Raw genomic sequence first — 57671 nt, forward strand, 5'->3', positions numbered from 1 at the left:
TAAATCTAGCTTTAGTGATGTTCTTACAACTTTTGAGAACTCTGCTCTAGTTATAGTATTATTTGGCTTAAATGTACCATCTCCGTAACCATCTAATATGCCTAATTCTACTAATTTTCCAACTGTTACATCGGCCCAATGATTACCCATGTCTGAAAATCTATTGGCTATTTGTTTGAAGTGATTTTCTCTTTGTTCTAGCTCTTTTTCAATTGCATTAAATAATTCTTGTTCATTATAATTTTCCTTATTAAGAATTTCCATTATTTCTTCATTGAAATTTTCATTATTATCTCCATAAGTGTTTTGTAAAGGTATTAGACATGTAAATAATACAAAAAACATTAAAATTGAAACTATTTTTTTCATTTGTTAATCTCTCCTTTCAAAATTATTCACTTATTCAGTCCTGACCCCGTTTAATATTTATAAAATATCTCTACCTTATTATTACGCCCTTCTTTATTTCTGATTTTATTTAATAAACTTTCAGTAAATCCATCTAATTCTAAATCCTCAATTTCTTTTAAATCTACCCACTTATATTCCTCTGCTTCTTCATTTAATGTAACGTCATATGAGTCTGTTTTACAAATGTATGCAATAAATATAAAGTGTTTTTGCTGATGATATGCATCGCTAAAAATACTTTCTGTTATACCTATTGGGTTGATGTCATATATCTTTAATCCCGTTTCTTCTAATACCTCCCTTCTTAAAGCTTCCTCCATTGTTTCACCTAACTCAATATGTCCACCTGGGATTACATAATTGTTGTCCCATTTACTTGATTTACATAGAAGTATTTTTTTATCTGGATTGAAAATTATAGCTCCAACTGTAGGTTCTGGATATCTCATTTTATACTTCCTTTCCTTATACTTAAAATTGTCGTCACCCCCCAAAGTTTTTTATAGAATAATTTAGGGGCGACGACAATTTAATATATCTTATTAATTTTCCATTGATTTCTTTATTTCTTCTACTTCTTCTTTCGATAGTCCTGTTGCTTCTATTATTGTTTCTATGTTTATTTTCATTTTTAGCAAATTCTTTGCTATTTTTATCTTTTCTTCTTTCCTACCTTCTTTCCTACCTTCTTTCCTACCTTCTTTTATACCTTCTTTTATACCTTCTTTTATACCTTCTTTTATACCTTCTTCTCTACCTTCCTTTAAAGCTTTTTCTTTAGCTCTTTGAAGTTGTAACTCTGCATATGCTTTCTTTGATTTCTCGTCCATAATCCACTTTTGTCTTTGGTAGTACATCTGTCTTGCTAATTCGTCTTTACTCAATTCTTCTAGCATTTCTCCAGCCATATCTATCACCTCACTTTTATTTCTTAGGTCTTCTATGACTTCTTTTTTTCCTTCTTTTCCTGCATCCTTTAAAAAAGTTAGCCATTTCTCTAAGTCATTAAGCTCATTTATATTTTCTTTTTCTTTGAATTTAGGTAGTTCTATATAGTGTATCTCTAAATCGTCTAGTAGTACAAAATTCTCTTCTATTTCTTTTATTTTAAATATACTATGATATTTTTCTGTATTTTTTAGTAAGTTAAAGTCTAGAAAATTTACTACTATACATTTTTTTAATCTATCATATGGGTCTCCTTCTTCTATTGTCTCTGTATACATCCTTGACCAATAGTATAATGCCCTTTTTCTATAGTTGTCAACATTTGTTACCTGCACTTCTATATCTATTAGTTCTCCCTTTTGTGTTTTTACTTTTATGTCTAGTATTGATATTTTGTCTTCCTTGTATTCTTTGTCATTGAATGGATTTAAGTATGTAAGATCTTCTATTTTTTCTCCTTCTTCTAATCCTAATACAGCATTCAATAGATTGATCAATAGTATTTTACTTTTTTTACTTCCTGAAAATATTTTTTTAAATACAAAGTCTACCAAGGGGCTCATTAAAGGATACTGTGCCATTTTCATCCCTCTTTTCCTTTTATTTATATTATATCATATATATTGACTCTCAGATAAGACAAATATCATTTAGCCATAATACTAGCTACAAAACAGGTTAAGGGTATAGTAAGTATTAATCCAATGCTCCCAGATAAGCTCCTTATAATCTCAATACTCAAAAGCTCTGTATTTAATGCATATGTAAAAGATGCATCTGAGGTTATATAAATAATAAGTAAAGGCATAAAACTACCTACATAAGCTAGTATAAGAGTATTTACCATAGTAGACATTACGTCTTTTCCTACCTTTAGCCCTGAGCCCATAAGCTCTCTAAAATGTGCTCTAGGAGCTTTTCTTTTAATTTCAAATATTACAGAAGTAACAGACATACTTACATCCATAACTACTCCTATAGTACCTATAATTATTGCACTCATATATAACCCTTTAAAGTTGATTTTTAAACCTATGTTAGTAACTAGAAACATCACATCATCATCTGCTAATCCACTTATATGGCATCTATAGCTATATATTTTAGATAATAACCCTGCTACAAAGGTACCTCCTGTTGTACCTATTATTGCAGCCAAACTTTTTTTAGTAAATCCAGATATAAGTATAAAGCTTACAATTATTATAACTGAAGCTCCCATTACCGAAATTGTTATAGCATCATACCCCTTCAATATTGAAGGGATTATAAATTTAATAATAATGAATCCTGAAATTGCCAATGATGTTAAAGATAATATACCCTTCAATCCTCCGAATATCACTAATAGTATTAAAAAGATAATACTTAAGTTTTTTAAATGTTCTAACCTCCATACACTGATTAATTTAGGAGTTAATCTATTATTCTCATCATAGGACAAACTAATCAACACTTTATCCCCTGTATTTAATTCATAATTGTGTAACGAATATTCAAGGATTTGGTGTCTTACAAGTACAATCTTATCTTTATACTTTCCTTCTAGTATTTTTACTTTTATTAACTGTTCTTGAACATAATCTCCTTTTTTAATAGATACATCCATAACTTCTCCAGTTACCTGTAAACTATCTACTGCCATACTATATTCACTATTAACTAATAACATTAATGCTATAGAAATTAATAATATCTTTATCTTCATACTATTTCCCCCTGATAATAATTTAGACAAGCATAAAACACTTAATAAATTACTATTTCAGTAGGAATAATTTTATGATAGAAAAATAAGGTCAAGCCTAAGTTATTCAGGCCTGACCCCGTCTACCGTTTAACTTTAATTTGAAACTTTTTTCTCTAATTTATTTATTATATTCTTAAGAGCACTTTTGCTACTAGTATGACTTCTAATAATAGGTATATTTTTCTTCTTTGCTTTTTTAATGGCTGATTGAACCATCTTATGAGAAACTGTACTTGTAAATATAATGATAGCATCAGGTGAACCAATTCTTTTATGAAAATTAGCTTTCATCTGAGTTAATACCTTGATATTATGTCCTGATTCTTTACATGTTCTTTTATATTCATTGTGCATACAATCATGTCCTCCGACTAAGACTATACTCATTTGGCATCATTCCTATTATTATGACTGATTGCACAAGTGCTACAAGAACCAGAACAACCACTACAGCTAGTTTCTCCTTTCACAAATTTATTTATGTTTTTAAATACTATATACAATGCTGTTCCTATTATCACCCCGCCGATTAAATAGTTAATCATAACTCCTTTCCTCCCTTTTAAAATACTATTTAATTAAACAACTAGTTTCCCTATTTGATAAATTAATAAAGCTACTAAATAAGCTACACTTGTTTGATATCCTAAAGCAAATAAAGTCCACTTCCATGAGTTAAACTCTCTTTTCATTGCTCCTATTGCTGCTATACACGGTGCAGCAAGAAGGTTAAATGCCATAAATGACCATGCCTTTAATGGTGTAAACATTACTTGGATATTAGAAATAAGCTCTGCTGAATCCTCAGCTACCTCTCCTACTCCACTTAAAATTCCAAATGTCGCAACAACCACCTCTTTAGCTACTAATCCTGTAAATATAGCAACAGATGAAATCCAATCTCCAAATCCAAGGGGTTTGAATATCGGTGAAATAATTCTCCCAATTGATGCTAATATACTATTAGATATATCTTCTATTAAAGAAAGTGAAGGACTAAAGGATTGTAAGAACCATATAATAACTGATGCTGCAAATATAATTGTCCCTGCTTTCTTTAAAAATGCTTTTCCTCTATCCCACATATGAATTAATAACCCCTTAATTGTTGGAACTCTATAAGGTGGCAATTCCATTACGAAAGGAGCACTTTCTCCTTTAAAAACTGTGTTTTTAAGTAATATACCAGATAATATAGCTACTACTATCCCCAATACATAAATTGTAAATACAACAACTCCACTATTTTGTGGGAAAAACGCTGATGCAAACATTACATAAATAGGAAGCTTAGCTCCACATGAAATAAATGGTGTTAATAGTATTGTCAGCTTTCTATCCTTATCGTTTTCTAGTGTTCTTGTTGCCATAATTCCAGGAACAGAGCAACCAGAACCTATTAACATTGGAATAAATGATTTTCCTGTCAATCCAAATTTTCTGAAGAATTTATCCATTACAAAGGCTACTCTTGCCATATATCCACTGTCCTCTAAAAGAGATATAAAGAAGAATAATATCATAAGCTGTGGAACGAATACTAATACAGACCCTATCCCTCCAATAATACCATCTATAATTAAAGCATGTAACCATTCTGCTGCATTAAAGCTAGTTAATAATAAAGAAATTTTATCTGCTAAAAGTCCTATTCCTTCCTCTACCCATCCAATTGTATAGTCACCTAAAGTTTGAATGGATACGTAGTAAACAACCCACATAATAGCTAAAAATATAGGTATTGCTAATATTCTATTTGTTACTACCTTGTCTATTTTATCTGATGTGGTCAAATTACCTTTATTTTTCTTTTTCACAGCTACTTTCACAATCTTATCTATGAATTCATATCTTCGGTCAGCTAGTATACTTTCCATATCATCATCATATTTTGTTTCTAACTTTTCTATTATTTTGTCTATATATTCTTCTATATCATTATCAATTGATATTTTCTCTAATATTTTTTCATCCTGTTCTAATAGCTTTATCGAGAGCCATCTACTGTTGTAGCCTTCCTCTTCAGCTAAGTGACTTACTTTATCCTGAATATCCTTTATTGAAGTTTCTAAATCCTTTTGGAACATACTTACTGATTGTTGTAATGATACACCATCACTTACTACCTTCTCACACTCTTTTACAAGCTTTTCGATTCCAGTACCTTTATTAGCTGATATAGGTACTATAGGCATTTCTAGTTTTTGCTCTAATAAATTAACATCAATTTTGTCCCCATTTTTCTCTATTACATCCATCATATTTAATGCAATGATGATAGGTACTCCGATTTCTTTTAACTGAGTTGTTAAGTACAAATTCCTTTCTATGTTTGTTGCATCTATTATATTTATAATTGCATCTGGCTTCTCATCTGTAATATAATTTCTTGCAACGACTTCTTCTAAAGTATATGGAGATAATGAATATATGCCTGGCAAGTCTATAATATTGATGTTAGTTTTTGATTTTCTTAGTTTTCCTTCTTTCTTTTCTACTGTTACTCCCGGCCAGTTTCCAACATACTGCGTACTTCCTGTCAAAGCATTAAATAATGTAGTTTTCCCACTGTTGGGATTACCAACTAATGCAATTTTATGTGATTTACTAGTATCTTTAATTGCAACTGTATTAGCCAAAATAATACCCTCCTTATCGTTGTTGATAATTATTCTCATTTAGGCTTAAAAAAATATTATTCCACTATTATATTTTCTGCATCTTCTTTTCTTAGGGTTAATTCATATCCCCTTAAATTTATTTCAATAGGGTCACCTAGTGGAGCTACCTTTCTTACAAAAATGTCTTCTCCTTTTGTTATTCCCATGTCCATTAGTCTTCTACGTAAAGGTCCTTTTACCTTAATCTTTTTTATTTTTGCCGTTTCACCTACTTTTACATCTCTTAATGTTTTATCCATGCATTCTGCCTCCTTTTATTAATTGATAAAAACAAGCTTTTGTTGAAGATATTGAAAATCATTCTCAATTAAAAACAAAACAATAAATCTATGCTACAGTATTCACCATAATTTTTTGTGCAACCCCTCTTCCAATAGCTATTTTGCTTCCCCTTAAAGCTACTATCATACGTCCCCCTTCATTTCTCACAATCTCAACCTGAGTACCTTTATTTAACCCCAATTCTATTAATCTTTTTGCTGCTTTCTTGCCTCCTACAATAGTATCTATTATACCCTTTTCTCCAACATTGAGAAAATTTAGTGGTAAAGCTCTCATAACCAGCCCTCCTACATTATATATAATTTTATAAGTATCTATAGCTATAAATCATATACAGATAAAATGAATAAGTTTTTAATGTAATTGATAACGATTTTCAATTTCATCTATAGAATACCATATTATTTTCATCAATGCAACCATTTTATTATATGAAAAAACGACAAAAATTATCATCTATTTAATAAATGCTATAAATATTGCTATATATCCATAAAAAACTCTATTTTAATAAAATAGCCAGGTTGCTAACCCCGACTATTCATAAATGTTAATTTAAACATTTATTACAGTTGCCTAAATTTATTGATTAATATATTTGACAACTCACTAGATATATTATTCCCCCAGAAAATCCCTTTAGTTGTTAAATGGTACTGGTAGTTTTTCTTCTCTACAAAACCCTCATTTATTAAATGATCCATAAAATCTTTAATACATTCTCCGTGGTTTGCATTTTGTATGCTATTTAAATCCAATTTAGTCATCTGTATCTGTCCAACTACTTTATTAATAAAATCATAAAGTGAATTCATCTCTGTACATTTTACACTTTTTATGTTTTGTATTTCTTCTCTATAACTATCTAAATCAAGAGAATTCATAACTAAAATATTTCCAATATATCCTCCGGCTCCTGCTCCTAAAGGTAAAGTATCTTCTCCCTCATATCTTCTTACTATATACTTGTATTTATCTCTTTTTGACCTTACTAATTTAGTCAACTCTAGAAAATCAAAACCGTTATCTTTAGTGTTTTCTACAATACTGTTAAAAAACAGTTTTTCTCTTTCAAAATTATTTTTATAGTAAGCTTCTGGATTTTTTATTTTTTTACTCAAATAAGCTTTTTCATTTATTATTAAAGAATATAATGAAAAGCCGGCCAAATCTAGTTTTTTAACAATGTTTATGTCTTCTACAACATCAGCTAAACCCTGTTCAGGATAATTATATATAATATCTATATTTACATTTGAAAAACCTTCTTTTTTTAGTTTGTTTAATTTTTCTATTACAATTTCCTTTGTTCCTCGTCTACCTAATATAAGCCTTCCCCTGTTGGAAAAGGTTTGAACACCTATACTAAATCTATTCACCCCTTGTTCCTTAAACATTTGAATTTTTTCATCAGTAAGATCTGAAATACTTGTTTCAATAGTTATCTCGCAATCTTCAGTTAATGGAAGATAATCTTTTATAGCTTTGAGTATTTTTTCTAATTCCTCTTTATCAAGAGTCGTAGGAGTGCCTCCTCCAAAATAAATTGCATCATATTTACTATTCTTAATATAAGCATATTTACTATAATTTTTAATTTGCTTTACTATCAAATCTCCATAATCTGATGATGGAACTTTTAAGCTTCGTCTCATATTGCAGAAAGTACATATATTAGTACAATAAGGAATATGAATATATATTGCTCCTTTTCTATTCTTTATATAATTTTCATTTAATTGGTCACTTAAACTCTTACTACCCTTAACTAAATATCTAAAATTTTCTCTAAAATTATGATGTGACTTTAACCTATTTGTATATCTATTTTGGTCTAAAATCATTTATTATCACCTTTCTTATAATGAATAAATTAAATCTTTAAATACGCTTTGAGCTTTTTCTATGTCATCTTCATTAGGATGTTTACTTGCTTCTTCATGTCTTTTTCTTGTCTCTTCTGTCATAGCATGAGGATGATTTGGAGGTAATTTTTCAAAGTTTTTTGTTAGCTTAGAATCTATTTTCCCTTGACATAAAAACTCTCCCACAATTTCATTTTCATACTCAACAATTTCTTTTGTTCTTCTCATAGATTTCTTTGCATGTTCTGAGTCTGGATATGCTCCTAAAGTTCCAAAGAGACCTATCTTTTTACCTTTTATGTTTTTCATGTATTTTCTAGCTTTTTCATCAGCAATACCTTTATCTACCCAAAAGCCTATAATTATTAAATCAAATTCTTCTGGATTAACATTGTCTTCTACTGGTGCTAACACACTACCCTCTGGTAGTATTTTGTATATTCCTTCTGCTACTTTTTTTGTGTTTCCTGTTTTACTTGAATATATTAATAAAATCTTCATATTCTCTCTCCTTCTAATTTGTTTTTATTAGGAATAATTATAGGGTGACCATCTATTTCATCATAATAAATTCTTGAATCTACATTATAAACCTTTCTTATCAATTCTTTTTTTAATATCTCCTTTGGAGCACCATCAGAAACTATTTGTCCCTTTTTTAGAACAATAACTCTATCACTATATTTTGCTGCTTGATTTAAGTCATGAAGAACCATAACTACTGTCATATTAGATTTTTGGTTTAGTTTCTTAACAAGTTCTAATAATTCTAATTGATGAGAAATATCCAAATAAGTAGTTGGTTCATCTAACAACAATACCTTTGGTTCCTGCGCTAATGCTACTGCTAGCCAAACTCTTTGCCTTTCTCCACCAGATAGACAATTAATTTTTTTATTTTGCAATTCTTGAAGGTTAGTATTTTCAATAACCCAAGCTATTACTTTTTGGTCTTCTTCATCTTTACTTTGATACCATTTTTTATGAGGTAATCTTCCATAATATATTAAATCCCTAACGCTTATATCAGAAGGATAAGTATTATGTTGAAGAAGAATTGAAACACTTCTAGAAACTTCTTTGTTACTCATGCGTGTGATATTGTTTTTTCCTATATAAACTATTCCTTTTTGAGGATTTAACAATTTTGCTAATGACATTAGAACTGTTGATTTTCCAGAACCATTAGGTCCTATTATAGATACAATCTGTCCTTTTTGAATATCTATCGTAAAATCTCTTATAACAGTCTTTTTTCCATAACCTAAACACAAATTAGATATCTTAACTGCATTCACCTATCCCCCCCCCTTCTAAGCAAATATAAAAAGAAAGGACCACCTATTACTGCCATTATAGTTCCTACTGGAAGCTCTATGGGTTTTGCTATAATTCTTGCAAAAGTATCTGCTAAAAGTAGCATAGTGGCTCCACCAATCATGCTAAGTGGCAATAAATATTTATAATCTGAACCTATAACAAGTCTGCTTATATGTGGTATAACCAATCCAATAAATCCAATTACCCCAACTACAGAAGTTGATATCCCAGCAAGAAAGGCTCCCAATAAAGAAAGTAATACTCTACTCCTATTTACATTAAAGCCCAAATTGACCGCCTTTTCATCGGATAATAATAGTATATTTGCTGGTCTTATACAGAAATATGATAATATCAAACCTATGATGCTATATACTAAAATCATATTTAAGTCGTTCCAACTTCTACCCGAAATACTTCCGTTTATCCACATCAGTATTCCCTGAATCTTATCACTATTTAATACTGATATTAAAGAAGTAGCACCTCCTAACATAGCGTTTATTGCAACTCCAGATAAAATTATTCTTACTGGTTTTATCCCTTGTTTCCATGCTAAAATAAATATTAAAAAAGTTGCTAAAACTCCTCCAAAGAAAGCAAATAAAGGTACTAAATACGTATACTGTGGAACTATTAGCATTATAATAATGGCTCCTAAACTTGCACCCGACGAAACTCCTATAATTCCTGGGTCAGCCAAGGGATTTTTCATCACAGATTGTAAAAGTGCACCTGAAACTGCTAAATTGGCACCAACTAATGCAGCAATTAAAACCCTTGGCAATCTAATATCCACTATTATTGATTTATTTATCATATCTCCTTTATCTAATAATACTTTTAATAACTCGTTTACAGGAATATTAACACTTCCTACACCGATAGCTAATAATACAGTTATTATAAACATTAGTATAGAAATTAAAATGATTAATACTTTTTTCATTCCAAATCCCCTATCACTTTACTTTATTGGTCTAATTGATATAGTATTTTACCTAATCTTTCTATTGCTCCTACTAATCTTATGTTTCCTGAAACACCAAAATAATTGTTGTCTAAATCATAAACATTTCCGTTTTTAACAGCTTTAAAATTCATCCATATTGGGTTGTTTGAAAATTCTTTTTCAAACATTTTTTTACTATCCTCTGGACTAGCATGAGTTAATCTAAGTATGATATCTGGTTGAGTTTTCAATGCGTTTTCCATACTTATAGGTACATAAGCTTCTTTAAAGCTTCCCATTAGTTGAGTTGTATTTATCCCACCTAATTCGTTAACTAAACTTCCCACAAAGGATTTATCTGTTGCTAACATAATACTTTTTGGAGTCCCAAACAAAATCATAACTTTAGGCTTTTGCATATCTTTTGTCTCTTTCAAAATTCCCTCTACTTTAAAGTTTACTTCATCTATAAATTCTTTAGCTTCTTTTTGTTTTCCAAAAGTGTCTCCAAGTATCTTTATTGAATCTAACATATCATCATAGGAATTATTGGTGATAAAAAGTGATTTTATTTTGCTATCCTTTAGTTCCTTTTCTAATCTTGGTTGTAATGAAGATACTGAAACAAATATGTCTGGATTTAAAGATTTTATTATTTCAATATCTGGCGTCATAGGTTTTCCTATCCTTTTTGCTTTATTACAGCTTTCAGGTAACTTATACCTACTATTAGGTACTCCAACCATTTCTACATCTAACAAATCTAGCATTTCTACTACCGCAACAGTACCTGCTACAGTTCTCTCTGGATAGTTTTTACTTGTTTCTTGATTTTCTTTATTCTCAATTTTCCCTGAAACTTGAGATGCACTACATCCCACAACTCCTACTAACACTAACGTTAAACACAAAAACAAAGCTAGTTTCTTTTTCATAAAATAACCTCCTTAAACGTTATAATGTTAAATTATTATAGTTTAATCAATTTTTTATTGAATTGAATTATTTAATATCCTATAATATTGATAATGAATATCATTTTCAATATTATTATAGGTTATATTTTATAAAATTTCTTTAAATATATTCCACTTTTTTTTAACTATTTTTTGAAATTAGATCATGCTTAATAAAAGGAGGATTTTAATGAAATTATTTGAATTAGAAGAAGAGTTAATAAATAAGATGGACATAGGGGATAAAAAATCTATATTAAAAGTCTATAAAAAACTATATGAATGTTATACCTGTTATGACTTAGGAAATGGTTTAAAGGTAAGGTCTATTAAAAATCATCTTATATTACTTAATCAACATTTGTACAATAATTTCTATAACAAAAAGGTTTGTAAATATTATCTATATAACATAAGAAATAATTTTATATCGAAAATCGAAAAAACTAATGAAAAAAGTGAATTATATAAGTTAGGTGAAGAAATGATAATAAACTACTCTAATATCTTGATAAAAAAATGTTTTAATATGAAAAATCCAATTGTATGCAAAGCTATAAACTATATTCATAATCATATAGATGAAAATCTAAGTCTTGATGAAGTTTCAACTGCAATTCATGTAAGTAAAAACTATTTATCAAGCCTGTTTGTTGAAAATACCGGTTATAGTTTTTCTAACTATATCAATAAACTTAAAATAGAAAATAGTAAAAGCAAACTTAAAGATACTTCAAAATCTATATTAGATATAGCAATAGAATGTGGTTTTAATAGCCAAAGTTACTTTTGTTCTACTTTCAAAAAATACACAGGAATAACCCCTAATGAATATAGAAAGAATACAGCTAAATATGAAAAAAATAATTATAACATCTAGATTTAATAACGCCATTCTAATAAACTATATAAAATACGATAATCCCATACCTAAATAATCCCCCTTGTCTTTTTATGTAAATTTATAACTTTACTAAATATATTTACAATGACCAAAATATACGATATGTTTTAATTGATAATCATTATCATTATCGCATATATGCTAATTTATATATTTAAGGAGTGATTTATATGTCGATTGCTTGTTTGTATGCAGATTGCTTAAAAAGCTATGATAAATATAGAAAACTCAATATATTAATGAGGCTTGGTCCTACAATATTCGGAGTAAAACCAATGCACATATTTTGCTTTCATAAAAAATTTAAGTTTATTAATAAAATTTTAAAGGATATTGAGCTGTTTTTTAAAGATAGTTCTGTTATTCGATATAGAATTGTTCATAGTAATAATCATTCTATCAAAATTGTTGTTTATAACTTAAAAGCATTTAAAAGGCTACTTTCAAGAAAAAATGTTATTAATTTTTTAAAAACAAAAGGCTATATAATCACAATGAATACAGAATACTATATAAACCAATTAGAATCTAAATTAATTTACAATAACCTCCCCCCTGAATTCGGTATATTCTTTGGATACCCACTTAAAGATGTAATTGGTTTTATAGGACACCCTAGTCTAAAGCATATTAAAACAACAGCATGGAAAGTTTATGGTAATCCTAAGCTTTCAGATGAAGTTCTTGCAAAATTTAAAGAATCTGAGCTTAGGATGCTAGAAATGTGTCAAACTCTTCCTTTTAAAAAAGTAGTACTTTCTATTAGAGCTATAAGCTAAAAAAGCCATGCTTGAAGTAGATTAAATACTTCAAGCATAGCTTTTCCCCATAATGATATAAAATATTTACCTATATGTAAATTTCATTTATCTAATTATAACTATTTCTAACTGTATCTGCAATAAGTCGAAATCTATGTACTGAATATTTAAAAAAGTTTTTGTATGCTTCACAGAAGCAGTTTCGTTTCAATTGCCCATTTTCCATAGGCTCTTTATGTCTTCTACATCCAGTTCTACATAAACTTAAAAATTCACAATGATAGCATACCTCTTTTAAAACATTAGACTGTTTTAAAAATTTTCTTCCATTAACACTGTTCTGCATTTCCCAAAAGCTATTTTCTTTTATATTTCCTAGTAAATATTGATCAAGCACATAAAAATCACACGGATAAACATTACCATTAGATTCTATTGTCATATTTATTGAACAATGGCCTTGCATTGAACACATTTCTGGATTAAAACCTAACAATATATCAACAATATTATCAAAATATCTAATGCTAATACCGCTCCCCGACATGAAATCTTTATACCAAAAATCAAAGGTGTATTTTAAAAAGCTTTCATAGTCTTCGGTAGTTAATGAAAACGGGTTTCCTTGTTCATTGCCTAACTCATCTATATGAGGAATGTATTGAATATATCTAAAATTATTGTCTTTAAAAAAACTATAAACTTCTTTTGGATGATGTGCAACATCTTTAGTTACTACGCAAAGAACATTAAATTCTACATTATAACGCTCTAATATCCTTACTGCTCTCATAACTTTAGAATGGGTTGGTTGCATTTTGCAATCGACTCTATACTTATCGTGTATAATACTAGGTCCATCTATAGATACCCCTAAAAGAAAGTTATTTTCACTAAAAAACTGAGCGAAATCATCATCTATAAGTAGACCATTAGTTTGTAAAGTATAGTTTACATTAATGTTTTTGCCTTTTCTTATCTCATCTACTTTCTTTACAAAATATTTAAAGTATTCAATTCCACATAAAGTAGGTTCTCCACCTTGAAATGCAAAATTGACTATGCCATTTTCTCCTATATACTCAAAGGTTCTTTGAATGAGTATATCTACTGTATCTTTATTCATAATTCCATAATTGTTAATAGCTCTATTCTCAGCTATTTCATGATAAAAACAGTATTTGCATCTCATGTTACAAGAGCTAGAGGATGGTTTTATCAAAACAGTAATAGATGCCATCACATCACTCCTCGCTAATATCATCAACTTTGATCAAAACTAAACTAAATAAAATAATACAACTCCTAATACACCTGAACCTAAAATTACAACCATTGGATTAACCTTAAATTTAGCTACAGCTAGTAAAACGCCTATAAATATCAAAATACCAGATAAATTAACTACTTGTAATGGGTTGCTCAAAAAATCAAAGATATCTATATTTGATATTGGATAGTTTAAAAAAGTAGTTTCTCCTACATAAATAGCAGCAATTGTTATAAGGGCAACAATTACTGGCCTAATACCATAAAAAACCATTGTGTTAATGGGATGTTTTTGAAATTTAAAAAAATATTTTGATATAAGTAAAATAATCATCAAAGAAGGAATAGTTACACCTATTGTTGCTACAAAACCACCTAGTATCCCAGCCGTCTTATACCCTACAAAAGTAGCCGAATTTACGGCGATTGGCCCAGGTGTCATTTCTGCGATTGCTATAATATTGGCAAATTCTGATGTAGTCATCCAACCATTTGAGGCTATTTCACTTTGAATTAATGGAATCATTGCATATCCTCCACCGAAACTAAATAACCCCAGTTTGATAAAAGTTATAAATAACTTAGCATATATCACCTTTGTCACTCCCAGCGGCCATTATTTTATGGGCTTTATTAGGTAGAAACTTATAAATTGTAACTCCTATAACTGCACCCAATATTATAATAAAAATAACATTTACATTAACAAAAATAACTAAAATACCAGAAACAACTGCAATTGCAGCTCCCGTAATATCCTTTATGGAGGTCTTGCCAACTTTAATTGCTGCTGCTAATATTAATGCAACAACCGCAGGACGAACTCCTTGAAAAATAGCGTCCACTATAGGATGGTTCTGAAATTTTATAAAAAACATAGCAATAGATACTATAATTAAAAATGATGGTAATACTACACCTAAAGTAGCTACAATTGCCCCTTTCCTATTTGCAATCTTATAGCCTACAAAAGAAGATGAGTTTATAGCAATAGCCCCAGGTACTGTTTGAGCTATTGCAAAAACATCTACAATTTCTTCTTCCTTTACCCATCCTTTATTATCTACGAATTCTCTTTGAATTAATGGAATCATTGCATATCCTCCACCAAAAGTAAAACATCCTATTTTAAAAAAGGTTATAAAAATATTAAAAAGTAATTTAATTTGTTGTTTCTTCATTACATTATCACATCCTCTTTATATTTAGGATAAAGTCTTTAATTTTGAAGCAGCTAATTTATCTATTATAAGAGTTGCATTAGGGTGTAATTGTAGTACTGAAGCTGGTACTTTAGGTGTTATACTACCGTGAACAGTTTTTTCAATAGCATCTGCTTTATCTATACCACTTGCTAGCAGAAGAATACTTCTAGCTTGCATAATATTTTTAATTCCCATAGTAATAGCTTTCTTTGGAACTAGTTCTTTGTTTTCAAAGAACCTTGAGTTATCATTTATCGTCTTCTCATCCAATCCAACTAAATGAGTTTTAGACTCAAACTTAATATTTGGTTCATTAAATCCAATATGTCCATTTGCACCTATCCCTAATAATTGTAAATCAAGACCACCTGCTTGAATAATTTTTTGATCGTAAGACTCACATTCTTTATCTATATCTTCAGTTATACCATTAGGTATGTTGGTGTTTTCCAAGTCAATGTTTATATATTGAAATAAATTATTCATCATATAATAATGATAACTATTGGTATTATCAGGAGATAAGTCATAGTATTCATCTAGATTAAAAGTTGTAACTTGACTAAAATCTATGATTCCTTCTTTATGAAGTTCAACTAATTCGTTATAGGTTCCAAGAGGAGTACTGCCTGTTGCAAGTCCTAGAACACTATTAGGTTTTAATATAATCTGATTAGCTATTATAATTGCTGCTTTTTTACTCATTGCCTTATAATCATCAACAATAATAATTTTCATATTTTCTAACACCTCTCTTATCTAGTTATAATCAATTTCTGAACATATCCCTTTATTGCATTTTTCTGAATTTTTGGTATAATTCTAGTAGAATAATTAAAGTTTCAAAATACTTACTTTTATAAGGCTGGTGTTAACAGTGAAATATTTAAACAAACTTATCAATGAACATATGGACAAGTTAACAGAAACTGATTTGAAAATCCTAGATTATGTTAAACAAAATATAGATGAAATTGATAAATATTCAATTAATGAATTAGCATCACAATGTTTTGTATCTAGAACTACTATCTTAAGACTGGCCAAAAAATTAAACTTCTCTGGATACTCCGATTTTCGCTCATATATTAAATTTCATAAATCACAAGTAGATAAAAAGACATCTTCAAGTATTACTAAGAATTTTTTGTTTGAAGATATGAAAAAAACTGCACAGTTATTGAATAAAGACTCCATAGATAATATAGTAAATCTATTGCTTAATGCAGACCATGTTTTATTAATAGGGTCTTGGTTGTTAAAATCTAGCTGTTACTATACAGGTAAACGTTTCAATTACTACGAAACAAAGTTTTTTGCACCCCAAAACGATGAAGAAACAAGAATTTCTTTCATAAACAGTGTAACTAAAAATTCAGTTATACTATTACTATCATTTTCAGGAGAAACATCTAAAATCATTGAATATGCTAAACTTGCAAAGCAAAAAGGAGCTACAACAGTTTCCATAACTTCTTTATCTAAAAATCAACTTTCTAAATTATGTGATATTAATCTTTGGGCAAATATTTCCTTAATATATGAAGAAAAACAAAATGAATGTATTGCTTCAAGTTTAACTATTGATTACATTTTAGAAGAAATATTTTTAAATTATTTATCTCGCATTAACATACTTGACTATTAAAGTAATAAAAGCATATATACTTTATATTTTTAATAGTCAGGTAGATTCTCATAGTCGTCAGGGTTTTTAGAACTAGGTAAAATACACTCTTTCTTATTCACCTTCCATGTAGAATGAATATTTATGTGCCCCTCTAATAAAGGATCATTTGTTCTTTCTTGCCAATTTTGTAGCTCTGTTCTTAATTCTATTAATATATCTTTATATTCTGGTTCGTTTGCTAAGTTGTTTCTTTCAGCTGGATCAAAATATAAATCAAATAAATATTCTCTTGCTTTCATCTTCTCTCTCCAACCATGTTTTATTAAATGAATTTTAGAAGGAGATTCATCACAGTTTGATAAATTGTATTTATTCCATGAATTATCATAATATCTGATGTACTTATATCTCTTTGTTCTAATACATCTTGCTGGCTCATAAGAAGTATGAAAATTGGTTTCTGCATAAATATATTCATTTACTTCTTTTTTATTAGCTTTAAATAAATCAATAAACGACTTACCTTGTAAAAAGTCAGGTTTATCGAGGTTAAGAATATCACATAGTGTAGGATATACATCTATTTGAGAAATCATGGAATCCACAACCATACCGTGAGAATTAGGTTCTTTAGGATTTCGAATAATTAATGAAATCCCTATACCATCATCAGTAAGGTTGCATTTCATAAAAGGATTTGCAATACCGTGATCTGTAGTAAAAATAATTACAGTTTCATCATATAATCCTGTTTCCTTTAATACATCAATCACTTTACCAAAGCATTTATCTGCTATTTTAGCTGATTTATAAAATCTAGCCATATCTAATCTAGATTTTTCATCATTGTAGGTATTCTTAGGAGTATGTATATAATTAGGATTTAAATCATCATACTTAAGTTCATCTTCAGACAATTCAGGATACTCACGATGTGTAGCAAATAATCCATAGGATAAAAAGAACTTTTCTTTTCTTTCACTGGCTTGTTTAAGATAATTCACTACATTTTCAGCATTTAATAAATCCCACTTTACCAAATCTCCATCATCTTTACAGTTTGACATATCTGCTGTGATATGTTTTGTATACCCTAATTCCTTAGCTGCAACATCTCCCCTTTGTAAGGGTATCCAAAATCGATTTTCATGCTGAATCCCACATAAAACAGTCTCATATCCATTATCTTTAAAAAATGATGCCATATGCCAACCTTTATTTTTTATATCAAACCCTCTATGAGATAAGCCTAACATACCATTAGAATGGGGATAGCGTCCAGTTAAAAAAGAAGCTCTTGATGGTGAACATGTAGGACCCCCACAAAAAGCATTTCTAAATAATAAAGCATCTTTAGCAAATCCCATTAAATTTGGAGTAGGTACATTATAACCATAAGGTTTAATTAAACGTCCTGTATCATGGGTGTGAATATATATAATATTCATTAAAACTCCTCCTTATAAGGTAAACATTGAATAACAATCCACCTATATAGCAGGTAGATTGTTATTCAATTAATTTTTATTAAAATTATATAGTTGCAGTTTTACTATTTTGTTTATTTTCTGTTTTGTTTAATTTTCTTCTCTTAATGAATAAGTAAGTTAATATAAACGGTACTCCCCCTGATATTAAATTAACAATTGTGTATTGTAGTACTGTTCCATGTAAATGTAGAAGATAACCTGGTATAACTGCAATACCCATTCCAGAACCTGCTAATCCAACAGCAGCTGAGTACATACCACCAAGTGCACTTCCTAATAAGCCGAATAGGAATGGCCAGAAGTTAACTAAAGTAACCCCAAATATTGCAGGTTCAGTGATTCCTAACCATGCTGATACGGCTGCCGAAATAGAAAGTGCCTTTTCTTTTCTATTATTACTGAATATAGCAAAGGCTAAAACTGCACCTGCTTGTCCAGCAACAGCAGCAGAACGAATTGGTTGATATAAGTTAAACCCTGTTTCACTCAAGAAATTAATATCAATAACCCATAAAGCATGATGTAAACCTGTTATAACTAATGCTTGTTGTAAGCCTCCAACTAAAAATCCTCCAAGACCAAAAGGAAGAGTAAATAAGAATTGGAATAAGCTAACAACTCCACTTTCAATTAAGCGAGCAACTGGTCCTATTATAAATAACCCTGTAAATAATCCAATTGTCATAACCACAAAAGGTGTAACAATAAAATCTAATGAATTTGGTATAATTTTTCTAATGCGTTTTTCAATAAAAGCTGCAACAAAAGCTACTCCTAGAACTGGGATAACAGAACCTTGATATCCTACAACTTTTGTATTAAATCCAAATAAAGATACAATAATCGGATCTAAGTTCCCCCTACCTACTGCTCCAGCAGATGGTAAGATTGAGTGTACTAACATTAAACCTATAATAAAACCAAAAATAGGTGTACCTCCAAATCTCTTCATTGCAGACCATCCAACTAAAGCAGGTAAAAATGCAAAAGGTGTGTCTGTTAAAATTTGAGAAAACTTATACCAAAATGAATCAGGAGTTAATACTCCTAAATGAGTTAAAAATGAACGAAGCCCCATTAAAATACCAGAAGCAATAATTACAGGAATAATGGGTATAAAAATGTCTCCAAATACACGTACAATCTTTTGAAGTGGGGACATATTATTATATACAGTTTCTTTTACTCCCCCTGTAGCAGTACCTAACTTTTCAGCTTCTTTGTATACTTCGTTAACAACCCCAGTACCTAGTATAATTTGAAACTGACCAGAGTTGTAGAAGGTACCTTTAACACCTTCGATGTCCTCAATAGCCTCTTTATTAAATTTAGATTTGTCATTAAGCATTAAGCGTAATCTGGTAGCACAATGCTCCATTCCGTTAACGTTTTCCAGCCCTCCTACGTTGTCAATAATTTCTTTGGCCATTTTCGAATAATTCAACGCCATAAAATCTCCCCCTTATTTTCTTTTTATTTGATCCATATTGGCGATGCCCAAGCTTTTTCACCATTTTTTTGGTGAACTTTTACCATAACATAATCCATATCCTTTTCTGTTCCTTTAACTACATAATCTAAAGCTACTTTATATGCTTTATATGGAACACCTTTATGGATTTTTATTTTATAGGCATTATGCCAAAATGGGTCTGAACGATAAAATTCACTAATTCCAAATCTTTCTTTTGATAATTCCTTCGCTTCGTCAATTAATCCAATTAAGTGAGTTTCCTTTAATATCTCTGAAACAGTATATTGATATTCTTTATCATCAATTATAACAGTAATTTTAGAATCTATATCTGCTTCTATTTCAAAAATCATTGATTGTGTTTGTATATATGGTGTTGCATGGTTTTTTTGTGATAATTTACCTGAACCTACACCACCTTTACGTGTAGTAATATCAAACTCTACAGCGTTTTCTTCTTGCTTAGTTATTTTTTGTCCAGGTGAAGTCCAAAGTTTCTCAACACTAATTATCTTTCCTTCAGTCATAACTTTACCTGTCCACTTTTTCTCTGTGATATCTGGGTATACTCTAATATCTGGTCCCCATCCAAGTTCTAATTCAAATTTAAATCTTACTTTACCACTTAATTCGTCTTTTTCCCATTTTCCATTATGAACATATGTATGCTCAACAATTCCATTTTTAATAATCTCTATACGGTCTATAGCATTTCCACCTTCAACATCTACAACTGCCTTATACTCATCATTACTACTTTTATCTATAATACTTCCCATTAAGTTATCATTCAAAGTATAGTATAATTTGATACGACTACTGGGTCACACCATATACATTACGATTTAACATCGCTTTAAAGATAGATTCCTTATCATATTTATCAGCCCATACTCCGAAGAATCCATTACCCGTTATTGCAGGATTTATATGGTTGTCCCCAGAACAGATAATACCTGTAATTTTCCCTTGATTTAATCCATTCATCACTGTACCTTGAGTACTTCTAGGTCCCATGTGAATATGTACATTTAATGGAATGTCATCAACATCACTTTCAGATGAACCATGGGAAGAATATATTTCTGTAATTGGTGAATAACGATGATCATGGGTATCCCAATTTTTCCCTCTATGCCCTACTGCATAACCTGTATGATGAGGTATTGCAATCGCTTGTCCTAATGGGAGTTTTTTACATAACTCTTTATAAGTCAAAGGATGTACCATTTCTTCTTCATTAGTTAAATAAAATACATTGTGATCTCCATCTTCTCCGTTTCCCTGCCATTCGTATCCCATATATACAACATAGTCATCTGTTTTTTCTTTCTCTTTTACAAATTTTCTAATTGTTTCCCAATCTTTATTAATGATTTCTGAATCCCTAATATCTTCAAGGGGCATTCCTGTTTCAGAAAAACGAATATAAAAAGGATAATAAGCTATTCCCCAAAAATCAAGCATCTCTTTTGCAAAATCATACCATTGTTCTAAATCATTTAACTGTGGTGAATGAATATTAGAATGAAATTCAGACCAAAATATTTTTTTATCGCTCATCATCATATTCTCCTCTCTTATATTTTAAACTTATTTAAAGAATCTTTAGTGTTTCGTTTCAATGTTGGCCAATGCCCTTCATTTGCTTCTATTAAATCATTAAGAATAGCTTTAGCTTTTGGAGTATCGACAATAGTGCGATTTAAAACCAATGCTTGTAATGCATCATTGTAACTATTATTAAAATATGCATCTACTGTTAACTTTTCATAAGCTAATTGAGCTTCAATTAGTCCTTTATAAAATGTAGGAATTGGTCCTACTCTTAAAGGCTCTACTCCATTGGCATTTACTAAGCATGGTATTTCAACCATTGCATCCGATGAAATATTTTCGATTGCTCCTTTATTCTCAGTAATTATTAGAAAAATCTTATTTTCATTATTGATAATAGAAGTAACTAATTCAATAATATAGTCACCATGTACTCCATTTTGAATAGGGGATCCTTCAATTGTACCTTTTTCAATAATTTCATCTAACATTGAAAAAACACGTTTTTCTCTACCATCCATTACCTCATTAGCACGAGTGTAATTAGGATTAGATTTTTCAACTATTTTTGTTGGATATAAATAATACTGCATATATGTATTTGGTATATAGCCATCAATATCTCTAACCATAACTGCAAGTTGTTTAAAGGTATCTTGCCATGATTGATCTAACATTTCACTTTCACTTGGTAGTATCTCCTTTTCCTTTAGGAAAGAATATATTTCTGGTAACCTGTCTTTTCCTGTTTCATCATATAACGCGGTAAACCATCCAAAATGATTTAATCCAAAGTATCTAGGTGATAGTTTTTGTCTTGTAGTACCTAGAACTGTTGAAAACGCTTCCATCATAGCTATAGGCATATCACATATGTTAATTAATCTTTTGTCATCTGGGAACACTCTTTTTGTTGCTTCTGCTACAATAGCAGCTGGATTAGAATAATTTATTATCCAAGCATTTGGTGAATATTTTCTAATATCGTTAACTAATTCTATAAAATCTGGAATGGTACGAATTCCATATGCAAATCCACCTGCTCCACAAGTTTCTTGTCCTACCGCCTGATGCTTTAAAGGAATTTTTTCATCCTTTTCTCTCATCTTTAATCCACCTGAACGAATTTGCATTAATGCAAAATCAACATCCTCAAAAGCTTCTTTTTTATCTGTAGTATAGATAAATGTTTCGATTTCTGGATATCTTTCTTTTATTAATATTTCTGCAAACTTTCCAACACGCTCCTGTCTCTTTTCATCTATGTCATACAATGCTAATTTACGTATTGGTAGTTTATCTTTATAATCACAGATAGTTTTCAACATAGCAGCAGTATATGTACTACCACCGCCAACAATGGTTATGTTTAACTTTTTCATAATATCACCTCTAGCCCTATATTTTGTTTGAATTATAATCTCTGATATTATTATATTTTCGTAATTATGTGTTTACAAGTACTTGGAAGCAATGTGTGATGACACAATAATAGTTGTGAATTGTCACAGGGTATGTGAAAAAGTTCCAACAAAAACAAAAATAAAGCCAAGCCTGAATAATTCAATTATTCAGGCCTGACCCCGTTCGTTTGTTCTAGATAACCAAATTTTTAATTAATTAGACTGTCTACTTTGGAAGTATCATATCAAACTGGCTGCTTTTTAATTTACTATATTTCTGTTTCAACTTGTTCTTTACTTTCGCTAAATATACTTTTAAGCTCTGTAGTGTATATCCATCCTGCAAATATAGCAGTTATTGGTGCTACTAATACTAGACCTATACTTCCAACTACTGTACGCATTATTTCAGATGCCACTATTTTTAAGTTTAATATCCTAACAAAGCTTGAATTTTTAGTCATAAACAACATTAGTAAAGTTAGATACCCACCAGAGTAAGCAAGTAACAATGTTGTAGTCATTGTTCCTATTACTGCTCTTCCTACATTAAAACCAGATTGTATTAATTCCTTTGTATTTATATCTGGCTTCTTCATTTTTATCTCTTCCATTGATGCAGCTACATCCATTGCTATATCCATAGCTGCTCCTGATGCACCTATTATTATGGCAGCATAGAAAATATATTTCATATTTAAATCATGATGACCACTAAAAAGAAGTGTTGGAGCAAATGATGAAGTCATTCCATTTAAATTTAACTTATCTCCAAAAATTAAAGTTAATCCAATAGTAACTAATAATCCAACAATTGTTCCTATAAAAGCTGATATTCCCTTTTTAGTAAATCCTGCTATAGAGAATATTATTATAGCAGACAATAGTACCAATACTCCTGAAGCTAATACTAATGGATTGTTTCCGTTTAATAGGCCTGGTATTAAAAATTTCCATATAACAAACAAACTAGCTACAAATGAAAATAGGGCCTTTACTCCAGTGAATCTCGCATATACTATCAAACATACAACAAAAAATGCAAAAAGAATAAACTCCCAATCTTGTCTATAATGCTCTAACACTATCCCATTTGTAATTTGTCCATTATCTTCTTTAATGGCTACAACTATTTTATCATCAGGTTTACAAAATGTATCAAGTTCTAATTGACCTAATAAGTTATTAGTTGCTTCAATTTGTTGTCCTTTATATTTACCTTCTAATATCTCAACAACTACTGTCTGAAAACCAATCTTAGAAACTCCACCTGATACTACATCACTATTATCAACCTCATGTACTAATGCTGTTACCTCTTCTACACCTTCTGTGTTTTGAGAACTATTATCATATAACAATGCACCTAAAAGTATTGACATTAAAACTATCATTACTACAATAGGAGCTACTTTCTTCATTTGATTCACCACCTTTTTTTAATACCTATAAATAGCCGGGAAAAATCCCGGCTATCATAGTCATAGTTAATTATATAGTTCTTGATAATAACTACTTAGTTAATTCAAATCCCATAAGTTCAGCCATTGTTCTAGCTATTTCTGTATTATCTTTGTATCCACCAAAGTTTTCAGCACCTACACCCATTGCTGACATTGGAATAGCTGTACCAGAGTGAGCGTATGTTGTCCATTGAACATTAGCTCTTTCTGAAAGAACGTGAGTTGTAGCAACTCCAACTGGACCATAGTAAGATGGACCATAAACAGCTACATCATATTCTTCTCCACTGTCTACTATATCCATAGCCTTTTCTATTTCAGCTCTTTCTTTTGCTGTTAAATCAGTTAAACCTGCAACTTCAGCTATATAATCAAAGTATGCTTTTCTATCTCCATCATATTTTCCAAAGATTACACCATCGAAAGAAGCTTTTTGTCCGTCTAAGTGCTCTAACTTTAAGAAATAGTTTTTAGAGAATCCTAATCCCATACCACCAGTTTCGTGGTCTCCAACTACTACTATTAAAGTCTCTTCTGGATGCTCATTGTAAAACTCAACTGCTTCTTCTAAAGCTTTATCGAAAGCTAATGTATCATGGATTGAACCAGCTGCATCGTTAGCGTGACATGCATGGTCAATTCTTCCACCTTCAACCATTAAGAAAAATCCGTTTTCATATTTAGAAAGTACATCAATTCCTTTTTCAGTAATTTCTCCTAAACTTGGGTATGCATTATCATTTACTCTATCTATTTCATATGGCATATGTGAATAAGTTAATGGAGCGAATACTTTTTCTTGTCCTTTTGGTTCATATTTTCTAAACCATTCAGCTCCTTTTTCTCCATAGAAAACTTTGTATCCGTTACCAATGAAGTCTGCTACTAAGTTCTTGTTGTCTTTTCTTTTTGACTTGATTCCTGGTTCGTATTTGTCCCAACCTTGTGGTAAGAAGTGTCTATATCCACCACCTGCAAAGAACTCTACTCCACTATCTAAATAATCTTCCGCAATTTCATTTTCTGCATTTCTATCTGGGTTATGAGAAGCAAATACTGCTGCAGTTGCATGTGTAAGTCTTGTAGTTGTAATTACTCCTGTTGCCATTCCCTTTTCTTCAGCTGCTTCAACTAAAGTTTTAACTGGCTTACCATTTGGTAATACAGATATCATTCCGTTGTTTGTTTTATGTCCTGCTGCTAAAGCAGTTCCTGCTGCTGCAGAGTCAGTAACTAAAGTATCTGCTGAATATGTAGTGTTCATTCCTGCTACTGGGAAAGTGTTCATAGTAAGCTTAGCATTTTTATCTCCTGTTAAATGTTGCTTATAAAATTCTGCTATTTGTCTTTGAGAAGCTCCTAAACCATCACCAATAAAATAAAATACATATTTAGGTGCTTTTGACTGTTGTGCTGCAAAGGCTTCAGTACTATCTAATCCACTGATACCACTAACTACTAATAAAGATACAAATAGAAAAGCTACGATAATCTTAGAAAATAATTTCTTGTTAAACATTCATTTGCCTCCTTTTTGTGTTTTTATATGTTTTTTTCATTTCCCAAACTTGGGAATTTTATTTAAAAGTCTTTATAAACTAGCACACATTTTTGTGCTAATTTTATTAGACTTTTTAGCTTTTATTTAATTTCATTATTTTCTAACAACTGTCATTCTCACGTTGTTGTGAAAATTTCACTCTCCATATACAACTATATTCTATTCGTGTTATATACCCTTTAAATCCACGTTATGGTACCATTAAGTTTTCGTTATGTGATTTTTAATTTAATGTTATTTTTATGTTAAATAGTATAAATTCTACTATATATCCATATTAATCTTGACTGCTTTCTGTAATACTTCCATGTATAATTTCAAATACTATTGTCAAAGCTACTTCAATTCACATCATATTAAGACTACATTTAGAATTGAAGTTCAAAGCTATTAAATAGACTAATAAGAGTCATAAAGAGAGGAAGTGTTATAATGGGAGATGACCAAAACAGTGTATTTAAAGCGAGAAATGGCTATGAAATGATCCTTGACACTTATAATAAAGAAAAATATCCTGTTATTGAGAATCAAACAAATGCTCTTGTTTTCCCTTGGAATATGCAAAGAGATGTTGATGCTATCGATTCAATGAGATTTAATACTACAACCACTGATAATACTGAAGAAAGAGGTATAGAAGGTATACCTGCAAGTCCTAAAAATAGAAACCCTAGAGAATATAGATAGGAAGTAGCTATGCTACTTCATGTGTCAGGTAATGATGCTTGGTATCTAATATTATATGAGAGGCAAAATAAGCCTCTCTTTTTTATGTTTTTGTCTGTCTCCTGAGAACTGTCCCCTGTCTCCTCTAAAAACATTCATACATTAACCAACTGTCGCATATTATATACTAGGTACTTATATGCACAAATATCTTAATAGGAGGAGATGATATGACAACTATGAAAGTACGAAAACTTGATATGATAAGCGGAGTAACAGAGTTCCAAATTTATAATCTATGTGATTATAATAATCAATGTAATAATTTCTTTAATAATATAACCCCAGATATAGTTATTAATCATAATATAAACTTCTTTTCATTTGACAATATAAGTGAAAATAAAAATACCAAAAATCTCATATCATTTAATAGTAATTAATTTTAAATAAAAAATTGTAGGATGAATATATTATTCACCCTACAATGCTCCTATATCTTTTCTATAATACATACCTTCAAAATTTATTTTTTCTATATTTCTATATGCTAATCTTCTAGCTTCCTCTAATGTATTAGCTAAAGCTGTTACAGCTAGAACTCTTCCTCCATTTGTAACTAAACTATCTTCTGTTTTTTTAGTTCCTCCATGGAATACAATTATATCTTTGTCCAGATTGTCTAATCCGCTTATTTCTTTACCTTTTTCATATTTTATAGGATATCCTTCCGAGGCTGTAATTACGGTTAAACACTTTTTTGATGTCCATTTTAAATCATCTTTGTCTAATACTCCGTCTATTACCTTTTCAAATATATCTACTATATCACTTTCTAGCCTTGGAAGTACAACCTCTGTTTCTGGGTCTCCCATTCGTACATTGAATTCTAATACCTTAGGTCCATTGTTAGTTATCATCAAACCGATAAAAAGAACTCCTTTAAATATCATATTTTCTTCTTTAAAACCCACTTTTAATGGTTCTAAAATTTCTTTTGTAATTTTATCCTTCAATTCCTCATCAAATATAGTATTTGGTGAAAAGCAACCCATACCTCCCGTATTAGGACCTTCATCATTATCATATATCTTCTTATAATCCCTAGCACTCTCCATTGGAACTATGTTTTCTCCATTTATTAAACATAACAATGATGCCTCTATACCTTCTAAGTACTCTTCTATAACTATTTTTTCCCCCGCTTCACCAAATTTTTTATTATTCATTAACTCTACTATTCCATTTTCTGCTTCTATTTCATTTTCACATATAAGTACACCTTTTCCACCAGCTAAACCATCAGCCTTTATAACTAATGGATAATCAAAATCCTTTAATCCTTCCATTGCCTTTTGAAAAGTTTCATAGGTTATATATTTAGCAGTAGGTATATTATATTTATCCATAAAATTTTTAGAATAAACTTTACTTCCTTCTAATCTTGCAGCTTTTTTATTTGGACCGAATATTTTCAATCCGTTTTCTTCAAATATATCAACTATTCCATCTACTAAAGGTGCTTCTGGACCAACAACTGTTAAATCTATCTGCTCTTTTAATGCAAAATTAAGTAACATATTTATATCATTAGCTCTAATGTTTATACACTCTGCTATCTTTTGTATACCTCCATTACCTGGAGCACAGTATATCTTTGAAACCCTATCACTTTGAGCTATTTTCCATACGAGTGCATGTTCCCTGGCACCGCTCCCTATAACTAGTACTTTCACAACAATCCCACCTTTGTTTAATGCTTAAAGTGTCTAATTCCTGTAAATACCATTGCTATACCATATTTGTTGGCAGCTTCTATTGATTCATTATCTCTAATAGAGCCTCCTGGCTGAATAATAGCAGTTACTCCTGCCTTAGCAGCAGCTTCTACACTATCTGAAAATGGGAAAAATGCATCTGATGCCATAACACTACCCTTAACCATTTCTCCTCCTTGCTTGATTGCATTCTCTAATGCCCATATTCTACTCACTTGGCCTGGCCCTACTGCTATTGTTGCTTTATCCTTTGCTAATACTATACCATTGGACTTTGCATTTTTTACTGCTTTCCATGCAAATATCAAGTCTTCCAGTTCTTTATCTGTAGGCTCTCTATCTGTTACTACTTTTAATTCATCTTTTAATAACATATTATCTCTATCTTGAATTAATAATCCTCCTAATACCTTTTTCATATCATAAGTCTTATAATCATTTTTCTTTATATCTTGAAGTTGTAAAATTCTTATATTCTTTTTAGACTTAAGTACTTCTAAAGCTTCTTTAGTATACGAAGGAGCAACTACTACTTCGATAAAGATTTTATTAATCATTTCAGCAGTTTCTTTATCTATTTCTTCATTGGCAGCTATTATACCACCGAATATTGAAAGCTTATCTGCTTCATATGCCTTCTGAAATGCTTCACTTATAGTCTCTGCAGTTCCTATCCCACAAGGATTTGCGTGTTTTACTGCTACAACTGTTGTTTCTTCATATTCCTTTAATATTTCTAATGCACCATTAGTATCGTTAATATTATTAAATGATAATTCTTTACCGTGTAACTGTACTGCATTAGAAAGAGTTCCTTCTGTTTCCTGTGTTTCTGTATAAAATGCAGCAGCTTGGTGAGGATTTTCTCCATATCTTAAATCCTGTCTCTTTTCATAGGTTAAAGTAAGTAATTCTGGCATTTCTATTCCAGCTATATCATTAAAATATTTTGATATAAGAGCGTCATAGTTGCTTGTATGCTGAAATACTTTAGCTGCTAAATATTTGTTAGTTTCTAATGATACTTTTCCATTGTCTTGTAGCTCCTTTATAATCTTGTCATAATCCCTTGGGTCTACAACTACTGAAACATATTTATAATTCTTTGCAGCTGCTCTCAACATAGATGGTCCACCAATATCTATGTTTTCTATTATTTCTTCATGGGTTACGTCTTTCTTTAATATAGTTTCCTTAAATGGATATAAATTATTTACAACCATGTCTATTGGTTTTATTCCAAGTTTATCCATGCCTTCAACATGTTCTTTATTATCCCTTATAGCTAATAGCCCACCATGAATTTTAGGGTGTAATGTCTTTACTCTCCCATCAAAACATTCTGGAAATTCTGTAACCTCTGATACATCTATAACGTCTATTCCTGCTTCAGTTAGTTTCCTAGCAGTACCTCCAGTAGATATAATTTCCCATCCTAATCCAACCAACTTTTTAGCAAATTCTACAACACCTGTTTTGTCATAAACGCTTATTAAAGCTCTTGGCATAACGAAATTACCTCCTTGTTCAGTTCTTAGTTGACAGTTCTTAGCTCTCAGCCCCTAGTTTGTGGTTCGTAGCCTGTAGTTCATATTTTATAACACAAACTGAAGACTTTTTTATTTCTAAAAATTCTTAAATCTTTTAACTACCAGCTAATATAGCTAAATTAATTTTAAATTTTACATTTTTAATTTTAAATTGCATTTACCACTAACTACTAACACTAACTTCCACTTTCCTGCCCTTTATCTTCAGCTTTCTATCACAATATAGCTTTACTGCTTCTGGCAAAATTTCATGTTCAATCTTTAATACCTTTTTCTGAAGTGTTTCTACTGTATCATTTGTATCTACATTAACCGTTTTCTGTAAAATAATAGGACCTGTATCTGTACCTTCATCTACAAAATGTACAGTAGCACCTGTAACCTTTACTCCATACTCTAATACTGCTTGATGTACTTTTTTTCCATAATATCCCTTACCACAAAAGCTAGGTATCAAAGATGGATGTATATTTATTATTCTGTTCTTATATTCCCTAACAAATTCATGACTTAATATTTTTAAATACCCTGCTAATACTACTAACTCTATATTCCTTTTCTTCAGTTCTTCAATTATCTTTCTATTGAATTCTAAATCACTATCGAATTCCTTCCTATTTATATATAGGCTATCTATTCCGTTGTTTTCTGCTCTTTTTAATCCATAGGCGTCTTTTTTGTTAGATATTACAACCTCTATTTTTCCATTTATATGTCCGTTTCTGGTATTGTCAATTAATGATTGTAGGTTTGTTCCGCTTCCAGATATAAGAACTCCTATTTTCGTTAATGACATAGTACTATGGCACCCTCTTCTTTAACTATTTCTCCAATTACATAACTCTTTTGTCCTTTTTTGTTTAAATATTCAACTACATTATAAGCTTGATCTTTACCTATAGCCATTACTAAACCTATACCCATGTTAAATGTTGAATACATTTCATCTATATCAATATTTCCTTCTTTTTTAATTAACTGAAATATAGGTGGTACTTCTATTACCTTTGTATTTATTTTAGCTGTCAATTCATTTGGTAACATTCTAGGTATATTTTCATTGAATCCTCCACCTGTTATATGACTAATTCCCTTTACATTAAATTTCCTTATTATATCATATACAGGATCTACGTAAATCCTAGTAGGAGTTAATAATTCTTCTCCAAGAGTTTTACCCAATTCTTCAATATGCTCATTAACTTTGTATTTCTTTATATCAAACAATACTTTTCTTACCAAAGAAAAGCCGTTACTATGAAGCCCACTAGAAGGTAATCCTATCAAAACATCTTCTTCTTCTATAGAACTACCATCTATGATATTATTTTTATCTACAATACCTACTGCAAATCCTGCCACATCGTATTCTCCGTCATTATAAAATCCCGGCATTTCCGCTGTTTCTCCTCCAATTAATGCAGCACCAGCTTTTATACATCCATTTGATATACCTTTTACTATACTGGAAGCTTTTTCAGGCTCTAGTTTTCCTGTTGCTATATAATCTAAAAAGAATAATGGTTTGGCTCCTTGGCACAGGATATCATTGACACACATAGCAACACAATCTTCTCCGATGGTGTCATGTTTATCCATCATAAAAGCTATTTTTAGCTTTGTTCCCACTCCATCTGTACCTGAAACCAATATAGGTTCATCATATGCATCTTTGTCTATTGAAAATAATCCTCCAAAATTACCAATATCAGATACTACTCCATCAGTAAATGTTTTCTTAACATATTGCTTCATTAATTTTACCGACTCATATCCAGCCTCTACATCTACTCCAGCCTCTTTATACGTAAGCTTTTTATTATCCATTCTTGTCACCTCAAAGTTATATATGATTTTGGAATTATAACCTCACAATTTTTATTAATTTAAAATTGAAAATTACAAGACAAGTGCTATTCGCCTTTCGCTGTTCGCTAATTTATACTACTCTATTCTCTAATCCATAATCCTTAATCTATAATCAATTTACTTATTTTCTCCAATTTGCTATGTGTGTGGACTTTTATATTTTTCTCAAATTAATTTATGAGCTACTCATTTTCTTATTCCTACTAACCACTTACCACTAACTACAAATCAAACGCCTTTTTTCACGCCCATTAATCCTCTATTACTCTACTACTCTATTCTCTCCTACTCTATTCTCTAATACTCTACTACTCTATTACTCTATTACTCTATTTCTTATTATCTCCATCTAACGGAACCTCCATAGGATAATCTCCATTAAAACATGCTAAACAAAATCCTTTGTCACAGCCTGTAGACTTTAATAATCCATCCATTGATATATAAGCAAGACTATCGGCGTTAATCATGTCCCTTATCTCTTCAACAGTTTTCGTTGCTCCTACAAGATATTTTCTATATGGAGTATCGATTCCAAAATAGCATGGATACTTAACAGGAGGAGATGTAACCCTAACATGAACCTCTTTAGCCCCTGCTTTTTTTAGCATGTTAACTAATCTTTTACTAGTAGTACCCCTAACTATGGAATCATCAACCATTACAACCCTTTTACCTTCAACATTTTCCTTTAATACATTAAGTTTAAGCTTTACTCCCTGCTCCCTTAATTCCTGTGTTGGCTGTATAAAAGTCCTACCAGCATATTTATTTTTTATTAAGCCTATACCATAAGGAATCCCTGACTCTTCTGCATAACCAATAGCTGCAGGAGTACCTGAGTCTGGCACAGATATTACAACATCTGCATCAACTGGAGCTTCCTTTGCTAAAATCCTTCCAGCTTCACTTCTTGCTAAATAAACGTTTATACCATCTATTGTACTATCAGGTCTTGCAAAATATATTAGTTCAAACATACATAAATTCTTTCTACACCATTTACTACTCTTGATACTCTTTAATTCATTATTTTCTATTATTACTATTTCTCCTGGTTCAACATCTCTAACAAATTCTGCTCCAACAGTATCTAATGCACAGGATTCAGAAGCTAATACATAACCGTCATCAAGCTTGCCTATACATAAAGGTCTCAATCCATATAAATCCCTTACACCTATAAGCTTGTTATCTGTCATTATCGCAAAAGCAAATGCTCCCTTTACTAGTTCCATAACTTTTTTTACCGACTTCACTATACCGTCTTTGTGATATCTAGCTAGTAGATTGGCAACAACTTCTGTATCTGTAGAAGTCTGAAATACTACACCTTCATCCTCTAGTATTTCTCTAAGTGCATCTGCATTTACTAAATTACCGTTGTGAGCTAATGCAATAGTTCCATTTTTATACTTAACTACTAACGGTTGAGCATTTTCAACATGACTTTCACCTGTTGTTGAATACCTAACATGTCCTATGCCTATATTCCCCTGTAGACTAGCCAAAATATCATCATTAAATATCTCTGATACTAGACCCATATCTTTATAATAATCTACTTCTTTATTATCACTTACGGCAATACCTGCACTTTCTTGTCCTCTATGTTGTAACGCATATAATCCAAAATATATAAGATTAGATACCTTCTCTTTATTCTCAGAATATACTCCAAAAACACCACATTCCTCTTTCAACTTATCATCAAGCCAAAACATAGTTTATCATCCTTCCAAAATTGTATATAACAGGTGCAGTTATCAGATTACAGTTGACGGTTAACAATAAAATACAAAACTTGTTTATATTTATTAACTAAACTATTACCAAATTTTTAATTGTTTTTTTGTAGCCTGCCTAGTACCTCTTCATATGCTGATATTACGTCCCCTAAATCTCTTCTAAATCTATCCTTGTCAAGCTTTTTATTATCTTCAGCATCCCATAACCTACATGTATCAGGGGATATTTCATCAGCCAATATAATTTTGTCATCAAATAACCCAAACTCTAATTTAAAGTCAATTAATCTTATTCCCTTTTCTTTAAAAAATTCAACTAATATCTCATTTATTAGAAAAGCATACTTTTTAATTACTTCTAATTGTTCCTCAGTAGCTAAATTTATTGCTTTTATATGATATTCATTTATCATTGGGTCGCCAAGCTCATCGTTTTTATAGCAAAACTCTAAAACTGTTGTATTTAATTGTGTTCCTTCCTCTAAACCTAATCTTTTTGCCAATGAACCTGCTGCAACGTTTCTTACTATTACTTCCAAAGGAAGTATTTTTACTGCTTTAACTAGCATTTCTCTATCACTTAAAAGCTCTTGAAAATGTGTTGGTATACCCTTTTCTTCTAACCTCTTGAAAAGCAATGCTGACATTTTATTGTTAATTACGCCTTTGCCAGTTATAGTCCCCTTCTTGACACCATTAAAGGCTGTAGCATCGTCTTTATATTCAACGATATATTTCTTTTCATTATCAGTTTTATAAACCTTTTTAGCTTTACCTTCATAAATCATTTCTTTTTTCAATTTACTTCCCCCTATTCATTTAAATAGTCTTTATATCCAATTTTCTCTAGTTTTTCAGCCTTTGTTAGTACATTTTTTTCTAACTCTTTTTTGTATTCTTTCACTTTATTTTGAATTTCTTTATTATTTATCCCTATAATTTGAGCAGCTAAAATCCCAGCATTCTTAGCTCCATTTATTGCAACCGTCGCAACTGGTACACCTCCAGGCATTTGAACAATAGAAAGTAGAGAATCCAATCCATTTAGTGAAGATGTTTTTACTGGTACTCCTATAACTGGTATTTCAGTAATAGAAGCTACCATACCCGGAAGATGTGCTGCTCCACCAGCACCTGCAATAATTACTTCTATACCCTTTGATTTAGCGTTCATTGCATATTCATATAGTCGTTTTGGTGTTCTATGAGCTGAAACTACGGTCAATTCATATCCTATGCCAAAGTCATCTAATATTTCTGCAGCTTTTTTCATTACTGGCAAATCTGAATCACTGCCCATTATTATTCCTATCTTCTTTTCATTCTTCATGATTATCTCCCTCCAGAGAAATTGCTCTTAACATTTTATTTACCTTCATAGCCTTTCCTAAAGCTTTTTCAATATCGTTATCAACTACCGTTATATGCCCCATCTTTCTAAAGGGCTTAATAGTTTTTTTGCCATAAATGTGAACATTTACACCAGATATTTTCATTACATCCTCAAGCCCTTTATAAAATGGATGTCCATATTCTCCCTCTTCTCCTAATATATTGACCATGACAGAAGGGATAATTAAATCAGCCCCTCCAAGGGGAAGATTACAAATAGCCCTAATATGCTGTTCAAATTGTGAAGTAATACAAGATTCTATTGTATGATGACCTGAATTATGAACCCTTGGCGCTATTTCATTTATTAATACTTTTTTATCCTTAGTTAAAAACATTTCTATTGCAAATACTCCGACTCCATTCAATAGCTCTATACAATTTATAGCGATTTCTTGAGCTTGCTCTGTTATATACCTTTCTATTCTTCCAGGTGAAATTATTTTGTCACAAATATTTTTATTTTCATCAAACATCATTTCTACTACAGGAAAAACCTTCACTTCTCCATTAATTCCCCTTGAAACAATAACTGAAAATTCCTTTTCAAACTCTACATACTTTTCGGCGAAGCTATCACATTCTAATGCACTATTAAAGTCTTTTTCACTTTTTATAACTTTAACTCCTCTGCCATCATACCCTCCAACACATGCCTTTTGAACAAAAGGAAAACCAAATTTTGATGCTATGTCGTTTAAATCTGAAATTTTTTCAAATTCCGATGTTGGTAGATTATTTTTTCTTAAAAACTCTTTTTGCACATATTTATTGTTTATAGTTTTTAATATTTTAGGATAAGGGTATATTTTATGACCTTCTTCCTCTAGACTGCATAGAATATCTGTATTTATATGCTCTATCTCATAGGTTGTGACATCACATTTTCTTACAATGTCGGATATTTTATCTTCATCGTATAAATCACCAACAATAATCTCATCTGCTATTTTAGCAGCAGGAGAATCGGCAGAAGGCGTCAATACACATACATAGAAATCCATTTTTTTCGCCTCTTGAATAAGCATTTTTCCCAGCTGCCCTCCACCAATTATTCCAACTCTAATATCATTTAAGTTCATGATTTCACCTCGTTAACTTATTTGCTATCTAACTTGTAAAGTATTTAATTCCTGCCTCAAATATCTTTTGGTCCTTATCTCCATCAACATTTTTATATAGATTATTTCCTATACGCTCTGAATGGCCCATTTTACCTAAAACTCTTCCATCTGGACTTGTAATTCCTTCTACTCCTTCAATTGAGCCATTAGGATTGAACTCTCCGTCATAACTAGGATTGCCTTCAAAATCTACATATTGCGTTGCTATTTGTCCATTCTCACTCATTTGTTTAATATACTTTTCATTAGCTACAAATCTTCCTTCACCGTGGGATACAGGAATAGTATGAATATCTCCGACTTTAACATTATTAAACCAAGGTGAAAGATTTGATACTACCTTTGTTCTAACCATCGTAGAAACATGTCGGCCTATCTTGTTAAAGGTTAAAGTAGGATAATCCTCTTTTATATCGACAATTTCACCAAATGGTACTAATCCAAGTTTTATTAACGCTTGGAATCCGTTACAAATCCCTAACATTAGTCCATCTCTATTTTTTAATAAATTCATTACTGCTTCCTTTATTCTTTCATTTCTAAAGACTGTAGCAATGAATTTACCTGACCCATCTGGTTCATCTCCAGCACTAAATCCACCTGCTAATGCTATAATTTGAGAGTTATTTATCATTTCAGCCATTTTATCAATGGATTCTTGTATATCCGATGGAGCTAAGTTTTTAAATACTAGAGTTTCAACCTGTCCTCCTGCTCTTTCAAAGGCTCTAGCAGTGTCATATTCACAGTTAGTTCCTGGGAATACTGGTATAAACACTCTAGGCTTTGCTATTTTTACAGAAGGCTTTACTTTATTACCTTTGTCATACAATACGTTTTTAGGTTTTCCGTCAAGATTTTTCTTTATTTCAAATACTTTATTTAAAGGTTTTTCCCATTCTTTTATTGACCATTCTAAATCTATTGTTATATTATTTACTTCAATAGCTTTTTTATCATTTGTATTACCTAATAGCTTATAGTCAATGTCTTCAAATAGTTTTTCTAAATCTTCTTTTTCCTCTATTTCTAACACTATTGAGCCATAATCTGGACTGAATAATTTCTTTAACTCCATATCCTTTGTAAAAGTAAATCCTATTTTATTTCCAAAGCACATTTTACTTATTGCTTCAGCTATACCACCAAATCCTACAGTATGTGCTGCTAATATCTTTTTATCTTTTATTAACTGATATATCTTTGAATAGTTCTTTTCTAATTTTTCAAAGTTAGGTAATCCATATTTGTCCCTTTCTGCCTGTAAAATAACAGCTTTACTGTTAACTTTCTTAAATTCAGGAGTTATTACATTTCTTGCATCCGCTGTATTTACTGCAAAGCTTACTAAAGTAGGGGGAACGTGTATATCCTTAAATGTACCTGACATACTATCTTTCCCACCTATGGCCGGAATTCCTAATTTATTTTGTACATAAAATGCTCCTAATAATGCACTAAATGGTTTACCCCATTTTTTCTTATCTTCACCTAATTTTTCAAAGTATTCCTGTAAAGTTAAACGTGTATTTTTATAATTTCCTCCCATAGCTACAACTTTAGCTATTGATTCAATTACTGCATATAATCCTCCATGGAAGGGACTCCATTTAGCTAATTTAGGATTATATCCATGGGTCATAATAGTACAAGTATTAGTTTCGCCTGATAACACAGGAATTTTAGCAGCCATACCCTCCGCTGGAGTAAGACCATATTTTCCTCCAAAAGGCATCACAACTGTTCCTGCTCCTATGGTACTATCAAACATTTCTACTAAACCTCTTTGTGCAGCAACATTAAGGTCTTTTAAGTTTTCAATCCATGCTTTTTTCAAGTCAACATTTAGATTTTCAATTACATCAGGCAACCTATCAAAATAATTGTCCTTTTCATTAGGATGAGCTACTAAAACCTTTGCCTGTCTTTTAACCCCATTAGTATCTAAAAACTCTCTATTGATATCTAAAATAGTTTTTCCTTGCCACATCATTTTTAATCTATTGTCATTTGTAACTTTTGCTACCACAGTAGCCTCTAAGTTTTCTTCCTTTGCATATGCTACAAAATCTTCTACATCTTTTTTATCTAAAACAACAGCCATACGTTCTTGAGACTCTGATATAGCAAGCTCTGTTCCATCTAATCCTTCATATTTTTTTGGTACTGCATTTAAATCTATCTCTAAACTATCAGCTAGTTCTCCAATAGCAACAGAAACTCCACCTGCTCCAAAGTCGTTACATTTTTTAATCATTGTACTTACCTTAGGATTTCTGAATAATCTCTGTATCTTTCTCTCTGTTGGAGGATTACCCTTCTGCACTTCTGCACCACAAGTTAATATTGACTCTTCTGTATGTGCCTTTGAGGAACCAGTTGCTCCTCCACAGCCATCTCTACCGGTTCTACCACCTACTAATAAAATCACATCTCCTGCTTCTGGCTTTTTCCTTACAACATTTTTTCTTGGTGCTGCCGCTATTACCGCTCCTATTTCCATTCTCTTAGCAATATAATTTTCATCGTAAATCTCAGCTACTTTTCCAGTTGCAAGTCCTATTTGATTTCCGTAGGAGCTATAACCATGGGCTGCTTCAGTAGTAATCTTTATCTGTGGTAGCTTTCCAGATAACGTATCCTCTACACTTGTTCTTGGGTCGCCACTACCTGTAACCCTCATAGCTTGATAAACATAGGCTCTACCTGATAGTGGGTCTCTAATAGCTCCCCCTAGACATGTTGCAGCTCCTCCAAAGGGCTCTATTTCAGTAGGATGATTGTGGGTTTCGTTTTTAAACATCACAAGCCATTCTTCGTCTTTTCCATCAACATCAACATTAACAATTATGCTAGCTGCATTTACTTCATCTGACACCTCTAAATCATTGAGTCTTCCTCTTTTTCTAAGTTCCTTCATTCCTATTGTTGCTATATCCATTAAACATATATCTTTTTCCTTATTTTCATATACGTATTCTCTAGACTTTAAATATTTATCGTATGCTTTTTTTATGGGTTCTATATATAATCCTTCTTCAAAGCTTATATCTTCTAATTGAGTTAAAAACGTAGTATGACGACAGTGATCTGACCAGTAAGTGTCGATAACTCTCATCTCTGTAATAGTAGGGTCTCTCTTTTCTGTATTTTTGAAATATTCTTGACAAAACTTTAAATCTTCAATGCTCATAGCTAATCCCATATCTTTTGCAAAGTCTATAAGCTCTTTATTAGACATGTCTATAAAACCATATAATACTGCCACATCCTTTGGAGCTTCGAATTCAGTATTCAATACGATAGGCTTTTGTAGTGAAGCTTCCCTTGAGTCGACAGGATTGATATAGTAGCTTTTTATTTTTCTTAATTCTTTCTCACTAATATCTCCCTGAAGTATAATAACCTTTGCTGTCTTTACTGTAGGGTTTTCATTTTGACTTAAGATTTGAATACATTGAGCTGCTGAATCTGCTCTTTGGTCATATTGTCCTGGAAGATATTCTACTGCAAAAATGTGTTCATTTTCTTTTACTTCTAGTTCTTCTTCATAAATTTTATCTACATTTAGCTCTGAAAATATAGTATCCCTTGCTTTTATATACACATTCTCAGAAACTCCTGATATATCATATCTATTTAGAACTCTTACATTCTCTAATCCTTTTATTTTTAAGTTTTGTTTTAAGTCTGAATATAAGTTTTTGGCTTCTATGTCAAAGCCTCGCTTCTTTTCCACGTATATTCTTCTAACCTTATCATTCAATTGAATTCACCACCCTATTTGTATCATTAATGTTACCTACTATATTATTTACTACATATCTAAATTTTAATTATAGAACAAAAGTCCGAATAGACTGTCTATTTCGGACTTTTGTCTTTTCTTAAACGTAGATAACTCTATCGCAAGAAAATCTACTGTATTTATTTTTAGTGGGGTAATATCGTAAATCTTAATATGAATAATACTGCAAGTATATAAATTGCTGGATGAACTTCTTTTCCTTTTCCTGTAACTAATTTAGTTAATGGATAGAAAATAAGTCCTGCAGCAATACCGTTAGCTATACTGTAGCTAAATGGCATGATAGCCATTGTTAAGAATGCTGGTAATGCTTCTGTAAAGTCTTCGAAATCTATATGCTTAACAGATGTCATCATTAATACTCCTACTACTATTAATGCAGGTGCAGTAGCTTCAGCTGGTACTATACCTACAAATGGTGCTAAGAATAATGATAAAATGAATAGTACACCTACAGTTACAGCTGTAAGTCCTGTTCTACCACCTTCACTTACTCCTGACGCACTTTCCACGTATGTTGTAGTTGTTGAAGTACCTATAAACGCTCCTATTGAAGTAGCAATAGCATCTGCAAATAATGCTTTGTTCATATTTTTAAGCTTTCCATTTTCATCAAGGAACCCAGCTTTTGCTCCTGTTCCTATTAAAGTTCCAACTGTATCGAACATATCAACTAAACTGAATGAAATTACTACTGTTATAACACTCATTAAAGCACCTAATAATGAAGCTTCTCCTAAGTTTAATAATCCTTTAAAATCCAATGCAAATAATGTTGGCTTTAAGCTAGGAATTGACCATGTAAAGTTATCTGGTACATTAGTTATACCAAATGGAATACCTAATAGTGTAGTAGCTACTATTCCAATTAAAATTGAACCTTTAACATTTCTTGACATTAAAACTCCTACAATTACTAATCCTATTAATGGTACTATTGCTTCTGGTTTTGTAAAATCTCCAAAGCTTACTAACGTAGCTGGATTACTTACTATAATATGTGCTTGTTTAAATCCAATTAATGCAATGAATAAACCAATACCTCCACCAATAGCTCTTTTAAGTGAATCTGGAATTGCATCAACTATAGCTTCTCTTAATCCTGTAATAGTAAGAACTATAAATAACATTCCTGAAATACATACAGCAGCTAGTGCTTCCTGCCAAGTATATCCTAATCCCATAACAACACTATAAGTAAAGAATGCATTAAGTCCCATACCTGGTGCTAATGCAAATGGTAGATTTGCGAAAAATCCCATGATAAATGTTCCGATTGCTGCAGCAATACATGTAGCTACGAATACAGCTCCTACTATCGGGTCTTCAAAACCTATACCTGCTGCTGCATCTCCCATTACTCCTTGTGTATTCATTCCTGCTAATTTTAATATATTAGGATTTACGAAAATAATGTAAGCCATAGTTACAAACGTTGTAATACCTGCCATAATTTCCGTTTTAACGTTTGTCCCATTTTCTTTAAGTTTAAAAATTGATGATTTTGATAATGATTCCATCTCTTTTTACCTCCTCTTTATTTTAAGTCTAAGCTCTAATAGGTTGTTATTTGTTAAGAAGTGGTTAATAATAAACTAAACATATATTATTGCATCTAAATATAATAAAGCCCGGTTCGGATAGGTATAAAACTATAAGTGAAACCTACCCGACCGGGCTTTTATCCCCACGGTGTAATATTACTAAAAAAGTAATACCTGTACCACTTGGACCAGTCGAGAAATACAAGTATATAAATAATAAAGATATTTCTCCGGAACCCTAGGTACACTTCCACTCATAGTCAAGTGATTTACGGTCACTTGGTAGAAACTTCTCGGCCATATTCCAAGAATTATATGAGCGACATATTAAGTTTTTGTATATTAATAGTAACAAAAACAAGTATTAGTGTCAACAGTTTTTTCGAATTTTTATTTAAAATTTTGTAATTAAGTTTGTTCTTTTCCGTATATTAATTTGTTATACATTCTCAAATGTTCGTTGTATTACAGTTTTATTTAATCTTTAATAATACTTTTTCCATTCTATCCATAGCTTCTTTTATATTGTCTAATGAATTAGAATAAGCTATTCTAATATTATTAGGAGCTTCAAATGCTATCCCTGGAACTACTGCTATATATGCTTCTTCTAATAGAAGGTCAGCTACATCTATTGAATTTCTAATCACTTCATCCTTATATCTTTTACCAAATAATTTTGATACATCTGGAAATAAGTAAAAAGCTCCCTTTACATCAGAACATTCAATAAGTTCTATATTATTTAATCTATCCAGTAAATATTTTCTTCTTTCATTATATTTATTGACCATATATTCTATATGAGCATCTGAATTCAATAAAGCTTCTACTGCTCCTCTTTGAGCAATAGAATTAGTCCCTGATGTCATATGTCCTTGAAGAGCAGCCATTCCTTCTATTACTTCTTTAGGCCCTAGTGCATATCCTAAACGCCATCCAGTCATTGCAAACGCCTTTGAAAAGCCGTTTATAGTAATAGTTCTCTCTTTAACTTCTGGTGCTAATGATGCTATAGATATATGTTCGGCATTATCATAAACTAATTTTTCATAGATTTCATCGGAAATAATATAAAAATTATACTTAACTGCTAATTGTGCTAACTTTTCTAATAATTTTTTAGGATAAACTGCTCCTGTTGGGTTATTTGGCGTATTTATTAATATAGCTTTAGTTTTTTCTGTTATAGCTTTTTCTATCTTTTTTATATCTGGTAAAAATCCTTTTTTTTCATTTGTTTCAATTAAAACAGGCTTAGCTTCAGCTAATTTCACCATTTCCACATAGCTTACCCAGCAAGGAGTGAGAAGTATTACTTCATCTCCTTTATCGCATAGAGTAAGAAGTGAATTTGTAAGGGCCTGTTTTGCTCCAAAAGTTACTACTACTTCATCAGATGTATAGTCTATGTTATTTTCCTTCTTTAGTTTTTCACATATCCCTTCCCTTAATTCATATATCCCAGATACCATTGTGTATTTTGTAAAGCCACCGTCTAATGCTTTTTTGGCAGCTTCTTTTATATTCTTAGGCGTATCAAAGTCTGGCTCACCTATATTTAAGCTAATAACATCTATTCCCCTTCTCTTTAGTTCAGCTAATTTGTCTGTAAGCTGAACGGTCATAGAAGGTTTCATATTCCTTATTCTTTCACTTAACAATCCCAATCCCCCTGCTTAATAAAATTAAAAATTTAAAATGTATTATCTTACTCCCACTCAATGGTAGCAGGTGGTTTAGAAGTTATATCATATACCACCCTATTTACATGCTCTACATTATTAACTATTCTGTTTGAAATCTTTTCTAATACATCAAAAGGTATTCTAGCCCAATCTGCTGTCATACCGTCTGTACTAGTTACTGCACGAAGAGCTATTGTATAACAATAAGTTCTCTCGTCTCCCATTACTCCTACACTTTTTATGTCCGGTAATGCTGCAAAGTATTGCCAAATCTTGTCATTTAGTCCTGCTTTCTTTATCTCTTCTCTAAATATCCAGTCAGCTTCTCTAACTATTTCTAATTTTTCTTCAGTAATTTCTCCTAAAACTCTTATTGCTAATCCTGGCCCTGGGAAAGGCTGTCTATATACAATCTGATTTGGAATGTTCAATTCTTTTCCTACTTTTCTTACTTCATCTTTAAATAGCTGCCTTAATGGCTCTATTATTTCAAAATCTACATCTTCTGGGAGTCCACCTACATTATGATGACTTTTTATAACTGATGCTTTATCTGTTCCACTTTCGATTACATCTGGATATATAGTTCCTTGAACTAAATAGTCTATTTCTCCCAGCTTAGCCTTTTCTTCTTCGAATACTCTAATAAACTCTTCTCCTATAATCTTTCTCTTTTTCTCTGGGTCAGTTACTCCCTTTAATTTGCTTAAAAATCTATCCTTAGCATCAACTCTTATTAAATTCATATTAAACTTTTCTTTAAATATTCCTTCAACTTGGTCAGCCTCATTTTTTCTAAGAAGGCCATGGTCTACAAATATACAAGTTAAATTTGAACCAATAGCCTTGTGCACTAAAACAGCTGCTACTGAAGAATCAACTCCTCCAGAAAGGGCGCATATAGCTTTTTTGTCTCCTATTTCTTCTCTTATCTTTTGTATAGTTTCTTCAGCAAAATCTCCCATATTCCAATCTGGAGTTATATTACATACTTCATATAAAAAGTTTTTAATCATATCTTTACCCTTTTGAGTGTGCTCTACCTCTGGATGGAACTGTACTGCGTATAACTTTTTCTCCTGGTTTTTCATAGCCGCTACAGGACAAGAATCTGTCTTTGCAGTAATTTCAAAACCTTCTGGAATTTGTTCTATGAAATCAGTATGACTCATCCAGCATGAAATATTGTCATCAATATTTTTAAATACTCCCGTATCATTGATAATTTCTAGCTCAGCTTTACCATATTCCCTTTCTTCAGCTCTACTTACTTTACCTTCAAAGCTTTGAGCCATCAATTGTCCACCATAACAAATACCTAGTATTGGAATATTCAACTCAAAAACTTCTTTGCTACATCTAGGTGCATCTTCAGCATATACGCTAGCTGGACCACCTGAAAATATTATTCCTTTAGGTGCTTTTTCTTTTATTTTTTCTACTGGATAGTCATATGGCACTATCTCACAATATATATTAGCTTCTCTTACTCTTCTTGCTATTAATTGACTATATTGTCCACCAAAATCTAATATTAGCACTAAATTGCTCATCCAGCATCCTCCTCATCTATTAGCTCTTAGTTATTAGTTCTTGGCTCTTAGCTCTCCGTTCTTAAGTCTTAGGACTACTAACACATATTCTACGTCAACTTGTACGTTTTTCCGTTTTCGCCATTCGCTATTAGCTAAAAACATAATATATTCTGTTATTGGGGGACGCCCACGTCCCTCAATTAGTCATTTAGTCCATTTTACATTTTCAATTTTAAATTTCTAGATTCTATCTCTCACTATAGTTTGGTGCTTCTTTAGTTATATGAATATCGTGTGGATGACTTTCAATTAATCCAGCATTTGTTATCTTAATAAATTGTGCTTTTTCTTGAAGGTCTTTGATAGTAGCCGCTCCACAATAGCCCATACCTGATCTAATTCCTCCAACTAATTGGTATATTGTATCACTTAACGGTCCTCTGTAAGGTACTCTTCCTTCAACACCTTCTGGTACTAATTTTTTACTATCTTCTTGGAAGTATCTATCTTTACTACCTTTTTGCATAGCTCCAATTGAGCCCATTCCTCTATATACCTTAAATCTTCTTCCTTGATAAAGTTCAGTTTCTCCTGGACTCTCTTCTGTTCCTGCAAGTAATGAACCTATCATTACTACATCAGCTCCTGCCGCTATTGCCTTGGCAATATCTCCAGAAAACTTAATACCTCCGTCACCTATAATTGGTATATCATACTTTTTCCCTACTTGTGCACAATTATATATTGCTGTTAGCTGTGGCACACCTACCCCTGCTACTACTCTAGTAGTACAAATTGAACCAGGACCGATACCTACTTTAACAGCATCTGCTCCAGCTTTGATTAAATCTTCAGTTGCTTCTTTAGTGGCTACATTACCTGCTATTAACTGTAGTTCTGGAAATTCTCCTTTAATCTTTTCAACGGCTTTTAATACTCCTTTAGAATGTCCATGAGCTGTATCTATTACCACCACGTCTACTTTAGCATTTACTAAAGCTCTAACCCTTTCTACCATATCCTTAGTAATTCCTACTGCTGCTCCTGCTAATAATCTACCGTTAGCATCCTTGGCTGCATTTGGATATTGTATTGATTTTTCAATATCTTTGATTGTTATAAGTCCAGAAAGTCTACCATTTTCATCGATTAAAGGTAATTTTTCTATTTTAAATTTTTTCATTGTTTCTAATGCTTCATCCATTGATATATCTTTATTTGCTGTTACTAAACTTTCTTTAGTCATAACTTCTTCAATTTTTTTAGAAGTATCTGTTTCAAATCTTATATCCCTATTTGTTATTATTCCAACTAACCTATTTTCATTATCAGTTATTGGTACCCCTGAAATATGATATCTTTCCATTAACTCTAATGCATCTGAAACATTATGCATCGGTGATAAGAAAAATGGGTCTGTAATAACACCATGCTCTGACCTTTTAACTTTATCTACTTCTAAAGCCTGTTCTTCAATAGACATGTTTTTGTGTATAATACCTATTCCGCCTTCTCTAGCCATTGCTATAGCCATTCTACCCTCTGTAACTGTATCCATACCTGCACTCATTATAGGTATATTAAGATTTATTTTCTTAGTAAGTCTAGTTCTGATTTTTACATCTTTAGGTAAAACTTCAGATTTAGCCGGTACTAACAACACATCATCAAATGTTAATCCTTCACCTAAAAACTTTTCCATTATACTAACTCCCCTTTCATTTATTCAACTAATAAATTACTTTAATAATTTATGCAATACTGTTCTAACTCACAGTTGATAGCTTTTAGTTTATAGTTTGTAGTTAAAAAAAACACACAAATTCTTTGAGTGAATTTGTGTGTTTTAGACAGTAATACAACAACATCCCAAGTAGATATAAAAACACTTAGGTTCTTTACAAATCCACTCATAGTCAAGTGATTTACGGTCACTCGGTAGAAACTTCTCAGCCATATTCCGAGAATTATATGAGGGTCGTTTTATTTAGTTCTTAACTCTTGGCTCTTAGTTTTTAGTATTTAGTTTATAACACATAGAAGATTATTTTCAGTTTCATCTTATAGATTAGTAAATAATCTTCGTTATGTGTTGCATAAAAGTCATCCTCTAATGTAACGTCTTTATTTAAATTGAAGACTTTTTTATAAGTTAACAAAACTAAAACTATTTGTCAAGAATAAACATTAAATACTTTGTAAATATTTCTTAACATATTCTTGCAAGTCTTGGTAAACCTTTTCTACAGAAGTATTAAATCCTTTTGCAATTTCCTTACATTCATTATAGTCAGGTTCATAGTCAACTAATATTCCATTGTTAAAAAATAATTTTATAGTTGCATTACCATACTTTGTTTTAATTTTTAATAATTTCTCTTTCAATCATAACACCTCAAAAACATTACACAAATTTACAAATTGAACTATATTATTGCCTTGTAACTCAGTTTTTTCTTGCTATATTGATATAAATATTATGACATAATATTAGTATAGAAATAATAATTTTTTATTAAACATTTCCTAAAAATAGACTATTACTATGTTTGGAGGTTATATAATGAAGTACTCTTCCAAAGATAAGAACCTTGACAAACAGACTCTCTCATTTATTCAAAATCAGTTAAATTATGAAAACCTACTATACAAAAAATATTTAGCTTATAGTGATATGTGCCTTGACAATGAACTAAAAACTATATGTTATAAAGCAAGTAAAAGACATAAGGAAAATTATAATAATCTTATATCCTACTTAGAAAACTGCTGAGTTTTTTTAGGTACTTAGTACTTGTTACTGAAAAAAATTGAACAAAGTCGACTTCCAAGAAAGCAACAACGTCTTCTTAGTTATTAACTCTTGGATATAAACTTTAAAAAATAAGGAGGCACTTCCTATGGTCTTTAATAAATACTTAACTGAAAGAGAACTTCTATCAGACCTTATGACCTCAGAAAAAGAATTATCTAATCTTTACAATGATGCATTAACCAAATCATGCTCACCGTTGCTTAAACAAACATTATCTCAATGCTTTTTTAATACCTTAGATATACAGTCTTCGATACATCATGCCAATAACATAAGAGGTTGGAACAATGCCAGAAAGACTACTGAAAAAGATATAAGCAATATTGTAAGGCATTTTAAATATAAGAAGTATTACTAAAGCCGATTTTGGCTATTGGCTTAAAGAACAGAGTGTAGGGGATAGATAATAAGGAATAGAAAAAAGTGGCCAAAATGGCCACTTTCTTTATTACATCATTCCTGGCATTCCGCCACCCATTCCTGGCATTCCTGCACCAGCTGCTGCTGCATCATTTTCTTCTTCAATATCAGCTACTGCACTTTCAGTTGTTAATACCATAGCAGCTACTGAAGCAGCATTTTGAAGAGCTGATCTTGTAACTTTAGTTGGGTCTACGATACCAGCTTCAATCATATTTACATATTTTTCATTTAATGCGTCAAATCCAACTTCTTTTTCGCTATTCTTAACTTTTTCTACTATAACAGAACCTTCTAATCCAGCATTTGCAGCTATTTGTCTTACTGGTTCTTCTAACGCTCTTAATACTATCTTAGCTCCTGTTCTTTCATCTCCTTCAAGAGTTTCAAGTAATTTTTCAACTGCTGGAATTGTATTTACTAGAGCAGTTCCTCCACCTGGTACAATTCCTTCTTCAACTGCAGCTCTTGTAGCAGCTAAAGCATCTTCTATTCTTAATTTTCTTTCTTTCATTTCAGTTTCTGTTGCTGCACCAACTTCAATTACTGCAACTCCACCTGAAAGCTTAGCTAATCTTTCTTGTAATTTTTCTTTATCGAATTCTGAAGTTGTTTCTTCAATTTGAGCTTTTATTTGTCTTACTCTATCTTCAATTGCATTTTCGTCTCCAGCCCCGTTAACTATAGTTGTATTTTCTTTTTCAACTTTTACTGTACGAGCTGTACCTAACATGTCTAATGTAGCTTCTTTTAAATCATATCCTAATTCTTCTGAAATAACTTCTCCACCTGTTAAGATAGCAATATCTCTTAACATTTCTTTTCTTCTGTCTCCGAATCCTGGAGCTTTAACAGCAACACAGTTGAATGTTCCTCTTAATTTGTTTACAACTAATGTAGCTAATGCTTCACCTTCTACATCTTCAGCTATAATTAATAATTGTTTTCCTTGTTGTACTATCTTTTCTAATACTGGTAATATATCTTGAATATTTGTTATTTTCTTATCTGTAATTAAGATATATGGATCTTCTAAAACAGCTTCCATTTTCTCAGTATCAGTTGCCATGTATGGTGATAAGTATCCTCTATCAAATTGCATACCTTCAACTACTTCTAAAGTAGTTCCCATTGATTTTGATTCTTCAACAGTAATAACTCCGTCTTTTCCTACTTTCTCCATAGCTTCTGCTATTAATTTTCCTATTTCTTCATCTGCAGCTGAAATTGAAGCAACTTGTGCAATAGCTTCTTTGCTATCTATTGCTTTTGAGAATGACTTGATTTCTTCTACTGCTGCATCTACAGCTTTATGTATCCCTTTTCTTAAAATCATTGGGTTAGCACCAGCTGCTACGTTCTTTAATCCTTCTCCAATCATTGATTGTGCTAAAACTGTAGCTGTAGTAGTACCGTCTCCAGCAACATCATTAGTTTTAGTAGCTACTTCTTTAACTAATTGAGCTCCCATGTTTTCATATGGGTCTTTTAATTCTATCTCTCTAGCTATTGTAACACCATCATTCGTAATAAGTGGTGTACCAAATTTTTTATCTAAAACAACATTTCTTCCCTTTGGTCCTAATGTTACTTTAACAGTATCAGCTAGTTTGTTAATTCCTTTTTCCATAGCACGACGTGCTTCTTCTGCAAACTTAATTTGCTTAGCCATTATTTATTCACTCCTTTAATTAATTTTTTCTGTTATATCCAGTATTAAATATGTGATTAACTTTCTTTTATACTATTCTACTACTGCTAAAATATCGTTTAATTTTAAGATTGTATACTCTTCTCCATCTAATTTTACTTCTGTACCTGCAAATTTAGAGAAAATAACTCTGTCTCCAACTTTTATTTCTTCTTTTTTCTTTTCGTCATTAGCGATAGTTGGTCCTACTGCAACTACTTCTGCCATTTGAGGTTTTTCCTTAGCTGTGTTAGGTAATACTATTCCACTTTTTGTCTTTTCTTCAGCTTCTAACTTTTTGATAACTACTCTGTCTCCTAATGGTTTAATATTCATTTGATTACCCTCCTTGTATATTATATTTATATTAAATTTTATTACTTGCTTTTGTTAGCACTCTCTTTCAATGAGTGCTAACACTACATTTACTATGTTATATAATACATTATATGGAATCAAATATTATAATAGAGTAAATTTACCCATAATTAGTTTATATTTCGGATTATTCTAATATTTATTATTATATCGTTTATTATCACGTTTTTTCTTTTATTTTCATCAATTGCTATAATAGGGTAAAGAAGCGTGCAAATAAACGTGCTAAATGACGTAAAAGATGACGTTCTAACTGACGTACTTAAAAACGTATAAAACAAAATCGACTTCGTCGATTTGTTAGTTAGTAGCTTTTTACTTAGTTCTTAGCTCTCAGTTCTTGAAAAAAAAATGAAAAGCTTTTTAAATCTAGTATTTAGCTATTCGCTTTTTGTCATTGACTATTGCTGGAGTTTTCCATAAAATAATTTCAGTTTTTCAATTTCCCCTAACTCTATTCTCTAATACTCTAATCTCTACCCTCTATTACCCTAATCTATAATCCAAAGTAATGTAACTACATGGTAAATCAATGGTATAAAAACTGCTGGAAGCATATTACCTATTTTTATTTTCTTTATTTCAAGAATATTTATACCTATTCCCATTATTAAAATTCCACCTACTGCAGACATTTCTATTATAACTGAGTCTACCAATATAGTCTTTACTAGTGAAGCTGTAATAGTTATCATTCCTTGATATATAAACACTGATATAGATGAAAAAATAACTCCAATACCTAATGTAGATGCAAATATTATTGAAGATATTCCGTCTAATATGGATTTTACAAAAAGAGTTTGATGATTACCTGTAAGTCCACTTTCTAATGCACCTACTATAGCCATAGCACCTATACAATATACCAAAGAGGCAGTAACAAACCCCTTAGAAAAATTCGTATTAGTTTTCCCCACTTTTCCCTCGATCCAATTACCAAGTCTATCTAGATTATACTCAATACTCATAGCCTCACCTATAACACTACCAATTACTATACTAATTATTACTAATAATACATTTTCACTCTTCAATGCTCCCATTAATCCTATAACTATAACTGTGAGTCCTAATCCTTGCATTATTGTTTCTTTATATTTGTCCTTTATACCATGCTTTAGAAAATATCCTATAATTCCACCTATGATGATAGCTATACTGTTTACAATAGTTCCTAGCATATTAAAAGCCCCCTTATAGCAGTTCGTAGTTCTTAGCTTCTTGCCCTTAGGAAATAATAAATATAAAATTACACACCTTACCCCACAATGAATTGTGGGCTACATCAAATTCTTCAATATGAATGTTTTTTATTTTTATAGCTTATTAATTCTCAATTATATTTCTTCCTCCCTATTCCATTTTCTCTTGCATAATAAAATAGATACTGTTGAGCAAATCCACTATATTCTCCAAATTTATTTTCTGCATATTCCTGAATATCCTTTATTTTAGTATCCTTTTTAAAGTAAAAATGCTCCATCACTCTTTTTACCCATACATCAACTGGAAAAGAATCGTGTTTATCCATAGAAAATAGCATTATACAGTGTGCTACTTTAGGGCCAACTCCTGATAAAAGCATTAATTCCTTTCTAGCTGAATCGGTAGAAAGATTCTTTATTCTATATATATCCATTTGCCTATTGGCTACTATAGCTGCAGTCGTTGCAATATATTTAGCTCTATATCCTACACCACAGTCCTCAATTTCGTCTATGGATAGTTTACTTAACACATCAGGTTTAGGAAAGCTATAATGTTTCTTTCCTCTATATTCTTCTATAAACTCTCCATATTTCTCACTTAAGGTCTCAATAGCCTTTTTAATCATAGGTATCCTATTATTAGCGGATATAATGAAAGATATAACTGTTTCCCATACGTCCTGCTTTAATATTCTTATTCCATGACCAAAATCCATAGCTTCTTTTAATACTTTATCATTTGATAATTTACTTTTTATCTTTCCATAGTCCCTATTTAAATCGAAATAGTTTTTCCAAATCTTTTCAATATCTTTAATGTTAGTATTAGAAAGTATAATATCATTGCTATCCTTTTTTACGTTTATAACTCTATCATAAGCTACTCCTGTATAACTTCCATCACTTTCTTCATTCCATCTAAAACACTGTCCACACTCAAAAACGTGTTTAGGCTCGAAATCGTATATATCCTTAATAATTATCTTATCTCCTTCTTCAATAATTCTGTATTCCATTAATTAAATCCTCCTTATAAAATGTAAACTATCGTTTAATATAAATATAACCTTTACTGAAAGTGATTAAACAAAAATCGACTTCGTCGATTTTATTAGTTAGTGGTTAGTAGTAAGTAGTTAGTAGCTTTTTTCAAGTCTTGGTGCCTAGCTCTTAGTTCTTAGGTTTTCGTCAGATACTCTTGGGTCTTTACAATTATTTTCCCTACACTTTCCCCATATATAGCTGCAACATAGAGTATAGTCACTTTTTAGCTATCCGCAGTTCGCCTTTCGCTTTTCGATGCTAATTTGAGTAATATTTTTCACAAAATAATAGTTGAATGATTTTTGTATACAATATATAATATTTATACGCTCCTTTTTTTAAAAACTAAAAAAGAGAACCCTTCAAGATGAAGGATTCTCTTTTATGCTCCCTTACTATTAATAATTTCCTTGTGCCATCATAGCATCTGCTACTTTTAAGAAACCTGCTATGTTAGCACCAGCAACTAAGTTATAACCAAATCCATACTCTTCAGCCGCTTTCATTGCGTTATTGTGAATGTTTACCATGATTTCATGTAATTTCTTATCTACTTCTTCTCTAGTCCATGATAATCTCATACTATTTTGTGACATTTCAAGTGCTGAAACTGCAACTCCACCAGCATTTGCAGCTTTAGCTGGTCCAATTATTACTCCATTTTCTTGTAAGTATTCAAGTGCATCGTTTGAACATGGCATATTTGAAGCTTCAGTTATGAACTTAACTCCATTTTCTACAATCTTCTTAGCATCTTCTAGAAGTATTTCATTTTGAGTAGCACATGGCATTATGATATCAACTTTTCTACCCCATGGTTTTTCTCCTGGGAAGAATTCAACACCAAATTTGTCTGCATAATCTTGAACCTTATCTCTACCTGATGCTCTCATTTCTAACATATAATCAATTTTTTCACCTTTAACTCCATCTGGGTCGTAAATGTATCCATCTGGACCTGAAAGTGTTACTACTTTACCGCCTAATTCATTAATCTTTTGAACTGCTCCCCACGCAACGTTACCGAATCCTGAAAGTGCAACTGTTTTACCTTCAAAAGATTCTCCTTCATGCTTTAACATTTCTTGACAGAAGTAAGTAGCACCGAATCCTGTAGCTTCAGGTCTTATTAAGCTTCCTCCATAAGTTAAACCTTTTCCAGTAAGTACTCCGTTTTCAAAGGCTCCTCTTATTCTTCTATATTGTCCATATAAGTACCCTATTTCTCTACCACCAACGCCAATATCTCCAGCTGGTACGTCTACATCTGGTCCTATATGTCTATAAAGTTCTGTCATGAAGCTTTGGCAGAATCTCATAATTTCAGCATCTGACTTACCTCTTGGGTCAAAGTCTGAACCACCTTTACCTCCACCAATTGGAAGACCTGTTAATGAGTTTTTGAATATTTGCTCAAAGCCTAAGAATTTAATTATTCCAATGTAAACTGAAGGATGGAATCTAAGCCCACCTTTATATGGTCCTATTGCTCCATTGAACTGAACTCTAAATCCACGATTAACTTGAACGTTTCCTTCATCATCAACCCATGGTACTCTGAACATTATTTGTCTTTCTGGTTCACAAATTCTTTCTAAAAGATTGCCTTCAATGTATTCTGGATGTTTTTCTATAACTGGTTCTAATGAATTAAGTACTTCTTCAACTGCTTGTAAAAATTCTGGTTCATTTGGGTTTCTTTCTTTAACTTTTTCAAATACCTCTTTAATATAAGACATAGATACATCTCCTCTCTTTTTAATAAAATAAAGTAAATATATATATATTATTTAATTAAAGGCGATTATATATTTATTATTTAGGTACATTTTTTATTCATCTTTATTCCTTTTTTACAATAACGATTGTCGAATTATGTATATCTGATATAACAACAAACAACAGCTTCGTTAATGGTTTGACAATCTTTTTTCGTATGTCATTTTTATCATTATCATTCTCATTACCTTCCTTATCATAAGTAAAACCTTTTCCCGACTCCTACAAAACAATTTTATTGAAAATGTTTACACTGGCATTATAGCACATAAATTTTATAATGTAAATAGATTTAAGTGTTAGTTATGTTAAATTTTTGTCATTTTTCTAATGTTTACATCAACCGAAATAATGTTAAGTGCTGTCATTTTCTCAACTTCTGATATAATTTTTTTTTGCATTTTTTTTATAATTTCAATTATTGGATGTCCAAATATAACTCCTACATTTATATTTATTATTATTCCATTTTCTAAAGTCCTAATATAAACATTATACACCTTAGATATTCCTTCTATTTGTAAGGCAGCATGCTTAGTTATACTTTTAATAACACCATCTGCAATTGTATATTTACCTAAATAACTAAATGTTGGTCTTACTACTGTCTTTTCATAGACTTGTACTGGTTCTTTGTTATCCTTTTTTCTTTTAAAAATTCTCAAAGTATCAATAAAGTAACCAGAAAAATCCTTTTTTATCTCAAAAGTTGGTACTGGAATTACATGTTTGCCTTCTTTTGTTCTCTGCTGTCTTGCAATTTCCATTTCATCAGGTGAAGAAATATCTTCTATGAATACTTTATGAGATACTTTAGGAAGACTTAAAGCTTCAACTATTCTATCAACCATTTTTTCTGACGTACCCAAAATTAATATACCATCAGGTTTCACTTTTTCTATAGCTTGTTTAACTTCTTGTCTATGGATTTTATCTGTAAACAAAGCTCTCTTAACTGCACTTATTGTTGAATCCTCTCTTTTAGCTGATTTACCAGCTATAACATTAGTACCCTTTATTAAAAGTCCATCATCTATTATATATTCTAGGCCCATATCTTTTGCTATCATTATGGCTCTGTAGCTTTTACCTGTACCACTTGGTCCAATTAGTGCTATTATCTTCATATTATTCCTCCAATAGAGTTTGTATATATTATCATTTTAACACATATTCTTATGGAATATAATTTAAAATTGAAAATGTCAAAAAGCGAATAGCTAAAAGCCAGTAGATGTATAAAAAGACAGCCCGTAAAGGCTGCCTATATTTTTGAAGGTCAACTGTCTTTAAGATCAGTTGCCATATTTACTTTTCATCAGAAGCTGCTACTTCTTTGAAAGCGCTAAGTATATCATCAACATTATCTAATGCTTCAATTAATTGTGGTACTACTTCGTATAAATCTCCTACTATACCATAATCTGCTACTTTAAATATTGGTGCATCAGGATTTTTATTGATAGCAACTATACATCCTGAATCTTGCATACCTGCTAAGTGTTGTATAGCTCCTGAGATACCACAAGCTATATATAATTTAGGTCTTACTGTAGTTCCTGTTTGACCTACCTGATGAGCATGGTCAATCCATCCTGCATCAACTGCTGCACGTGAAGCTCCAACTACACCATCTAATTTTTGCGCAAGCTTGTGTAATAATTCAAATCCTTCTGGTTTTCCTAATCCTCTACCACCTGCTACGATAACTGAAGCATCTTCTATTGCAACCTCTGCTTTTTCACTCTTAACTCTTTCAACTACAACTGCTTTAATATCATCTTCAGTTAAGCTAACTTCTACTTTTTCTACTTCTCCAGTCTTGTTTTCATCATAATGAGCTTTTTCCATTACTCCAGGTCTTACAGTTGCCATTTGTGGTCTATGATTTGGACAAATGATAGTTGCCATTAAGTTTCCACCAAAAGCAGGTCTTGTTTGTAATAACTTACCATCTTCGTCATCTATTTCTAGTTTTGTACAGTCAGCTGTTAACCCTGTTGCTAATCTAGCAGATAGTCTTGGTCCTAAATCTCTACCTATTGTAGTAGCACCAATTAACATGATTTCTGGCTTTCTTTCTTTAACTAATTCAGCTATAACTTTTGTATATGCATCAGTTGTATATACTTCTAATTTCTCATCTTCTGCATATATTACTTTATCAGCTCCATATTTTATCAATTCTTCTGCTAAATTGTCAACTTTATTTCCTAGTAATACTGCTGTTAATTCTACACCTAATTTATCTGCAATTTTTCTACCTTCTCCAAGTAATTCAACTGCTACGTTTAGAAGTTCTCCTTCTCTTTGCTCTGCGAAAACCCAAACTCCTTTATATTGACTTATGTCTACACCTTTCTTTTCAACTTCCTCTTTCTCAATAGCATCTACTGGACATGCTTCTATACATGCACCACATAACGTACAGTTATCTTTAATTACTGGTTTATTGTCTACCATTTCTATTGCATCAAATGGACATTTATCAACACAAACTCCGCAACCTACACATTTCTCACTTATAACTTTAATTGCCATTCTTATACCTCCTTTTTTCTTTATATGGGTCTTTGTTGTTTAAAACAGGGACTAGGGTATATGGGACTAATTTTGGGGACTCATGGGCATTTATTCGATTTTTTTCTATACTATATAGCTTGCTTTTCTTTTAATCTAGCAATTAATTTTGCAACTGCCTCTTTAGTTGTTCCTTCTAGCATTTCACATGTACCATGCTTAGCTGGTGGAGTAAATGATTTCTTAACTTGTGTTGGTGAACCGTCAAGTCCTATTTGAGTTCTATCAACATCTATATCATCTACTCCCCATACTTTAACTTCTTTTTCACCATATGCTTCATATATACCTTTAATATTTGGATATCTTGGCTCGTTTAACTCACCGATTGCAGTCAATAATACTGGAAGCTTAGCTTCAATATTATAGTAACCGTCTTCTACAGCTCTGTGAGCTCTTACTTTGTCATCTTCTAACTCTAATTCTTCAACATAAGTTATTTGTGGTATTCCTAAATGTTCAGCTATTTGAGGTCCTACTTGAGCTGTGTCTCCATCAATCGCTTGTCTACCACAGAATATAATGTCGAAATCTCCAATTTTTCTAATTGCTGATGCTAAAGTTGTTGATGTTGCCCAAGTATCTGCTCCTGCAAATGCTCTATCACTTAATAGAATTGCCTCATCTGCTCCTATAGCTAAAGCTTCTCTTAATGCTTCATCTGCTTGAGGTGGTCCCATGCTAAGTACTGTAACTTTTACATCATCATATTTGTCTTTTAACCTTAACGCTTCTTCTAATGCATTTTTGTCATCTGGGTTTATAATACTTGGAACACCTTCTCTAATTAAAGTTCCTTTTTTAGGGTCTATTCTAACTTCATTAGTATCAGGAACTTGCTTTACACATACAATTATATTCATCTCATCTTCCTCCTTTTTTACATTTTCTTACTAACTACTAACAGTCAATACTTATCATCTATCTCAATACGTTAGCCGCTATAACCATTCTTTGTACTTGTGAAGTACCTTCGTAGATTTCTGTAATCTTAGCGTCTCTCATCATTCTTTCTACTGGGTAATCTTTTGTATATCCATATCCACCATGTAATTGTACAGCTTTAGTTGTAACTTCCATAGCAATTTCCGAAGCATAAAGTTTAGCCATAGCTGCTTCTTTACCATATGATAATCCATTTGCCTTTCTATAAGCTGCATTATAAACTAA

54 protein-coding genes and 2 riboswitches (1 of these 56 running past the window's edge) are annotated in these 57671 nt (G+C 31.3%); of the genes, 6 read left to right on the forward strand and 48 right to left on the reverse strand.

The genetic code is table 11. The annotated features are described in order from the left end of the window. The 14 genes from L21TH_RS08880 to isdE all read right to left on the reverse strand — a co-directional run. The coding region (locus L21TH_RS08880; protein WP_034429820.1) for an S-layer homology domain-containing protein at positions 1-369 on the reverse strand (369 nt) is incomplete at its 3' end. 50 nt (positions 370-419) lie between these two features. Continuing rightward, positions 420-860: an NUDIX domain-containing protein gene (locus tag L21TH_RS08885; protein WP_006314456.1), complete on the reverse strand. Its 441-nt coding sequence runs from the start codon at positions 858-860 to the stop codon at positions 420-422. A gap of 93 nt (positions 861-953) precedes the next feature. Continuing rightward, positions 954-1940 (reverse strand): Rpn family recombination-promoting nuclease/putative transposase, encoded by a 987-nt coding sequence (locus L21TH_RS08890; RefSeq protein WP_006314457.1) that lies wholly within the window; start codon positions 1938-1940, stop codon positions 954-956. A 65-nt stretch (positions 1941-2005) separates the two neighbouring features. Beyond that, the gene (locus L21TH_RS08895; protein WP_006314458.1) at positions 2006-3067 is read right to left on the reverse strand and encodes a YibE/F family protein; all 1062 of its coding nucleotides are present in this window, start codon (positions 3065-3067) and stop codon (positions 2006-2008) included. A 135-nt stretch (positions 3068-3202) separates the two neighbouring features. Beyond that, complete coding sequence (locus L21TH_RS08900; protein WP_034429822.1) at positions 3203-3496, reverse strand: DUF2325 domain-containing protein; 294 nt, start codon at positions 3494-3496, stop codon at positions 3203-3205. Further along, the gene (locus tag L21TH_RS14795) at positions 3493-3654 is read right to left on the reverse strand and encodes a FeoB-associated Cys-rich membrane protein (RefSeq protein WP_006314460.1); all 162 of its coding nucleotides are present in this window, start codon (positions 3652-3654) and stop codon (positions 3493-3495) included. Before L21TH_RS14795 ends, L21TH_RS08900 begins: the two co-directional genes overlap by 4 nt. 33 nt (positions 3655-3687) lie before the next feature. Then, on the reverse strand, positions 3688-5748 hold the full coding sequence (gene feoB, locus L21TH_RS08905) for a ferrous iron transport protein B (RefSeq protein ID WP_006314461.1): 2061 nt from the start codon (positions 5746-5748) through the stop codon (positions 3688-3690). A 56-nt stretch (positions 5749-5804) separates the two neighbouring features. After that, on the reverse strand, positions 5805-6029 hold the full coding sequence (locus L21TH_RS08910; protein WP_006314462.1) for a FeoA family protein: 225 nt from the start codon (positions 6027-6029) through the stop codon (positions 5805-5807). A gap of 88 nt (positions 6030-6117) precedes the next feature. Next, positions 6118-6348, reverse strand: a complete 231-nt coding sequence (locus tag L21TH_RS08915) for a FeoA family protein (RefSeq protein ID WP_006314465.1) — start codon at positions 6346-6348, stop codon at positions 6118-6120. A gap of 290 nt (positions 6349-6638) precedes the next feature. Then, a complete protein-coding gene (locus L21TH_RS08920) occupies positions 6639-7916 on the reverse strand; it encodes a coproporphyrinogen-III oxidase family protein (RefSeq protein WP_006314469.1) in 1278 nt (425 codons plus the stop codon). Positions 7917-7931: 15 nt separating this feature from the next. Next, positions 7932-8438, reverse strand: a complete 507-nt coding sequence (locus tag L21TH_RS08925; RefSeq protein WP_006314471.1) for a flavodoxin family protein — start codon at positions 8436-8438, stop codon at positions 7932-7934. Continuing rightward, positions 8435-9235 (reverse strand): ABC transporter ATP-binding protein, encoded by an 801-nt coding sequence (locus L21TH_RS08930; protein ID WP_006314476.1) that lies wholly within the window; start codon positions 9233-9235, stop codon positions 8435-8437. The genes L21TH_RS08925 and L21TH_RS08930 overlap by 4 nt, the downstream gene beginning before the upstream one ends. Further along, the gene (locus L21TH_RS08935) at positions 9232-10206 is read right to left on the reverse strand and encodes a FecCD family ABC transporter permease (RefSeq protein ID WP_006314482.1); all 975 of its coding nucleotides are present in this window, start codon (positions 10204-10206) and stop codon (positions 9232-9234) included. The genes L21TH_RS08930 and L21TH_RS08935 overlap by 4 nt, the downstream gene beginning before the upstream one ends. A gap of 23 nt (positions 10207-10229) precedes the next feature. Beyond that, positions 10230-11144, reverse strand: coding sequence for a heme ABC transporter substrate-binding protein IsdE (gene isdE, locus L21TH_RS08940; RefSeq protein ID WP_006314483.1), 915 nt, complete (start codon positions 11142-11144; stop codon positions 10230-10232). Positions 11145-11355: 211 nt separating this feature from the next. On the opposite strand from isdE, the gene L21TH_RS13820 reads away from it, so the two are divergent. Continuing rightward, on the forward strand, positions 11356-12045 hold the full coding sequence (locus L21TH_RS13820; protein ID WP_006314484.1) for a helix-turn-helix transcriptional regulator: 690 nt from the start codon (positions 11356-11358) through the stop codon (positions 12043-12045). 194 nt (positions 12046-12239) lie between these two features. After that, entirely contained in the window at positions 12240-12848 is a 609-nt protein-coding gene (locus L21TH_RS13825; RefSeq protein ID WP_006314486.1) for a DUF3793 family protein, read from the forward strand. 91 nt (positions 12849-12939) lie between these two features. On the opposite strand, the gene L21TH_RS08955 is transcribed toward L21TH_RS13825, so the two are convergent. The 4 genes from L21TH_RS08955 to nagB are packed head-to-tail and all read right to left on the reverse strand — an operon-like array spanning position 12940 to position 16042. After that, positions 12940-14070 (reverse strand): anaerobic sulfatase maturase, encoded by a 1131-nt coding sequence (locus L21TH_RS08955; RefSeq protein WP_006314487.1) that lies wholly within the window; start codon positions 14068-14070, stop codon positions 12940-12942. 39 nt (positions 14071-14109) lie between these two features. After that, the gene (locus L21TH_RS08960; RefSeq protein WP_034429823.1) at positions 14110-14694 is read right to left on the reverse strand and encodes a chromate transporter; all 585 of its coding nucleotides are present in this window, start codon (positions 14692-14694) and stop codon (positions 14110-14112) included. Further along, a complete protein-coding gene (locus L21TH_RS08965; protein ID WP_006314489.1) occupies positions 14681-15280 on the reverse strand; it encodes a chromate transporter in 600 nt (199 codons plus the stop codon). Before L21TH_RS08965 ends, L21TH_RS08960 begins: the two co-directional genes overlap by 14 nt. Before the next feature lie 24 nt (positions 15281-15304). Further along, positions 15305-16042: a glucosamine-6-phosphate deaminase gene (gene nagB / locus L21TH_RS08970; RefSeq protein WP_006314490.1), complete on the reverse strand. Its 738-nt coding sequence runs from the start codon at positions 16040-16042 to the stop codon at positions 15305-15307. A 139-nt stretch (positions 16043-16181) separates the two neighbouring features. Here nagB and L21TH_RS08975 point away from each other — a divergent pair, with 139 nt between their 5' ends. Continuing rightward, positions 16182-16952 carry a MurR/RpiR family transcriptional regulator gene (locus L21TH_RS08975; protein WP_006314491.1) on the forward strand — a complete coding sequence of 257 codons (771 nt, stop codon included), beginning with the start codon at positions 16182-16184 and terminating at the stop codon, positions 16950-16952. Between the two features lie 29 nt (positions 16953-16981). On the opposite strand, the gene L21TH_RS08980 is transcribed toward L21TH_RS08975, so the two are convergent. The 7 genes from L21TH_RS08980 to L21TH_RS09005 form a co-directional block, all read right to left on the reverse strand. Beyond that, on the reverse strand, positions 16982-18382 hold the full coding sequence (locus L21TH_RS08980; RefSeq protein ID WP_006314492.1) for an N-sulfoglucosamine sulfohydrolase: 1401 nt from the start codon (positions 18380-18382) through the stop codon (positions 16982-16984). 85 nt (positions 18383-18467) lie between these two features. Further along, on the reverse strand, positions 18468-19874 hold the full coding sequence (locus L21TH_RS08985; RefSeq protein WP_006314493.1) for a PTS transporter subunit EIIC: 1407 nt from the start codon (positions 19872-19874) through the stop codon (positions 18468-18470). Between the two features lie 23 nt (positions 19875-19897). Beyond that, on the reverse strand, positions 19898-20692 hold the full coding sequence (locus tag L21TH_RS13830) for a hypothetical protein (RefSeq protein WP_162138492.1): 795 nt from the start codon (positions 20690-20692) through the stop codon (positions 19898-19900). 22 nt (positions 20693-20714) lie between these two features. After that, a complete protein-coding gene (locus tag L21TH_RS13835; protein WP_052002681.1) occupies positions 20715-21461 on the reverse strand; it encodes a hypothetical protein in 747 nt (248 codons plus the stop codon). A gap of 17 nt (positions 21462-21478) precedes the next feature. After that, complete coding sequence (locus tag L21TH_RS08995) at positions 21479-22837, reverse strand: 6-phospho-alpha-glucosidase (protein ID WP_006314496.1); 1359 nt, start codon at positions 22835-22837, stop codon at positions 21479-21481. Positions 22838-23127: 290 nt separating this feature from the next. Then, the gene (locus tag L21TH_RS09000) at positions 23128-24279 is read right to left on the reverse strand and encodes a YibE/F family protein (protein WP_006314497.1); all 1152 of its coding nucleotides are present in this window, start codon (positions 24277-24279) and stop codon (positions 23128-23130) included. Positions 24280-24370: 91 nt separating this feature from the next. Then, entirely contained in the window at positions 24371-25840 is a 1470-nt protein-coding gene (locus L21TH_RS09005; RefSeq protein WP_006314498.1) for an alkaline phosphatase, read from the reverse strand. Positions 25841-26314: 474 nt separating this feature from the next. Between L21TH_RS09005 and L21TH_RS09010 the strand changes: the two genes are divergently transcribed. Together L21TH_RS09010 and L21TH_RS09015 are read left to right on the forward strand one after the other, a co-directional pair. Further along, entirely contained in the window at positions 26315-26569 is a 255-nt protein-coding gene (locus tag L21TH_RS09010; protein ID WP_006314499.1) for a hypothetical protein, read from the forward strand. 209 nt (positions 26570-26778) lie between these two features. Beyond that, positions 26779-26991: a hypothetical protein gene (locus L21TH_RS09015; protein WP_034429824.1), complete on the forward strand. Its 213-nt coding sequence runs from the start codon at positions 26779-26781 to the stop codon at positions 26989-26991. Between the two features lie 39 nt (positions 26992-27030). Here the strand turns inward: L21TH_RS09015 and purD are convergent, their stop codons facing one another. From purD to L21TH_RS09085, 14 genes are all read right to left on the reverse strand, one after another. After that, positions 27031-28284, reverse strand: coding sequence for a phosphoribosylamine--glycine ligase (gene purD / locus L21TH_RS09020; protein WP_006314501.1), 1254 nt, complete (start codon positions 28282-28284; stop codon positions 27031-27033). Positions 28285-28301: 17 nt separating this feature from the next. Next, positions 28302-29834: a bifunctional phosphoribosylaminoimidazolecarboxamide formyltransferase/IMP cyclohydrolase gene (gene purH, locus L21TH_RS09025; RefSeq protein ID WP_006314502.1), complete on the reverse strand. Its 1533-nt coding sequence runs from the start codon at positions 29832-29834 to the stop codon at positions 28302-28304. A 205-nt stretch (positions 29835-30039) separates the two neighbouring features. Continuing rightward, positions 30040-30672: a phosphoribosylglycinamide formyltransferase gene (gene purN, locus L21TH_RS09030; RefSeq protein WP_006314504.1), complete on the reverse strand. Its 633-nt coding sequence runs from the start codon at positions 30670-30672 to the stop codon at positions 30040-30042. Next, the gene (purM, locus tag L21TH_RS09035) at positions 30663-31703 is read right to left on the reverse strand and encodes a phosphoribosylformylglycinamidine cyclo-ligase (RefSeq protein ID WP_006314505.1); all 1041 of its coding nucleotides are present in this window, start codon (positions 31701-31703) and stop codon (positions 30663-30665) included. Before purM ends, purN begins: the two co-directional genes overlap by 10 nt. A gap of 371 nt (positions 31704-32074) precedes the next feature. Further along, entirely contained in the window at positions 32075-33469 is a 1395-nt protein-coding gene (gene purF / locus L21TH_RS09040; protein ID WP_006314507.1) for an amidophosphoribosyltransferase, read from the reverse strand. Positions 33470-33585: 116 nt separating this feature from the next. Beyond that, positions 33586-34293, reverse strand: a complete 708-nt coding sequence (purC, locus tag L21TH_RS09045; protein WP_006314509.1) for a phosphoribosylaminoimidazolesuccinocarboxamide synthase — start codon at positions 34291-34293, stop codon at positions 33586-33588. An 11-nt stretch (positions 34294-34304) separates the two neighbouring features. Then, positions 34305-34823, reverse strand: a complete 519-nt coding sequence (gene purE / locus L21TH_RS09050) for a 5-(carboxyamino)imidazole ribonucleotide mutase (protein ID WP_006314511.1) — start codon at positions 34821-34823, stop codon at positions 34305-34307. Then, positions 34813-35967, reverse strand: coding sequence for a 5-(carboxyamino)imidazole ribonucleotide synthase (locus L21TH_RS09055; protein WP_006314513.1), 1155 nt, complete (start codon positions 35965-35967; stop codon positions 34813-34815). The genes purE and L21TH_RS09055 overlap by 11 nt, the downstream gene beginning before the upstream one ends. Positions 35968-35995: 28 nt before the next feature. Next, positions 35996-39775: a phosphoribosylformylglycinamidine synthase gene (locus L21TH_RS09060; RefSeq protein WP_006314514.1), complete on the reverse strand. Its 3780-nt coding sequence runs from the start codon at positions 39773-39775 to the stop codon at positions 35996-35998. A 167-nt stretch (positions 39776-39942) separates the two neighbouring features. Further along, the gene (locus tag L21TH_RS09065) at positions 39943-41337 is read right to left on the reverse strand and encodes an NCS2 family permease (protein WP_006314516.1); all 1395 of its coding nucleotides are present in this window, start codon (positions 41335-41337) and stop codon (positions 39943-39945) included. 261 nt (positions 41338-41598) lie between these two features. Beyond that, a riboswitch (purine riboswitch) is annotated at positions 41599-41700 on the reverse strand. Between the two features lie 134 nt (positions 41701-41834). Next, positions 41835-43025: a pyridoxal phosphate-dependent aminotransferase gene (locus L21TH_RS09070; protein ID WP_006314518.1), complete on the reverse strand. Its 1191-nt coding sequence runs from the start codon at positions 43023-43025 to the stop codon at positions 41835-41837. 47 nt (positions 43026-43072) lie between these two features. Further along, positions 43073-44602, reverse strand: coding sequence for a glutamine-hydrolyzing GMP synthase (guaA, locus tag L21TH_RS09075; RefSeq protein WP_006314520.1), 1530 nt, complete (start codon positions 44600-44602; stop codon positions 43073-43075). Positions 44603-44831: 229 nt separating this feature from the next. Continuing rightward, positions 44832-46286 carry an IMP dehydrogenase gene (gene guaB, locus L21TH_RS09080; RefSeq protein ID WP_006314522.1) on the reverse strand — a complete coding sequence of 485 codons (1455 nt, stop codon included), beginning with the start codon at positions 46284-46286 and terminating at the stop codon, positions 44832-44834. 191 nt (positions 46287-46477) lie between these two features. Continuing rightward, a riboswitch (purine riboswitch) is annotated at positions 46478-46579 on the reverse strand. 192 nt (positions 46580-46771) lie between these two features. Beyond that, on the reverse strand, positions 46772-46969 hold the full coding sequence (locus L21TH_RS09085) for a hypothetical protein (protein WP_006314524.1): 198 nt from the start codon (positions 46967-46969) through the stop codon (positions 46772-46774). A gap of 515 nt (positions 46970-47484) precedes the next feature. Here L21TH_RS09085 and L21TH_RS09095 point away from each other — a divergent pair. Beyond that, the gene (locus tag L21TH_RS09095; RefSeq protein WP_034429829.1) at positions 47485-47757 is read left to right on the forward strand and encodes a spore coat protein; all 273 of its coding nucleotides are present in this window, start codon (positions 47485-47487) and stop codon (positions 47755-47757) included. A gap of 90 nt (positions 47758-47847) precedes the next feature. On the opposite strand, the gene groL is transcribed toward L21TH_RS09095, so the two are convergent. The 9 genes from groL to L21TH_RS09140 form a co-directional block, all read right to left on the reverse strand. Next, positions 47848-49491 carry a chaperonin GroEL gene (gene groL / locus L21TH_RS09100; RefSeq protein ID WP_006314526.1) on the reverse strand — a complete coding sequence of 548 codons (1644 nt, stop codon included), beginning with the start codon at positions 49489-49491 and terminating at the stop codon, positions 47848-47850. A 72-nt stretch (positions 49492-49563) separates the two neighbouring features. Continuing rightward, positions 49564-49845 carry a co-chaperone GroES gene (gene groES, locus L21TH_RS09105; RefSeq protein ID WP_006314527.1) on the reverse strand — a complete coding sequence of 94 codons (282 nt, stop codon included), beginning with the start codon at positions 49843-49845 and terminating at the stop codon, positions 49564-49566. Positions 49846-50378: 533 nt separating this feature from the next. Further along, positions 50379-51071: a DUF554 domain-containing protein gene (locus tag L21TH_RS09110; RefSeq protein ID WP_006314530.1), complete on the reverse strand. Its 693-nt coding sequence runs from the start codon at positions 51069-51071 to the stop codon at positions 50379-50381. Positions 51072-51223: 152 nt separating this feature from the next. Then, the gene (locus L21TH_RS09115) at positions 51224-52114 is read right to left on the reverse strand and encodes a DNA-3-methyladenine glycosylase family protein (RefSeq protein ID WP_006314532.1); all 891 of its coding nucleotides are present in this window, start codon (positions 52112-52114) and stop codon (positions 51224-51226) included. Between the two features lie 426 nt (positions 52115-52540). Next, positions 52541-53881 (reverse strand): NADP-specific glutamate dehydrogenase, encoded by a 1341-nt coding sequence (gdhA, locus tag L21TH_RS09120; protein WP_006314534.1) that lies wholly within the window; start codon positions 53879-53881, stop codon positions 52541-52543. Positions 53882-54229: 348 nt separating this feature from the next. Further along, a complete protein-coding gene (locus tag L21TH_RS09125; protein ID WP_006314535.1) occupies positions 54230-55048 on the reverse strand; it encodes an ATP-binding protein in 819 nt (272 codons plus the stop codon). A gap of 181 nt (positions 55049-55229) precedes the next feature. Then, positions 55230-56462: an electron transfer flavoprotein subunit alpha/FixB family protein gene (locus L21TH_RS09130; RefSeq protein ID WP_006314536.1), complete on the reverse strand. Its 1233-nt coding sequence runs from the start codon at positions 56460-56462 to the stop codon at positions 55230-55232. 110 nt (positions 56463-56572) lie between these two features. Beyond that, positions 56573-57364 carry an electron transfer flavoprotein subunit beta/FixA family protein gene (locus L21TH_RS09135; RefSeq protein ID WP_006314537.1) on the reverse strand — a complete coding sequence of 264 codons (792 nt, stop codon included), beginning with the start codon at positions 57362-57364 and terminating at the stop codon, positions 56573-56575. Between the two features lie 58 nt (positions 57365-57422). Next, positions 57423-57671, reverse strand: partial view of an acyl-CoA dehydrogenase gene (locus L21TH_RS09140; protein ID WP_006314538.1) — the end only. 891 nt of this gene lie beyond the right edge of the window; 249 of the gene's 1140 nt are visible here — the last part of the coding sequence; its start codon lies beyond the right edge, outside the window — the gene reads right to left on this strand; the stop codon is at positions 57423-57425.

This window comes from Caldisalinibacter kiritimatiensis (assembly GCF_000387765.1).
Classification (GTDB): Bacteria; Bacillota; Clostridia; order Tissierellales; family Caldisalinibacteraceae; genus Caldisalinibacter; species Caldisalinibacter kiritimatiensis.

What these genes read in the sequence shown, in the direction of transcription:
- purH (WP_006314502.1), bottom strand. Translation starts at nt 29,834, where the DNA reads ATGCCAAGAGCTTTAATAAGCGTTTATGACAAAACAGGTGTTGTAGAA.
- L21TH_RS08890 (WP_006314457.1), bottom strand. Translation starts at nt 1,940, where the DNA reads ATGGCACAGTATCCTTTAATGAGCCCCTTGGTAGACTTTGTATTTAAA.
- purE (WP_006314511.1), bottom strand. Translation starts at nt 34,823, where the DNA reads ATGAAGAATGAAAAGAAGATAGGAATAATAATGGGCAGTGATTCAGAT.
- L21TH_RS08895 (WP_006314458.1), bottom strand. Translation starts at nt 3,067, where the DNA reads ATGAAGATAAAGATATTATTAATTTCTATAGCATTAATGTTATTAGTT.
- L21TH_RS09000 (WP_006314497.1), bottom strand. Translation starts at nt 24,279, where the DNA reads ATGAAGAAAGTAGCTCCTATTGTAGTAATGATAGTTTTAATGTCAATA.
- L21TH_RS09065 (WP_006314516.1), bottom strand. Translation starts at nt 41,337, where the DNA reads ATGGAATCATTATCAAAATCATCAATTTTTAAACTTAAAGAAAATGGG.
- nagB (WP_006314490.1), bottom strand. Translation starts at nt 16,042, where the DNA reads ATGAAAATTATTATTGTTGATGATTATAAGGCAATGAGTAAAAAAGCA.
- isdE (WP_006314483.1), bottom strand. Translation starts at nt 11,144, where the DNA reads ATGAAAAAGAAACTAGCTTTGTTTTTGTGTTTAACGTTAGTGTTAGTA.
- L21TH_RS09110 (WP_006314530.1), bottom strand. Translation starts at nt 51,071, where the DNA reads ATGCTAGGAACTATTGTAAACAGTATAGCTATCATCATAGGTGGAATT.
- gdhA (WP_006314534.1), bottom strand. Translation starts at nt 53,881, where the DNA reads ATGTCTTATATTAAAGAGGTATTTGAAAAAGTTAAAGAAAGAAACCCA.
- L21TH_RS13835 (WP_052002681.1), bottom strand. Translation starts at nt 21,461, where the DNA reads ATGAGCGATAAAAAAATATTTTGGTCTGAATTTCATTCTAATATTCAT.
- L21TH_RS13820 (WP_006314484.1), top strand. Translation starts at nt 11,356, where the DNA reads ATGAAATTATTTGAATTAGAAGAAGAGTTAATAAATAAGATGGACATA.
- L21TH_RS09015 (WP_034429824.1), top strand. Translation starts at nt 26,779, where the DNA reads ATGACAACTATGAAAGTACGAAAACTTGATATGATAAGCGGAGTAACA.
- L21TH_RS09010 (WP_006314499.1), top strand. Translation starts at nt 26,315, where the DNA reads ATGGGAGATGACCAAAACAGTGTATTTAAAGCGAGAAATGGCTATGAA.
- purF (WP_006314507.1), bottom strand. Translation starts at nt 33,469, where the DNA reads ATGTTTTGGCTTGATGATAAGTTGAAAGAGGAATGTGGTGTTTTTGGA.
- L21TH_RS09125 (WP_006314535.1), bottom strand. Translation starts at nt 55,048, where the DNA reads ATGAAGATAATAGCACTAATTGGACCAAGTGGTACAGGTAAAAGCTAC.
- purN (WP_006314504.1), bottom strand. Translation starts at nt 30,672, where the DNA reads ATGTCATTAACGAAAATAGGAGTTCTTATATCTGGAAGCGGAACAAAC.
- L21TH_RS08980 (WP_006314492.1), bottom strand. Translation starts at nt 18,382, where the DNA reads ATGAATATTATATATATTCACACCCATGATACAGGACGTTTAATTAAA.
- L21TH_RS08925 (WP_006314471.1), bottom strand. Translation starts at nt 8,438, where the DNA reads ATGAAGATTTTATTAATATATTCAAGTAAAACAGGAAACACAAAAAAA.
- L21TH_RS09135 (WP_006314537.1), bottom strand. Translation starts at nt 57,364, where the DNA reads ATGAATATAATTGTATGTGTAAAGCAAGTTCCTGATACTAATGAAGTT.
- L21TH_RS08910 (WP_006314462.1), bottom strand. Translation starts at nt 6,029, where the DNA reads ATGGATAAAACATTAAGAGATGTAAAAGTAGGTGAAACGGCAAAAATA.
- L21TH_RS14795 (WP_006314460.1), bottom strand. Translation starts at nt 3,654, where the DNA reads ATGATTAACTATTTAATCGGCGGGGTGATAATAGGAACAGCATTGTAT.
- groES (WP_006314527.1), bottom strand. Translation starts at nt 49,845, where the DNA reads ATGAATATTAAACCATTAGGAGACAGAGTAGTTATCAAAAAGTTAGAA.
- L21TH_RS08965 (WP_006314489.1), bottom strand. Translation starts at nt 15,280, where the DNA reads ATGAAGAAACAACAAATTAAATTACTTTTTAATATTTTTATAACCTTT.
- L21TH_RS08955 (WP_006314487.1), bottom strand. Translation starts at nt 14,070, where the DNA reads ATGGCATCTATTACTGTTTTGATAAAACCATCCTCTAGCTCTTGTAAC.
- L21TH_RS09005 (WP_006314498.1), bottom strand. Translation starts at nt 25,840, where the DNA reads ATGTTTAACAAGAAATTATTTTCTAAGATTATCGTAGCTTTTCTATTT.
- L21TH_RS08915 (WP_006314465.1), bottom strand. Translation starts at nt 6,348, where the DNA reads ATGAGAGCTTTACCACTAAATTTTCTCAATGTTGGAGAAAAGGGTATA.
- L21TH_RS13825 (WP_006314486.1), top strand. Translation starts at nt 12,240, where the DNA reads ATGTCGATTGCTTGTTTGTATGCAGATTGCTTAAAAAGCTATGATAAA.
- L21TH_RS09095 (WP_034429829.1), top strand. Translation starts at nt 47,485, where the DNA reads ATGGTCTTTAATAAATACTTAACTGAAAGAGAACTTCTATCAGACCTT.
- L21TH_RS08920 (WP_006314469.1), bottom strand. Translation starts at nt 7,916, where the DNA reads ATGATTTTAGACCAAAATAGATATACAAATAGGTTAAAGTCACATCAT.
- guaB (WP_006314522.1), bottom strand. Translation starts at nt 46,286, where the DNA reads ATGGAAAAGTTTTTAGGTGAAGGATTAACATTTGATGATGTGTTGTTA.
- L21TH_RS08935 (WP_006314482.1), bottom strand. Translation starts at nt 10,206, where the DNA reads ATGAAAAAAGTATTAATCATTTTAATTTCTATACTAATGTTTATAATA.
- L21TH_RS08885 (WP_006314456.1), bottom strand. Translation starts at nt 860, where the DNA reads ATGAGATATCCAGAACCTACAGTTGGAGCTATAATTTTCAATCCAGAT.
- L21TH_RS09055 (WP_006314513.1), bottom strand. Translation starts at nt 35,967, where the DNA reads ATGAACTTAAATGATATTAGAGTTGGAATAATTGGTGGAGGGCAGCTG.
- purM (WP_006314505.1), bottom strand. Translation starts at nt 31,703, where the DNA reads ATGGATAATAAAAAGCTTACGTATAAAGAGGCTGGAGTAGATGTAGAG.
- L21TH_RS08995 (WP_006314496.1), bottom strand. Translation starts at nt 22,837, where the DNA reads ATGAAAAAGTTAAACATAACCATTGTTGGCGGTGGTAGTACATATACT.
- L21TH_RS08900 (WP_034429822.1), bottom strand. Translation starts at nt 3,496, where the DNA reads ATGAGTATAGTCTTAGTCGGAGGACATGATTGTATGCACAATGAATAT.
- guaA (WP_006314520.1), bottom strand. Translation starts at nt 44,602, where the DNA reads ATGAGCAATTTAGTGCTAATATTAGATTTTGGTGGACAATATAGTCAA.
- groL (WP_006314526.1), bottom strand. Translation starts at nt 49,491, where the DNA reads ATGGCTAAGCAAATTAAGTTTGCAGAAGAAGCACGTCGTGCTATGGAA.
- L21TH_RS08985 (WP_006314493.1), bottom strand. Translation starts at nt 19,874, where the DNA reads ATGGCGTTGAATTATTCGAAAATGGCCAAAGAAATTATTGACAACGTA.
- L21TH_RS09130 (WP_006314536.1), bottom strand. Translation starts at nt 56,462, where the DNA reads ATGGCAATTAAAGTTATAAGTGAGAAATGTGTAGGTTGCGGAGTTTGT.
- L21TH_RS09115 (WP_006314532.1), bottom strand. Translation starts at nt 52,114, where the DNA reads ATGGAATACAGAATTATTGAAGAAGGAGATAAGATAATTATTAAGGAT.